Raw genomic sequence first — 57,671 nt, 5'->3', positions numbered from 1 at the left:
TTGGTTGATATCGCTACCGGTGCTGTTAACATACGTGCAACCTTCCCCAACACAAATGCCATCTTAAGAAACGGAAGTAGCGGAACGGTACGTATTCATCAGCATCTTAATTCGGCTTTACTGATTCCTCAAAAAGCCACATTTGAATTACAAGGAAGACATTTTGTATACACTGTTAGCAATGACAATCAGGCAAAAACAACGCCCATAGAAGTTATCGTCGGAAACCTGAAAGATAATTACATTGTAACCTCTGGCCTGGCAAAAGGAGATAAGGTAGTCGTTGAAGGAATTGCGGGACTAAGAGACAATACCCCAATTAAACCGAAACTGGTAAAACTTGATCTTCAAGCTGAAGCGAATAACTCTTCCAACTAGTTAAACCAGAAAATTAGCGACAAATCATGTTTAGAAAATTTATAGAAAGACCGATTCTTTCATCGGTCATATCCATTATTATCGTTATTCTGGGAGTTCTGGGAATTATTAGTCTTCCCATCGAGCAATACCCGGATATTGCCCCTCCAACCATCCGTGTTTCGGCCAACTATACCGGAGCCAATGCCGAAACCGTATTGAAAAGTGTGGTCACCCCGCTGGAAGAGCAGATTAACGGTGTTGAAGACATGACCTACATGACATCAACGGCCAGTAACGACGGTTCGGCAACCATTCAGGTTTACTTTAAACAAGGAACCGATGCGGATATGGCTGCTGTAAACGTTCAAAACCGGGTAGCTCGAGCCACTGCCCTACTTCCTTCGGAGGTAACAAGGGCCGGAGTTATCACGGCAAAGCGGCAAAACAGTATGTTGATGGTTTTCTCATTATACAACGAAGATGGCCAGTACGATGAGACCTTCCTGCAAAACTATAGCCGGATCAATGTTATCCCGCAAATCCAGCGGATCAACGGGGTAGGTGAAGCGATGGTTTTTGGTGCCAAAGATTATTCCATGCGAATTTGGTTAAAGCCAGACGTTATGGCCGCCTACAACTTGGTTCCAACCGATGTTATTGCTGCACTGAATGAGCAAAACCTCGAAGCAGCTCCCGGCCGTCTGGGAGAACAAAATAACCAGTCGTTTGAGTATGTCTTGAAGTACAAAGGAAAGCTGACTCAACCCGAAGAATTTGAAGACATCATTATTAAAGCAGACCAAGACGGTAATATTTTACGGTTAACTGATATTGCCCGAATCGAATTGGGAGCACTTAATTATTCCATTTCAACTTCAACACAAGGGAGCCCGGGAATTGCCATGGCAGTCTTCCAATCAGCAGGGTCCAATGCCCGCGAAGTAATTATTGAAGCCAAAGAGGTCTTGGAAGAAGCATCAAAATCGTTCCCTCCCGGAATTACCTATGAAATCCTGATGGATGCCAACCAGTTTTTGGACAGCTCCATTGAAAAAGTAATTCACACGCTGATTGAAGCCTTCATTCTGGTATTCATCGTTGTGTTTGTCTTCCTACAGAATTTTAGAGCGACGCTGATCCCTGCAATATCGGTTCCAGTAGCGATTGTTGGTACCTTCTTTTTCCTAAATATTTTTGGATTTACCATCAACTTGCTTACCCTTTTTGCACTCATCCTGGCCATTGGAATTGTGGTAGATGATGCCATTGTTGTTGTTGAAGCCGTCCATGCCAAGCTGGACAAAGGAGCCAAAAATGCCAAAGAAGCTGCTGTTTCAGCGATGAATGAAATCTCTACAGCAATTGTTTCAATTACCTTGGTGATGTCAGCAGTGTTTGTTCCTGTAGCATTTATTACCGGAACAACCGGTGTTTTCTATAAGCAGTTTGGGATTACCCTGGCCATATCCATTATCCTTTCGGCCATCAACGCCCTAACGCTTAGCCCGGCACTTTGTGCTATCTTCCTGAAACCACATCAACACGATCCAGAGAAAAAGCAAAGCTATCTGCAACGTTTTTATACGTCATTCAACGTGGCTTTTGATGCGATGACCAATAAATACAAGCACACGACAAGCTTCCTGATGAAAAAAAGGTGGATCTCGCCTGTGCTAATCATTGCATTTTCCGGAGCACTCTACTTCTTGATGAAAACAACCCCAACAGGATTTGTTCCTGCAGAAGACACCGGACGTATGTTTGTTGACATCAGTCTGCCTCCTGCAACATCCATGGAGGAAACTCGGAGGATTGCCAACCAAGTTGATGCAATCTTGGCCAACACTCCCGAAGTTGAAAGCCGATCAACCGTTGTTGGAATGTCCCTGATTAGTGGACGTGGTAGTTCCTACGGAATGGTAATCTGTAACCTGAAACCTTTTGAAGAGCGAGAAGATGAAGGAGAAGACCTCAACAGTGTAATTGGGAAACTCTATGGTGCAACCTCACAAATCAAAGATGCCCGAATCATCATTTTTACACCTCCAATGGTTCCTGGATTTAGTATCTCTGGTGGAATTGAGCTCAAGCTTGAAGATAAAACCGGAGGTGATATCAAGAAGTTTGAGGAGATTTCCAAAAACTTTTTGGGAAAACTTAATCAGCGTCCAGAAGTTCAGTATGCCACCACTTCATTCAACACCAACTTTCCACAATACCAGGTTGATGTGAATGTGGCTCGTTGCAAGCAGTCTGGCATTCCAGTCAACTCGGTCTTAACAACACTGCAAGGTTATATTGGAGGCTACTATGCATCCGACTTCAACCGCTTTGGTAAACAATACCGGATTATGGTTCAGTCAGAGGCTAACTACCGGGGAAATCCGGAAGACCTCAACAACATCTATATCCGGACACCCTCTGGAGAGATGGCACCAATTACGGAGTTCATCAACCTAAAACGGGTTTATGGTCCAGAAAACATTACGCGCTTTAACATGTATACCTCGATCGATGTTAATGGAGCTCCAAACCCCGGCTACAGTACCGGTGATGCAATTTTAGCGGTACAGGAAGTAGCAGCAGAAACCCTTCCAACCGGCTATGGTTATGAGTTTTCCGGACTTACCAGAGAAGAATTAAAGTCTGGGAACCAATCCATCATCATCTTTATTTTGAGTTTGATTTTCGTGTACTTCTTGCTGGCAGCTCAGTACGAAAGTTTCCTATTGCCGTTATCAATCATCTTTTCATTACCGATTGGTATTGCCGGATCGTTCATCTTTGCCCGTATTATGGGTGTTGAGAACAACATCTACCTGCAAATCTCTTTAATCATGTTGATTGGTTTGCTGGCAAAAAATGCCATTCTGATAGTTGAGTTTGCATTGCAACGACGCCAGGCAGGCATGAGCATTGTTCAATCGGCCATTGAAGGGGCGACCGCACGTTTACGTCCGATCCTGATGACCTCATTTGCATTCATCTTTGGACTAATTCCATTGGTGTTGGCAACAGGTGTTGGAGCCAACGGAAACCGCTCCATTGGTGTGGGTGCTGTAGGTGGAATGTTAATTGGAACCATGATCGGAATCCTGGTTATTCCATCCATGTACGTGCTGTTCCAAACGCTACAGGAAAAGGTTAAGAAACCTGAAATCAAGGAAATTTCAGAATTAAACAGTTTTGAATAAGCCGGCAAAAAAGAAAATGATTATGAAGATACATTCATTCAAACAAATACTACTGCTGATTGGAACTTCGGCTCTGTTGTTCTCTTGTGGAACATCACGCCAATTTCAACGATCAACAGTCGAAACAGAAGGGTTGTACGGAGCCGTAGAAAATACGGACTCAACCACCATCGCAACACAGCCATGGGAGGAACTTTTTACAGACCCTTTTCTGAAAAATTCAATTACTGAAGGACTTGCCAATAATCCGGACATGCAGATTGCTGTGCAACGAGTACTCGAAGCAGAAGCTTATTTAACACAAGGGAAAGCCGCTTTACTTCCGGGAGTTTCAGCCAGAGCATCGCAGAATTACACACGCAATCCTGAGTCAGTTTACCCTAACGGACCTCGCGATGTTACCTCATACCAGCTGGGACTTGAAGCCAGTTGGGAAATTGATATCTGGGGAAAACTGCGAAGCTCAAAGCGTGCTGCCTACGCCAACCTGTTGGCAACTGATGCCGGGCAAAAAGCAGTTCAAACGCGCTTGATTTCAACAATAGCCATGTATTATTACCAGCTTGCAGCACTCGATGCAAAACTGGAAATAACCAAGCAAACGGTTGCCAATAACATTGACTTAGTTGAAACAATGAAAGTTCTGAAAGAAAGCGGACTCGTAACAGGAGCTGCCATTGTGCAAAGTGAAGCAGCCCGTTATGCCGCTGAAGTAACTTTACCCGACTTGGATCAACAAATCAGGGAAACAGAGAATGCACTGTCCTCACTACTGGGAAGAGTGCCTGGCCCCGTTGAACGCGGTTCGTTAAGTGAGCAAGAAATCAATAGCACATTGGCTGCCGGTATTCCTGCTCAACTGTTGGATAATCGTCCAGATGTTATGCAAGCTGAATTCCAGGTTATGCAGGCTTACGAATTAACAAACAATGCCCGGGCTTATTTCTATCCTTCGTTAACCCTTACGGCTTCATCGGGATTTGGGGCTACCGAGTTAGATGAACTATTGGATCCTTCATCTTTTGCAGCCAACGTTATTGGCGGTTTGGCGGCTCCCATCTTTCAAAAAAAAGCCAATGTGACTCGCTTGAAGGTAGCGGAAACCAAACAGGAAGCTGCTCTCCAAAATTTGAAGAGCACGTTGCTACAGGCCGGGCAAGAAGTTAACAACGCACTTAGCCTGTACGACAACTCGGAAAAGAAAATGGTTTTGCGGGACTCACAACTCGAGGCGCTCAAAAAATCGGTTGAATACACCCAGGAATTGCTCAGCTTTGGCTCGGCAACCTATACGGAGGTGTTGAATGCACAACAAAGTTTACTTGGTGCACAACTTAGCCAAGTAAACGACCAGATACAGCAACTCACTGCAGTTGTTTCACTATACCGGGCACTGGGAGGTGGCTGGAGATAGTTTCAAGTATTGCAAAAAAACGGAAGCAGTTACGCTTCCGTTTTTTTTATTTTTTCCACACGGCAATAAAGAGTAATACCCAGCCGGCGATAAAGCTTAAACCTCCCAAAGGGGTAATTGCTCCAAGCCAACGAACTCCGGTTATGGCCAACGTGTATAAGCTTCCTGAGAAAATGACGATCCCCACAGTTAAACAAATGGCCGACCAATTCATCAAAGAAGACGGCATTTGGGCTGACAAAACGCCAACCAGCAACAGCCCCAGCGCATGATAAAAGTGGTACTCCACGCCCGTTTTGTAAATCTGCATCATTTCATTCCCCAGCTTTTCTTTCAGGCCATGCGCTCCAAAAGCACCTAAAATTACAGCCAAGGCCAATAAAAATGCGGCTGTCAGTAGAATTGTCTTATTCATTTCTTTATTATTTTTTACTCCATACTTGTTCTGTCTTCATTTAACAAGAACCAGCCTGATTTGTTAAACTCCTCAAAAGGGTTTCATAGCAAATTCTTCCGTGCCAACGACTTTCGAACTTGTTCATGATTTTTCCAGAATCCATTAAAACAACAAAAGAAATAACAAGAAACTCCGTGATCTCTATGTTTGAAAACTAAATAAACAAAGCTATTCAGCTATGAAAGAAATCTATCGCACACCACCTTGCACCTTGACTATGGTCAAATCAAAGCTTCACGCCCTAAAATTCTTAGTCTTCTCGAAGAACAAGAAAACAGTTCCAACCAAGTAGCTGAAGAATAACTAAAGCTAAAGGCCTCGAGTTAAAATACCATCAACTTCCGGCCTTTTGTCTTTTCCTCCTAAAAACTTTCAATATCTTCACCTTGTTGTTTTTTAGAATAATTGTTAATAAAGATGAATTGGATTTTATTGGTCGTTGCCGGATTGTTTGAAGTTGGTTTTGCTTTTTGTCTGGGCAAAGCTAAAGATGCCGCAGGGTTGGTTGCTACCTACTGGTACCTGGGATTTTTGCTATGCCTAGCCATCAGCATGTTTTTACTAGTCAAAGCGACTCAGGAATTACCCATTGGAACAGCCTATGCCGTATGGACCGGAATTGGAGCTGTCGGAACAGTATTGGTTGGCATTTTCTTTTTTAAAGAACCAGCCGATTTCTGGAGACTTTTTTTCCTGGCAATCCTCATTGCGTCCATTATTGGGCTAAAAGCAGTCACTCCATAAAGAGGCTACTGCTTTCATTTAAACGATCATTCTTCAACGGCCTCTTGAGCATCAACCACTGCAATTGCCACCAAGTTGACAATCTCGCGGACTGAACTTTCCATTTGGAGGACATGAATCGGTTTTTTCATTCCCAACAAAATAGGGCCAATGGCTTTTGCGGTGCCCAATTCCTGCAGAACTTTGTACAAAATGTTCCCGGAACTTAGGTTCGGGCAAATCAAGACATTGGCATCCTGATCACCAAGCCTACAGAATGGGAATTTTCGATTTCGTAGAGCTCCATTCAATGCATAATTGGCTTGCATTTCACCATCAACCACTAAGTCCGGGTAGTTTTCGTGCAAAATGCGAACAGCCTCTTTCGCTCTCACTGGACTTCCTTTTCCTTTAAATGCTCCAAAATTGGAGTAGCTCAATACGGCAATGCGTGGTTCAATTTTAAAACGTTTCACTTCATTGGCCACCAACACCGTCGTATCGGCAATCACCTGCGGATCGGGATCGGAGTTAACCGTAGTATCAGCCAGGAACAATGGCCCTTTCTGCGTCAGCAAAATATACATCCCAGCAATGTGATGAAAATCCTCCTTGGTTCCAATCACATGCAACGCGGGACGAATGGTGTCGGCATATTTCCGAGAAAAACCAGAAATAAACGCATCAGCTTCTCCGGTTTCAACCATCACACAACCGAAATAATCATAGTTGTACATCTTCTCAACAGCTTCCTCCTGCGTCATTCCCTTACGCTTTCGTTTTTCATAAAGTACTTCAGCCAATCTCATACGACGCCTTTCGGATATATCGTGGAAAATATCAATTATCGGAATATCCGATAGCTCCAGCCTGTTCTCTTTCTGAATAGATTCAATCAATTTCCGATTACCCAACAAAATGGGCTTGGCAATTCCCTGGTCAACGACAAAGCGGGCTGCTTTCAACATTTTCAGGTTATTGGCATCCGCAAAAACAACTCGTTTAGGTGCCTTTTTAGCTTTGTTGCAAATGGTCATGACCAACTTATTCTCCAGGCCTAAGCGAGCTCCCAACTCTCGTTCATAGGCTTCCCAATCCGTAATTGGGCGAGCAGCCACGCCACTCTCCATGGCAGCCCGGGCAACAGCTGGAGCCACCGTTGTTATCAAGCGTGGATCCAAGGGTTTAGGAATAATGTATTCTTTACCAAAAACAATGTTCTCCATATTATAGGCCTTGGTGACCAACTCGGGAACATATTTTTTGGTTAAATCGGCCAACGCTTTTACTGCAGCAATCTTCATCTCTTCATTGATCATTCGGGCACGAACATCCAAAGCTCCTCGAAAAATAAATGGAAAGCCCAGCACATTATTAATTTGATTGGGATAATCGCTTCGCCCAGTCGCCATAATTAAGTCCGGTCGGGCTGCCGTAGCTTCTTCGTAGCTAATCTCCGGAGTTGGGTTAGCCATGGCAAACACAATGGGATCTTTCGCCATGGATTTCACCATATCGCCTGATACCACATTCCCAACCGATAGCCCAAGAAAAACATCGGCTCCAACCATCGCTTCTTTTAAGGTGGAGTAAGCTTCATTGGTCACAAATTCTTGTTTTGCTGAATTTAGATCAGTTCGTTTCTCATTGAGTACCCCTTTGCTATCGAGCATCACCAGATTCTCTTTTTTCACTCCTAAACCAAGATATAGCTTCGCACACGAAATGGCTGCAGCTCCAGCTCCATTGATCACCACCCGGATCGAGTCAATTGCCTTCCCATTCAACTCCAAGGCGTTTAATAATCCAGCCCCTGAGATAATAGCCGTTCCATGCTGATCATCGTGAAAAACCGGAATATCTAACTCTTCCTTCAGTCGGGTTTCAATCTCAAAACATTCGGGAGCTTTAATATCTTCCAGGTTGATCCCTCCAAAAGTTGGAGCAATTGCCTTGATCACTTCAATCAAACGATCCGGATCTTTTTCATTCACCTCGATATCGAAAACATCCACATCCGCAAAAATTTTGAACAGCATCCCCTTGCCTTCCATCACCGGCTTTCCGGCAAGTGGCCCAATATCCCCCAAACCAAGAACAGCCGTTCCATTTGAAATAACAGCCACCAGGTTTCCCTTCGAAGTGTAATCATAAGCAAGTTCTTCGTTTTGCTGAATTTCGCGACAGGGTTGAGCAACTCCTGGCGTGTAGGCAAGTGACAAATCGTACTGTGTGTCGTGCGGTTTGGTAGGAACAACTTCAATTTTTCCGGGGCGGCCTTTCTTATGATACCACAGGGCATCCTGGTAAACTGACTTTTCCATGGCTGTTGATTTTGATTTTCCCAAACAAGTTACGACAATTTCACATTGAAATCCAGCCCATTACTAACACAACAACAAGCTGAAAAAGCAAAAATCCCGCGTCTACACTTATGAGACGCAGGATTTTAATGAGAAAAATTATTCCGATAGAATAACTACCAGAGAAAAGAAACTATGCTGTTAATTAGTATCCTTCATTTTGTGTTAATTCAGCACCAGAGTTGGCATCAATTGCCGTTTGGGGAATTGGCCATTTCACATGGTATTCCTGAATGGTTTCTTTCGATACCGGGTTTAACGAACGAACCCGCTCCAACAATTTGCCTGTACGAACCAAGGTGAAACGACGAGGGTATTCACCAAACAGTTCGCGAGCGCGTTCATCCAAAATGTAGTCCATATCTACATCGCCGGCAGCTACAGGCGTTGCATTTGCACGTGCCCGAACCACGTTGATACTTGCTGCTGCTTCTCCCGGCTTATTTTGTTTCAACTGAGCTTCGGCCAAAATCAGGTAAGTTTCAGCCAAACGAATTTTCACCCGGTCTTTCAGGTTATTCAAGAAAGATGGATTATCCTCTGTCTTTCCATAGTAAAACTTCGTAGTCGATGGATAAAGCTCACCACTAACTTGACGTTCTTCAGTCATTTCTACTGGCTGTCCGTAATTCTCATGACTTGGGTCGTTGTACCAATAAGCCCGGCGGATATTGTATTTTGAGGCTCGGATATCTTGTGCTTCGTAGGAATCAATCCACCATTTTAGCGGACGCAAACGCCCTAAACTACGACCTCCCAGGGAGTCACAAAGCTGCATTCCCGGAATCCGTGAATAGTAAGGCCCCCAAGTCCGGCGTGACCAATCGGTATAACGTTCTGCACCGCCACCATTTACATTATATTCTTGTTGGATAGCCCAGATCGTTTCCAAGTTGCCTGATTCACGATTCTGATTATGCTCCAGGAACAAATCGGCAAATACATCACCCGGATCTCCAGCCTGAGTTCCAAAACGCTCAGTCATTAGTTGATAGTCGCCTGAATTAATGACTGCTTTGGCTTTTTGTTCTGCTAATTCCGGTTGGTTGTTATACAGATAAGCTTCGGCCAGCATATGTTGTGCTGCCGCTTTAACCACCTTTCCTTCCTGGGTAGTTTCTGTTGGCAAATTCTCTTCAGCAAATTTCAAATCCTGGATCATAAAATCTAACACTTCACTAACTGGTTGGCGTGTATAATCCAAGCGAAATGGTTTCTCCACTTTATCAACAATAGGTACATCGCCATAAAGTGTCACCAAGGTGCGATAGGCATAAGCTCTGATAAAACGGGCCTCGGCCTGCACGCGGGCTTTATCACCTGCATTATCCCAGCTTACACTCTCCTTTTCGGCCGCTTCAATAATTAAGTTAGCATTCCCGATGGTTTTGTAGCCCCAATTCCAATAAGCTTTTACAATCGTGGTTGTACTGTAAATTTTATCGGCATAACCTTCGAAAGGAGAGATATGAGCATGAGCATTAGCCACAAGACTCAAATCGGTTCCGGCAAACATGGGCGCATAAGTCAAACCTCCGGCATACCAGCCCCATTCATCCCGCACCTGGACATACAAGCCTGTCAATGCCGTTTCAAACCCTTTGGTATTTACAAAGGTGTTTTCGGGTGCTAAAAAGCTTTTGGGGCTCTCGCTCAAATAGTCATCGTTACAAGATGGAAATACCATGATTGCCCCCAACAACAACAATAAAATTTTATATCTCGTTTTCATTTTTTTCGTTTTTATTGATTTAGAATCCTAGGTTCACTCCCAAAATAATTGTTCTTGAATTTGGATAAGGTCCAAATGATTTTTCAGACTCCGGATCATAACCATCCCACTTGGTGAAAGTGTAAAGGTTCTTTCCACTCACGTAAAGTTTCAGGTTCGAAATGCCAAGGGTTTTCAACATGTGCTGAGGGAAATTGTAAGCTAAAGAGGCATCTTTAATCCGTACATAACTTGCATCTTGGTAGAATTTATGATCCAAAGCATTCTCATCGTAACCTGGTGCTACATACTCATTGCTTGGACGTTCTTCTGTCCAGTAAGGAATATTCAGGTAGTTAGTGTTTTTTTCAGGCAACCACTCACCCGGATCCAACAAGGTATTTTCTTTTGTTACGCCCTGTACCGTGTTCACATAAACTGAGAATGTCCAGTTTTTATAAGTTAGGGTGTTGGTCATTCCTCCAATCCAGTCGGGAAGTCTTGAGCCAATAATCTCACGGTCATCACCAGTAATCTTACCATCTTCTGTTACATCTTTGATAATTGGAGTTCCTGGCTGAGCACTTGGCATATGCGAGTTCGCAATATCATCATCTTTTTGCCAAATACCAGTCATCTTGTAATCGTAGTACACACGCAAAGGCTTTCCAATAAACCACTTGTTAGCCAAGTCATCTTTGCCATCTCCACGAAGCTCAACAATTTTGTCCCGGTTCATGGAGAAATTCAGATTGGTTGTCCAGCTAAAATCAGACTGCTTAATGTTTGTCGTATTCAGGTTAAATTCCAAACCTCTATTTTCGGTTTTACCAACATTATACAGAATGCTGGTATAACCATTCATTACAGGTAACTGACGGGACATCAATAGATTATCCGACTGACTCTTATACACATCGATATTACCCGACACGCGGTTTGCAAACAGGTTGAAATCCAATCCGATGTTTAAGGTAATTGTACTTTCCCACTTCAAGTCAGGGTTTCCAACTTTAGAGATAACCAAACCATTAACCGTTGTCTCGTTATCGCCATACACATAGTATCTGTTAGCAAACGAATCAAGTGTTTGGTAAGGAGAAATTCCCATGTTTCCGTTTTCACCCAACGAAGCCCGCAATTTCATGTAGTCGATAAAACCAAAGGTTTCGGAATCCTGCATAAAACCTTCCTGAGTTGGAATCCAGCCTAAGGCAAGTGATGGGAAAACCCCGTATTTGTTGTTCTCGCCAAAACCAGAATAGCCATCAATACGACCAGTAGCCGTAAAGAAATATTTATTGGCAAAATTGTAATTGATACGCCCCATGTAGGAAACCAATTCTGAGTCGGTCAGCTTCGATTCAATGTCTTTTTGTTCGGCCGACTGAATGTAGTGATACAGGTTATCATCATTCACAAATCCCTTACCTTCCAATTTCGATTCTTTGTAAGTTTCTGATTCACGACTGTAAAGTCCAGTAAAATCAAAATGATGTTCATTCAAATCAGCTTTGTATTTGATGATATTTTCCCAAGTCAAACGCTCCTGGCTGTAGTTCTCGATTTTAGCCAAGCCATTCGGTTGACGACCAGAAAGCGTATACGATGGATAGTAACTTCCAAATTCGCGGTTGTAGTAATCAAAACCTAAGTTTAAGCGGTAAGACAAGCCTTTAATAAATGGCAAAGTCAGCTCTCCAAACACATTGGCAAAAGCCCGTTTGGTTTCGTTATCCACCGTTGCTCCATCATTAGCATAAGGATTAGAATAGTAAGTCTGAGGTTCTTGTGGATAGTGTGTGTAACGCCCGTTTTCATCTTTTAGCTGTCCATAAGGACTAATTTTAATGGCGTTGGTTATTCCCGGTGAGTTTCCTCCCAAATCTTTATTCGTTAACTGAATGTTTACCCCGGTTTTCAACCACCCATTAATCTGGTGATCAACATTTGAACGCAAGGTGTACCGTTTCATGCCTGAATTTTCGACAATACCACGTTGATTCAAAAACCCAAGCGAAGTGTAGTAACTGGTTTTGTCGCTACCTCCAGACAAGCTCAACTGATGATCTTGCTGAGGGGCCGCCCTGAAAACCAAGTCTTGCCAATCCGTTTCAATACCTGCTTTATATTGAGGAAGCTCATCAGTCATCAATAAGTTTTCAGGAGACAAATCTTCTTTCCCTGAAAAGCCATTATAATCCTGCAAAAACTTTACGTAAGCAGGTCCATCCAGCAAGTCCAACTTATTTTCCACAGTCTGAACACCATAATAACCGCGGTAGTTAACCTGAACTTTTCCGGTTTTACCTCTTTTAGTTGTGATCAGAATAACTCCGTTGGCTGCACGTGCTCCATAGATCGCTGCCGACGATGCATCTTTCAAAACACTTGCAGACTCAATATCGCCGGGGTTAATATCATTCAAATTTCCCTCGAACGGAATTCCGTCCAAAATAATCAAGGGATTATTCGATGCAGAAAGTGAATTCTCTCCCCGAATACGCAGACGTGGCGCTTCGCCTGGAGAAGATTTGATATTGGTAATGTTCAATCCCGGAACTTTTCCCTGAAGTCCTTGCATGATGTTGGTATTCGGCAGTGTTTCCAGCTCTTCAGCTTTCACAGAATACACCGCACCGGTCAGGTCGCTTTTCTTTTGTTTTCCATACCCAATGGCCACAATTTCCTCAACACCAATAGCATCCACAACCATAGTAATATCCAGGCTTGTTTGGTTATTAATCAGAATCTCCTGAGTGCGCATTCCCACAAAGGAGAACACCAAGATTGATCCGGACTTGACCTCAGCTAACTGATAGACACCATCCAAGTCAGTAACCGTTCCCGTTGTTGTCGATTTCACAAAAACGGTAACACCCGGCAACGGGGCACCTGCTTCATCAACCACGGTTCCCTGAATTGTTAGGCTCTGTTGAACACCACTATTTTCAGCCGTGTATAGAATGATATGACGTTCATCAATTTCGTATTTTACATTGGTATCTTTAAATACCTGACCAAGCACACTTTCAATATCCTGATCAACCATCCGAATATTGATTTGTCGATTGAGATCAACAATTTCAGAACTGTAGGCAAACCTGAATTTGCTTTGTTCTTCAATTGCTTCCAGTACATCTTTAACCTTTGTTTGGCTAAAGTCAAGCTTCAACTTCGCAGTCTGGCTGTACGAGCTGGCAGTAACCTGCATCAGCCCGATGAAAAGAAAGAGAAATGTAAGTCGCATAATCCTTCCAGTTTGAGCATCGAAAAAAGGGCACAAAACGTCCCAAATTCCTGATTTTTTTTTCATAATTTTGTTCTGATTTTAAAAGGTTTATAAAATACACAGTCATTTACCGATGACTTGTTAACCTCAGGAAAGTGTTACCGCACTTTCCTGTTTCTTTTTAGTTCATAGTTTATTTTTTAGGTTGATATTGAATTTGAATGATTTCATTTTTTTGAACTGCTTTTACCGAAGCAATTTTTTCAATCAGCGATAGTACCTCCGCTAAAGACTCATTCTCAATACTAAATGTCAGATGAATGTTGCCTGCCTCAGGATCGATCTCAAACCGCTGATTATACCGTTTCTCCAGCTTTAAGACCAATTCACTCAACGGCTGATTGTAGATATGAATAATGCCTTCTTTCCAGGATGTGTATAAATCCGGATTCACCTTGGTTTTTCCAAGTTGCATCGACCTCCGATCAAACAAGGCCAACTCTTCCGGGTTAAGCTGAAGCAATAATTGATTGGTTTGGGACTGCACATTGACTGATCCCTCCTCCAAAACCACATGCATGCTATTCGAGTCGTCGTAGTTGGAAACCCCAAATCGGGTTCCGGTAACTTCAACACGCAATTCGCCCAAATCAACTTTAAAAGGAAGCCCTCTGTTCCTTTCAACAGCAAAAAAGGCTTCTCCTTTCACTTCAACATCCCGGTTATCAATCCCGTAATGATTATTATAAACCAAACTCGTTCCTGAGTTGATCCAGACCTTCGAACTATCAGGTAGCAGAATACTGGAAACCTGTCCGTACTCTGTGTTCACCTCGGTAAACTGCAAAGGGATTTCCGGCGAGCGGTTTACCAGCAGTAAAACGGAACTTCCGATGGCGAGCAACAACAAGAAAACCGCAGCATACTTATAGAGCGAAGCCAACTTCCGACTACGGGCAAGCTGCTGTTTTTCATACAATCGATTGCTCAGTCGCGACAAACTCAAATCCGAAGAAATATTTTTTGCGCTTTTCCGCTTCGCCTGCCACCATGCTTCCTTGACTTGGTTAAACTGAGCGAGGCCTTGTTCCTCTCGTAACCAATTCAGTAACTCTTGCTGGTCTTCAGCACCGAGCTTTCCATCCAAATAATCAATGATTTTCTTCTCCATTACTGATTGCTTTTCACTATTACATACACCAAAAACAAAAAAACCCTACCACCTTTTTTAAAAAAATCTCATTTTTTGTGATGCAACTAGAAAAGAATCGGAAGAATCAGCCTAAAGCTATTCCAGGAGAAGTGCAATAAGAATGGCCAGTTCAGCAAACTCAGCCATCAATTTTGTTTGAAGTTGTTTTTTAGAAAGGGATAAACTTTTTTCAACTGCTTTAATTGTGATTCCCAACTCCTGAGCAACTTCCTTTTGCTTTTTCCCCTCAATTTTGCACTTGACCAAAATTTCATGCTGCCTCTCGGGTAATTCATCAATTGCTTCTTTCAAAGCTTTCAGCAGTTGTTCCTCCAATTTCTGCCCTTCATGTCCCTCAAAATCGAGTTGATACAAATGTTGCAAATCGCTCCAGGGCTTCTCATCTATACTTAGCGACTCACCATTCAATTTTTGATCGCGCAGGTAATTCAGGCATTGGTTACGGGTGATTGTAAAAAGCAAGCTCTCCACCGATTTTGCAGGGTCAATTGTTTCCCGCTTTTCCCACAATTTCACAAACGCATTTTGCACCAAATCTTCAATCAGCACAAGATCTTTGAAAAAAAGTTTGCAGTAGTTTTTCAAACGGGGATTCATTAAAGCATACAATTCTTCGTAAGCTTTTGGCTCTCCACTGTTAAGTCTCGTATTTAAATCAATATCAATCATTAGCAGTTCCCCGATCTGACTAAGTCAATCGTCTTTTTAAAAATTACAAAATTTTCTCCCACAAATACATACGTGGTTCACAATCGTTGTAACCCGCTTTTTGATACAGCTTCCGGGCGCCAACGTTATCATGTCGAACTTCCAGGTTGATGCGGCAATAACCATGCTCCCGAGCAAATGCTGCAATTCCTTCCAGCAAAAATAAACCTGCTCCTTTTCCTCTAAAATCAGGATGAACTACAAAATCGTGAATATTAATCAGTGGTTTGGCCTGAAAAGTTGAAAAGTCATGATTGCAATTGGCCAATGCGGCATATTCTCCGTCGGCAACTGCAAAAAAGCCCAAATAGCCAGAATAAGTACGAAGCCCTTTCATAATTTTTGGAGCCATATTCTGGTTCATCGGAGCTCCCTTGCCCATCTCATCCTGCATGTAAATATCCAGCAATCTCAGTAACTGTTTTTCATGAGTTTCATTCGTCAGATCAATTGGCACAAATGTGTAATTCATTCTTTTTTGCCGCTAAAAGTAATGAAATCATGAAAGATTAACGAATACACCTGTCAATCCATTACCAATGCCTTCAATTACGTTTTACATTCATTTTAAACATTCTTGTTTATGATGTAAAAAAGAAGGTGGAATTCTTCTTCTGCTGAAAAAAAGAGTCAATCTTTGTTAAATGTGCCCGATACTGCACTAAATTTCTGTATTTTCGCATCTAGAACTAATCATTTTTAAATTGAAATGAAGAACCTGGTAATCATTCCAACTTACAACGAGAAAGAAAATGTTGAAAAGATGGTCCGGAAGGTGTTTTCGCTTCCATCCGCTTTCCACATTTTAATTATTGAGGATGGATCGCCTGACGGAACTGCAGCCATCGTAAAAAAACTTCAATCCGAATTCTCCGGTCAACTGCATATGATCGAACGAAAAGGGAAGCTTGGCCTTGGGACTGCTTACCTTACAGGTTTTAACTGGGCTCTGGAAAATGGCTACGACTTCATTTTCGAAATGGACTGCGATTTCTCCCATCCCCCTGAAGATCTGGAGAACCTTTATAAAGCCTGCAATAAAGAAGGTGCTGATGTTGCTATTGGCTCCAGATACATTAAAGGAATCAACGTGATTAACTGGCCACTTGGGCGAGTACTCATGTCTTACTTTGCGTCCGTTTATGTGCGGATGGTAACTGGCATGAAAATCATGGACACAACGGCTGGATTCAAGTGTTACACACGCCGTGTGCTTGAAACCATCGATCTGGATGACATTCGACTGAAAGGTTATGGGTTTCAGATTGAGATGAAGTTCACAGCCTGGAAACACGGCTTTAAACTGGTTGAAGTTCCAATTATTTTCACAGAACGCCAGGAAGGAACGTCTAAAATGAGCGGAGGCATTTTTAACGAAGCACTTTGGGGTATCTTAAAAATGAAAATCCGAAGTTGGGTTAAAAAATATCCACCTTATCAAGCTCAATAAAAAACCAGTCAACACTCGTTCTTTGTGGACAATTACACAAGCAAACGAATTGTAATATCAAAATATAAGGCTGCAGAAATGTAGCCTTTTCAATTATGGTTTCGTAATTTAAATAAGAAAATAAAACCCGATCACTATGAAAACACTCATCCACAACACCACGATTATCAATGAAGGAAGACGTTTCAACGGTAGTGTTTTGATTGAAGATGAACTGATCAAACAGATCTTCAATGAAGAGGAAGTCCCTCAAGAGATACTCGATCAGGCAACCGTTATTGACGGAAGTGGGAAATTGTTGATTCCGGGTGTGATCGACGATCAGGTTCATTTTCGCGAACCAGGGCTAACCCATAAGGGAGAAATTGCCACTGAGTCGCAGGCAGCTTTGGCTGGAGGTGTTACCTCCTACATGGAAATGCCCAACACGAAACCACAGGCTACAACTCAGGCTGAGTTAGCCAAAAAATATGCTCGAGCAGCAGAAGTTTCAGCTGTCAACTATTCCTTTTTCATGGGGGCAACCAACAACAACCTGGATGAAGTGCTGAAAACAGATCCGACCAAAGTTTGCGGAATTAAAGTTTTCATGGGCTCATCAACAGGAAATATGCTTGTTGACGATGAAAAAACTCTGTCTGAAATTTTCAGGAATGCTCCAACACTCGTGGCAACCCATTGTGAGGACGAAGAAATTATTCGACGCAATACCGAAATCTACCGTCAAAAATATGGCGAAATTGTGCCAATCTCAAGACATCCAAAAATTCGAAGTGCCGAGGCCTGTTTCAAGTCATCATCCAAGGCCGTAGAATTAGCTCGAAAGTACGACACGCGCTTGCACGTGCTTCACCTTTCTTCAGCCGAAGAGATGCAGCTTTTTGATGCAGGCCCGGTGAAAGACAAAAAAGTTACCGCCGAGGTTTGTGTTCATCACTTATGGTTTGAAGAGAAAGATTACATCGCCTACGGAACCCGGATCAAATGGAACCCAGCCGTGAAATCGGCAACTGACAGACAAGCTCTTTGGGAGGCCTTACTGGCAGATAAAATCGATGTGATTGCCACCGACCATGCCCCGCACACCCTCGATGAAAAATCACATGCCTATTTTCAAGCTCCTTCAGGAGGGCCATTGGTTCAACATTCATTAACTGCCATGCTTGAGTTTGTCAAACAAGGAAAGCTTTCTGCAGAAAAAGTTGTTGAGAAAATGTGTCATGCACCTGCTGATTTGTTCCGCATCGACCGCCGTGGGTATATTCGCGAAGGTTATTATGCTGACTTGGTTTTGGTTAATCCAGATAAAGCGTGGACGGTTTGTCCTGAAAATATTTTCTACAAATGTGGCTGGTCTCCTTTTGAAGGAACCACATTCAGCCACCAGGTTTCCAAGGTTTTTGTCAATGGTGAATTAGCCTATGATCGCGGAGAGGTTAAAAAACATGTTCGTGGCAAGCAACTAAACTTCGTGGTTTAACATCTTTTTCTAAAAAAAGATGTACTCGAAACTCACCATTCTATTCCTGTTCCTTACGCTTGGTGCTTTGGGACAGGAACATTCCAAGCCAAAGTTTTATGCCAGCCTTGGAGCCGGAGTCGGCAACTACTGGGGATTTACCCCGGCTGTCAATTACGGAATCAAAGATCGCTTTGCCGTTGGAATTCAATACTTGGGCTTATACCAAAAGGCAGACAAGCCAACAGATTACTCTACCGGCTTAGTCGATCTTTTTGAGCTAAGATTCAATCAATCCAACAAAAAATTGCATGCCGTTGCTTTTACCGGAGGACAATACCTTACGCCTTCGTTGCGCAACTGCCGATGGCTAATTCAAGGTGGAGTTGCATTTTTATCCCATTCGATTCCAACCAACTGGGAGCAAACATCAACGACCTATTTCCCGTGGGTAGAGAACTATTCTTACAGCAGACATACCGACTATCAAATTGGCTTGCTGCTCTCCCCTCAGTTTGAGTTTGCTTCAGTTGATAATATGGGAATTTCGTTTGGACCATATGCGTTAGTCAGCAAAAGTACGAGTGCCTATGGTTTTAGCCTAAGCTTTTTAGTTGGCCGGATTCGCTAAAAAGCTACGCTACTGATGATACAATATGGAGCGCATGGAAACAGAGCCCAAATCAATTGTCTCATTAAAAAAGACAGGCGCCTCATCTTTCCTTTTCAGACCCAGCACATAAAACAGCGGCAACAGATGATCGTAAGTTGGATGTGCCAACTTGCTTAGTTCGCCCCATTGCTGAAAGTCCATGGCTTGCTGGTCATCTCCCTTTTCAATAATCTCAGCCAGTTTCTGATCAAACTCCAAGGCCCAATCAAATGACTTCCCAGACAAATTCATTCGCCTCAGGTTATGAACCAAATTACCACTTCCTACCACCAAAACTCCCTTATCCCGCAGCTTTTGCAAACTTTGGGCTAACTCGTAATGGTAGCTCATCGGCTGATGGTAATCAATGCTCAGTTGAAGGACAGGAATATCGGCCAACGGAAACATAGGCTTTAAAACGGCCCAGCTCCCGTGGTCCAATCCCCAGTTGTAATCTGGCCTGATCTCATGGCTCTTGCTCATGACAATCAACTCGTCGGCCAACTCAGGCTCGCCCGGAGCAGGATATTGTTGCTGAAAAAGCTCATCAGGAAAACCGCCAAAGTCATGGATGGTTCTCGGGTTAGGCATGGCTGTAACAGCCGTTCCGCGCGTTAGCCAATGCGCCGACACACTTAATATTGCCTGCGGTTTTGGAAGCTTCTGTCCCAGCAACTCCCAACTTTTCCGATACGCATTGTCCAAAATCGTATTCATCGGATTGCCATGCCCAATAAAAAGCAAAGGCATCCGCTCTGAAGGCTTCAGACCATCCATCCAGTCTTTGAAGTTCTTATCCATAGCTTTTTGAATCAGTTGTTTCTTTAAGCTCTAACAAACAACTCCTCTTTTTGTCGGCGAACTTTTTGAGCGGCAGCTAAACCATCCTTCTCCGCATCGCGATAACCCAAAGTAATCATCACGACTGAGCTGAGTCCCTTCTCCTTCAATCCTAATATTTTGTCCATCTCATTTTTGTCAAATCCTTCCATGGGGGTCGCATCTACTTTTTCGGCAGCAGCAGCTACCAAGCCAACACCAAAGGCAATATACGCCTGACGAGCGGTCCAGTTTTTTACAGTTTCGACATCTTCTTGTCCAATAAACTGCTTAATCATGGTTTTAAATCCATCCAGGCTTTCTTCATCAACACCTCTTGTTGTTGCAATATCCCGCATGTAACGATCAATACTCTCATCCTGCACCTCGTTCCACGAAGCAAACACCAACAAATGGGAACCTTCCATGACTTGAGGCTGCTGATTTGATTTCTCGCTAATTTCTTTTTTCAACTGCTCATCTTCAACCACAATGACTGAAAAAGGCTGTAATCCCAAAGATGTTGGCGCCAGTTGAATGGCATCCAGAATACGATTCACCTTCTCTTCAGGAACTTTTTCACCATTCATTCGTTTAGCAGCATAACGCCAGTTTAAAGCTTCAATTAATTCCATAACTCTCTAATTTTCCTTTTTAATATTTGTTTTCTGAACTACAATAGTTACTTTTAGTGCCTCAATATTACTTAGTAACTAATAATAAAACAAGAGGGCATTCTATAATCACTTAGTCACATGGAAGTAACTATTAATGAAACTCAAGCAAATACGATTCAGGAAAAAGTCAAAACTTTTTTTGATCCGAACAATCATCCGGCAGGTTTTTGCCCGGTGAAAGACGTGGTTGACCGAATTGGAGATAAATGGTCTTTGTTAGCGATCTTGAATTTGGGTTACGGAGAGCGCCTTCGATTTAATCAACTGAAGACGCAAATTGAAGGTATTTCGCAACGTATGCTGACAGTTACCCTGCGTTCGCTCGAACGAGACGGACTGGTGAATCGCTATGTTTATGCCGAAGTTCCTCCGCGGGTAGAATATGAATTGACTCCAATGGGAGAAAAGCTTTTGGTGAAGGTGTGGGAATTGGCAGACTGGGCCATCGAGTACAAGGCTCAAATTTTGGAATCGCGCGCTGCCTATGATAAGAAAGCTGCTAAAAAAACGAGGAGCTAAATAAGCTCCCCGCTGTTTTTATTAGTTGACGACCAGAACCAGGTACCTGTTGGTTTCCCAAAACCGTTCCGGATCGTTGATGACCAGTTTTTCAATCTTCTCATCACCAATCAAATCAAAGCTGGCTGCCGGGTGAGTTGTGATTACTTTTGCCTTTTTTGCATTCAAGCTAATTTCGTGTACCTCCCGAATATCAATTTCTGTAAAAAGATCGGGGTTGAAGTCCTTACGGAATTTAAGACTGCGTCCCAGTCCCAGGAAACCACCTTCCCGTTCAACAATTCCATTTTCGATGAGCTCTTTGGCTGTTCCAAATACATAATAAGCGGTATTCATCTGCTTTACTTGCTCATCAATGGTCGTTGTTTTTTCCTCAATTACCCGAGCCTGCTCCTCTGCCTGCTCTTCAGCAGCCAACAAACTCTGGTTTAAGGTTGAAATATTCAGATGAAGTTGCTCCATCTCTGTCCGCAAGGTAGCAATCTCCACATCTTTTTCTTCCAACTGCCGGTTCATCCGATCCAACATTTTCTGCATTTCACTGACTTTATAAGTCGAATTATTGAGTTTCTTCGTTTGATTGGCTACCAGCTCCCTGTTTTGTTCCAGCAAACTGCTGATTACAGAAAGATCCTGAAGTATCTTCTGCCGGTCGCTTGCTTTGGGTTCAGCATTTTTGCTCGAAGAAATATTGACAATGTCCTCCAATCGTTTTATTGAATCAAGATTGGTCTGAATGGCGTTCATGGTTCCAATAAAATCGTTAATTGCCACATCCTTGACCTCGGCAAGTTGTGATAAACTGTCTTGAACAGCTTGCATCCGATCAATCTTTTTCTGTTGACAACCAACCAAAGCAACGAAAGCAAACAAAAGCAAAGTAATTCTCATGATTTTTCTTTTTTAGCGTTTAGCAACTCAAGCATCTTTCGATTGGATTTACTTTCCAAAAGAGTCCTTAAGCCTTTCAAAGTTAAGTTCTTTTAACGAACAAAACCATCCTTTATTTATACGAAACCTGATGCTGTTTTATTTTGGTAATTGTCGTCTTTTCTTTTCAGCCATCACTTCCTCCAAATCCAACTGGTCGAAAAACTCCAGAATCCTGTTTTCGGTTTCATCAAAACCAATTTGGTAAATCTCATCAGCCCGGGCAAAATCGAATGTGTTAAACTGACGTACCTTGGGAGGATCAATCACAAAGTCGCATAAGTCAAATTTATCCACCACATTTCGACCAATAGCCAGTCGAAAGCAGCGTTCAGCAATGGTTTTCATCCCTGCAACTTCCTTCATCGCTTCGTTGTGATTCACATGCACGCCAATGATCAAGTCGGTTTCGTCCACCAAAGGTTCTACCGGAAGATTGTTTAAAAGCCCGCCATCAACATAGGTTTGTCCATCAATTATCCTCGGTTCAAATACAATTGGAATGGAAGCCGAAGCCAGCACAAAGTCAATTAGCTTCCCACACGAGACCAGCTCAATTTGTCCGCTGTTCAGGTTGGTTACTGCGCAGTGAAATGTTCTCTTCAGCGAGGAGAAATCATCCACCGGAATGTGTTCGCGCAAAAGCTCTTCCACCTTATCCAGATCAAGCAGTCCACTGGATGGCAAACCCCAGCTAATAATTTTATGCACTTTGCGCTCTTTCACAATGTTTAAAATCTCGGTTGGCTGATAGCCCGCAGCATACAAAACACCAACAATTGCCCCCATGCTTGTCCCTGAAACAACCTCAGGATGAATACCGTATTTCCCTAAGGCTGCCAAAACGCCGATATGGGCAATTCCTCGAGCTCCCCCGCCACTTAAGGCTATTCCTACTTTTAATTTCATTCGTTTAGATTTTTTTTGCCAGATAAAGATACTGGAAAACAAAAAATCCACCGGTATTTCCCGATGGATTTTAAAATTGCATAAACCTAAAAATTAAGGATATCAAACAGTTTTCACTGTTGACAATTCGGAGAATCCCCTCTTTCTCCTAAAGCAAGTGCAATCTCTTACACGAGCTTTTCTTCAATGATCGACTTAATTTGATCTTTATTTTGAATGCTACTGGTTGCATGAACCAGCTCTCCGTTTTTGTAATACACCGTAAAAGGCAATCCCATGAAGCTGCTACATTCCGGAGCATCCCGGATTACTGCTGCATCAGGAATATCAAATTCCATATCCGCAAAGACCACTTGGTCAACTTCATTCTCCAGCTCACTCATCGCTGCATATACCGGAATGCACATTGGCCCCATTCGTCCGCAGCATATCATGACATTCTCATTTTCTTCAATCAGCTTTTTATGATCGTCAGCTGACAACACGTGTTTCAAATTTGTATGAAGCATAGCTCTATTGTATTAATTTATTTACATACTTCGATATATCAATTCGTGTGCCAATAATTTTCAAGCTGACAGCCTGACAGCTACCAACTTAAAATCATTACAAAAAATTAATCGATTTAAAAATGAACATAAAACCGAAAACAGCGTTTTGGAGGTCGTTTAACAAAGGTGTAAAACGAGCTATCTCATTTTTAAAAAATTCATTTTTATTGATTCAAATTATTAAACTATGATTAATTGGTATTTAACTGTACTTAAGCGGTACGCAGAATTCTCAGGACGGTCCAGAAGAAGTGAATACTGGTACTTTGCTTTAGGAAGCTTTATTGCAGCAATTGTTCTAAACCTTTTAGACCTGATGCTTGGAAGCTTTGGAATTTTAACCCTTCTGTACTCGCTTCTGGTACTTGTTCCGGGGCTTGCGGTAAGCATTCGTCGACTTCATGATACCAGCCGGAGTGGTTGGTGGTTGTTAATTTCATTAATCCCGCTTATTGGAGCCATTGTCCTAATTATTTTCATGGTTCAGGAAGGCGATCCCAACGAAAACCAATACGGTCCCAACCCAAAATTGGAAGCTTAAACACTCCCTGATTCATTAATCGCAGAAAGAGACTATTCCAACCAACGGTCTGACGTTTCACCATTCAGCTAAACCTTCATATACAAAAGGATAATAGCTGTAAAAAAGCAATGAAGCAACGTATTTGCCTGGGGTTGTGGAATCGTCTCTTTTTCGTTTATTTTTCTTCTGGAGAAAACTAATGGTTATCTTTGTCCGAAATTTTTGTGTCTTTTGAAATTGAAGAAATTCAAATCGGTATTTGAACAGCAAACGTTTACTCAATCGTTGCTGGAGAAAATGAATACCCCGGGTGAAAAAATTCACCTGTCGGGGCTTGTTGGTTCGTCGCAAACAGTACTTGCTGCTTTATTAGCTGAAAAACGACCAGAACCACTGGTTTTTATTTTGAGTGACAAAGAGGAAGCAGCTTATTTTTACGATGATTTGGTTAACCTCCAACCAACATCGCCGATCTTCTTTTTCCCAAGTTCATACAAAAAATCGATTCAGTACGATGCCATCGAGCAGGAACACATTATTCTTCGCACCGAGGTCCTCAATCAATTGCATTCTGAAAATCAGATTGGGATTGTAACTTACCCCGAAGCCTTGGCTGAAAAGGTAATTTCAGGAGAGGGGCTGGATTCCAACAGCTTCCCGGTTCGGAAGAATGACAAACTGTCCATTTCATTTCTGAATGATGTTCTTTATGAATATGGTTTTGAGCGGGTTGATTTTGTTGTTGAGCCCGGACAATATTCCATCCGGGGAAGCTTGGTGGATATTTATTCGTTTTCGCACGAAGATCCTTACCGGCTCGATTTTTTTGGAGATGACGTTGACAGCATTCGAAGCTTCGACATTGAGAACCAAATTTCGAAAACGCAGCTTGACAAAATCGTCATCATCCCCAATATTCAACAAGGCTTAGAAGACGAGACCCGCGATAACTTCCTGAACTTTTTGCCTAGCAAAAGCAGCATTTTTATTCAAAATGTAGCTCTAGTAAGCGATTTGATTGGTTCTATTTATCAGCAAACCCTGGAGCAGGATAACCTGCCCGCCAATATTGCCGACCGGATTGTTTCTGCGGATGAGTTCTCAAAAGCCCTGGAGCGATTCACCTGTCTCGAAACAGGTACTGCAAACTACTTTCAGACATCACTTCAATTCAATTTTGACACCACGGCCCAACCCATATTCAACAAGAACTTTGAGCTACTGGCCCAAAACCTGCAAGACAATGTTGCCAATGGCTACACCAACTTCATCTTGTCTTCAAACGAAAAGCAAATTGAACGCTTGCATGCCATTTTTAACGATCAGCAGTTGAATGTCGAGTTTACCGACCTCAACTTCACCTTGCACGAAGGTTTCGTGAGTCATGACCTAAAAGTTTGCTGTTATACCGACCACCAGATTTTTGAACGCTACCATCGTTTTAAACTCAAAACACGGAAGCCTCAAAAGGAAAGCATCTCCATCAAAGAGTTAAACAAGCTGCACCAAGGAGATTACGTCGTACACATTGATCATGGAATCGGGAAATTTGCCGGCTTGGTGAAAACCGAAGTCAATGGCAAAATGCAGGAAGCTATTCGTCTTGTTTACCGCGATAATGATGTCTTGTTTGTCAGTATTCATTCCTTGCACCGTATTTCGAAATACAAAGGGAAAGATGGCCTGGAGCCCAAGATAAACAAGCTGGGAACCGGTGCTTGGCAGAAAATGAAGGATCGCACCAAGAAAAAGGTTAAAGACATTGCCAAAGATCTGATTGCCCTTTATGCCGAACGCAAGAAAGAACGCGGATTTGCATTTACACCCGACTCCTACCTGCAAAATGAGTTGGAAGCTTCGTTTATTTACGAAGATACGCCCGACCAGATGAAAGCAACACAAGCGCTCAAAGAGGACATGGAAAAAGAAATGCCCATGGACCGCTTGGTTTGTGGTGATGTTGGCTTCGGGAAAACAGAAATTGCCATTCGTGGTGCTTTTAAAGCCGTGGCCGACAGCAAGCAAGTGGCTGTTTTGGTTCCTACAACAATTCTGGCTTTACAACATTATAAAACCTTTTCGGATCGGTTGAAAGATTTCCCGGCACGCATTGAGTACATCAGCCGACTAAGACCTGCGGGCGAAGTACGGAAAATTCTGCGAGCCGTTGAAGCTGGAGAAGTGGACATTCTGATTGGTACCCACCGCCTGGTAGGCAAAGATGTGAAGTTTAAAGACCTGGGACTGTTGGTAGTTGACGAAGAGCAGAAGTTTGGGGTTTCGGTTAAGGAAAAACTAAAACAGCTCAAAGTAAATGTTGACACCTTAACACTAACGGCAACGCCTATTCCGAGAACCCTCCAGTTCTCTTTAATGGGTGCCCGCGACTTATCCATTATTCAAACGCCGCCGCCTAACCGTTACCCAATCATTACCGAGTTGCACGGATTCAACGAAGACACCATTCGTGAGGCCATCAACTACGAAGTATCGCGGAATGGACAAGTGTTTTTTATTCACAACCGGGTTCAAAATATTTTTGAGGTTGAAGCAGCCATTAAACGCATTGTGCCTGGAGTTAAAACCGTGGTTGGGCATGGACAGATGGAAGGCCCCAAGCTGGAAAAGATCATGCTTGACTTCATCAATGGAGAGTACGATGTATTAATCGCCACCACCATTATTGAATCGGGTCTGGATATCCCCAACGCCAACACCATCATTATTAACCATGCGCAAAACTTTGGGCTGAGCGATCTGCATCAGCTGCGCGGACGCGTTGGCCGTTCCAACAAAAAAGCTTTTTGCTACCTGCTGACTCCTCCGCTATCGACCTTAACGACAGAAGCACGCAGGCGACTTCAAGCAATCGAAGAATTCTCGGAGCTGGGAAGCGGATTCAACATTGCCATGCGCGACTTGGATATTCGAGGCGCCGGAAACCTGCTGGGAGCTGAGCAAAGTGGATTCATTGCAGATATTGGATACGAAACCTATCATCGTATTTTGAACGAGGCCATGCAGGAGCTTAAACAAGGTGAATACCAAGAGCTGTTTAAAGAAGAGCAGGAAGATGCCGGAAAAGCTTTTCTGCAAACCCAGTTTGTTAGCGATTGTCAAATTGATACAGACATGGAGCTGTTATTTCCTGACAGCTACATTCAAAGCATCTCAGAACGCATGCTGCTTTATCGCGAGTTGGACAACATGGAAACAGAAGACAACTTGCAACAATTTGAGCTTGGGCTGATTGACCGATTCGGAAAGCTTCCACAAGCCAGCAAAGAATTACTTGAAGTGGTTCGCTTGCGTTGGGTGGCAATTGCCATAGGTATTGAGCGCATTGTTTTGAAAAACAAAAAGATGATCTGCTACTTCATTGCCGATCAACAATCTCCTTATTACCAATCACCAGCCTTCACCAAGGTGCTGCAATACATTCAGCAAAACCCAACAAAGGCTCGTATGAAAGAAAAGAAAGATAAGCTCAGCCTGAGTTTTGACGACATTAAGACCATTGTTTCAGCCCGAACCATTTTAAATGAAATCGATACCATTTCTTAATTAATCCGCCAATTCCTTCCATTAGCCGATTTATACAAGGCAGGTGAAAGTTGCTTTGCTAGTTTTGACCTTTGAAAACAAAAAAACAGAACAAGCACAGCGCGAGGGAAATCCCTCAGCACAACACAACAAAACACCAAGGCCATGAAACAAGTACTAATTATAAACGGCCATCCTGATCCGAAAAGCTTCGGACAGGCCTTGGCCGAAAAGTATCAACACGGAGCGATACAGTCGGGAACTTCGGTTGATGTAATTCACTTACATCAGCTAACTTTTAATCCCAATTTACAATACGGTTACCGCAAGCGAACCGAACTGGAACCAGACCTGATCGAAGCGCAGCAAAAAATTAAAGCAGCCAGTCACCTGGTTTTCATTTATCCCACCTGGTGGGGCACACTCCCAGCCCTTCTCAAAGGTTTTATCGATCGGGTCTTTCTCCCCGGATTTGCTTTCGAGAACAAGCCCAACAGCATCTTCTGGGATAAAAAGCTGAAAGGAAAATCGGCTCGGATCATCACCACCATGGACACCCCCAAATGGTATTACCGCTTATTTTATCGCAACACCGGTCATCATGCGATGAAAAATGCCTTCCTGAATTTCTGCGGCGTTAAGCCTGTTCATATTACCAGCTTCCAAATTGTTAAAGCATCCAATGAGAAGCAACGGCAAAAATGGCTGCAAAAAACAGAACAACTAGGACAAAGAGACGGCGCTAAGTAACTAATAACAAAGCAATCTCATCTTTAAGAATCTGTATTTTACTATTTTTATAGTAAAAAATCTATAAAAATAGTTTTAGTTGTATTTTCTATTACTATATTTGTAGTAGATAAAAACAAATAAAAGATGGGAATGATTCAATTAACTAAAGCCGAAGAACAAGTCATGCAATATGTTTGGCAGTTGAAAGAAACTGTTATTAAAGATGTTGTTGACCAATTTGACGATCCAAAACCTGCTTACACCACTGTTGCTACCGTTTTATCTGTTCTCGAAAAAAAAGGCTTTGTTGCTCGCCGAAAAGTTGGAAATACAAACTTATTTACGCCAGCAATCAGTCGTAAAGATTACACGAAGTTTCAATTCTCTTCCCTTTTAAAGAATTATTTCAATGGTTCTTTTCCTAAAATGGCCACCTTCTTTGCTCGCGAAAATCAGTTGGATATTGAAGATCTGGAAATGATTTTAAAGCAAACCGAAGAAGAATTAAAAAACGATACTCCTAAAAATAAATGATCATGGAAAAGTTCGCTGAATTTTTAATTCAAGCCTCCATTGGAATTATTCTATTTTTCCTGGTTTATTGGCTTTTCCTCCGACAATCAACACACTTTCGGGTTAACCGCTTTTACTTGCTTTTTGCCTTGGGAATGGCTCTTGTTCTGGCTCTATTCCCAATTCACTATCAAACGACGATTCAAGCAGCTCAACCATTTCAGTTATCAGAATTCAACCAGCACTTTCAGGAAACGGTCGCAACCGAAAACCTCCATGAGATCGGAGCATCAACAAATAATTGGATCCAGTTAGGCTGGCTAGTCTACAGTCTAGGAGTTCTCATTTTTCTCCTGCGACTCATATTTCAACTATGGAAACCTATCAAAATCATCCGTAGTCAATCAGCTAAGCAAACAACCAACTTTCACCTGCATGAGAATGACTATTACGACCTACCATTCTCATTTTTCAACCATGTATTTATCAATCCGAAATACCACAAACAGGAAGAATTCAATGACATTTTAGCTCACGAACAAGTGCACATTCAAGAGCGTCATTGGATTGACCTGCTTTTTATTGAATTACTAACTGTGCTTTTATGGTTCAATCCATTCATTTGGCTATTTGAGCATGCCATAAAGCAAAATCATGAATACCTGGCTGACGAAGGTGTACTAACCCGGGGCCACTCACCTGTCAGGTATCAAGCATTATTAATTAACCAGCTAATGGGTACGCAAGTTATTCGATTAACCAATAACCTGACCTTTGCCCTTGGCCCAACTCGTTTAAAAATGATGAAAAAACAAAAAACATCCAAACGAAAACTATTTCGTTTAGCCTGGGCTCTGCCAGTAATCACCATCCTCTTGTTTTCCTTTGCAGAACCAGCATATCAATACCAGTCTCCAGTTTCACAAGACTTCATTACCTACACCAACGATCAAATAATCGCAAGCGATAAAGTAACAATTCAGGGTATTGTTGTCGACGAAAATGGAAACCCTCTTCCAGGCACAAGTATCGTTGTAAAAGGAACAAGCATAGGAACAGTTGCAGACCATGACGGAACCTTTACACTGAACCTGGAAAAAGCCAAAGAATTCACCTTGGTCGCCTCTTATGTTGGTTTTCAAACCAAAGTCAATGCGTTAACGATCTCAGAAAATGACAAACAGCTTAATTATCGATTTGTCATGGAAAAGGCTGTTATTGCAATCAGTAATGATTTTCCCAATGAAAAGCCAACTCCTGATCCTACATCAACAACAGAGGTAACGAATCATGGAAAAGAGGAGACTCCTAAATTCTTCATCGTTGAAGACCTGCCACACTATCCCAATGGTCATTACGGATTGGGACAATACGTTAAAGCCAAACAAAGAGAACTGAAAGAACAACTATTTTTCAAGGGAGAAAAGCTGAAAGGAAAAGCGACAATTGGCTTTACCGTTAATGACAAGGGAGAAGTAACCAATGTACAGGTCTTAGAAAAAACAACGGTCGTCGCCGCTAAAACAGGAATGACAATTGTTTCAGGCATGGAAAATTGGTCACCAGGATCACAGCGAGGAAAAGCTGTACCGGTGAACTTCGCTTTACCATTCGAATTTTAACAAAATAAAAAAGGATGCTTTTTAAGCATCCTTCTAGTATATTTCAAACTGTCGTGATTTACGACACAAATTCTTTTGTCAGTTGCTGCATTTCAGCATATTGTTCTTCCATGCTCTGCAGTAATTTATACTGGCTACGCGTACGAACCAAGTTATGATCTTCTGATTTGGTTTTATAATAACGGTCACCATCAATATAATCCATCAAGAAACGCAACACTTGTTCGTAAGTGATGTACTTTGCTGAAAATGGCAAGTATTCCAGCTCTTTTTCATTCAGGAAAGAACCGGCTTCTTCCAGATATCCACGAGTAAATTCACGATAACGCTCTAAATTCATCGATACTTTTGACAAGTCTGGCTCATCCTCAACAGCAGTATTGGAGTAGGAACGAATAGCATCGCCAAAGTCATTCGAAGCAGGACTCTGAGAAACAGTATCCAAGTCAATCATACACAACACGTCACCTTCCAAGTCAAACAGAATGTTGCTGATCTTGGTATCGTTGTGCGTAATACGACGTGGAATCTGGCCTTCTTCAACCAATTTCCAGTAGTCCAACATTTCTGCACGGCGGCTTTCAATCCACTCAATTTCTTCCAAAACTTCAGCTTTCCGGCCAACACGGTCTTCAGCCAATACTTTATCCCATTGATCAAAACGGAATTTAATATCATGGAATCCAGGGAGAATATCGGTCAACTCACCTTCAAAATCGGCCAACATCGCTTGAAAACGACCAACACCTTTTCCTCCGGAATAAGCAATTGATGAATTATCAACGGTCTCAATCACCTGGTGTGGCTCAATGAATAAACAAGCAGTCCAATAGTCATCTGCTTCATCCATATAATAAAACTTGCCATCTTTTGCAGTCACCAACGTCAGTACTTCCCGTTCCGGATCGCCACCCTGTGCCTTAATTTTGGTTTTCAGGTGTTTGGTTACCAAATTAATATTCTCCATCATGGCAGGAATATTAATGAAGATATTTTTATTCTTCCGCTGAAGGAGTAATTTACTTTGTCCCTCGGCTTTAGGATAAATTAAAAACGTGTCGTTGATAAAACCTTCCCCTAACGGAGATACCCGGTCCACTTGTTCGATATCAATAAACTGACCGGCTATTTGAGTAAGCTTGTCTTCTTTCATTATCAGTAGTTAGTTAATAATATTTTCGTAATGCATGCAAAATAACTAAATAAATTGCTCTTTTAAAAACCTGGAAATTCTTCCTCAAAATACCCTTTCCGGGAAGCATCTCTTCCCAAAGGAAGGAAAATAATCCGGATGAAACTAAAATATTTCTCAAGGCTTCAAAAGTTCCTTAACTTATTCCTAAAAAACAAAAAGGCAGTCCTCTGACTGCCTTTTCCGCCCCGATCTCTCGGGGAACTAACCTAAACCAACTAAACCTAATAAACCATGAGCCTACTGGAAATTGTGGTGTACTGTTTAAAACAGCTAACTCCCAGTTTGCTACTAATATACCTGCCATATGCAAAAGCAACAACAGGCACATTCGATTTCGCTTCAAAGATATCAAAAAAAACAAGAGAATTGCAAAGATATTTTCTAATTCTAAGACCTAGCTTTGCAGGACTTAGCCAACATTAAACCAAGGCTCCAAGCGATCTCCCCCAGAATACCCTTTGCATTTTTTCAATCGATTTCATATTTATAGCAAATCAGTCATTCTGTCCTCTTCAATATGGAACACCTCCACAATTGGTATTACAGATACAAAATATTTGATTTCAAAATTTTCTTCAAGAAAAATAAAACAAACACAATATTCTAATTAACAACACCTTAAAAACACACTCCGTAACACAAAAAATGTTGCCATACAAATTCATGATCGATTGATTATTTAATTTTAGAGAATAAGCCTATTTTTATACCTTCGACTAATGACATATAAAACCTATTTTCTATGCGTACCACAATTGGGCTAGTATTCTTATTGCTTTTTTTATCCTTTACTGGCTTTTCTCAAGTCAGTCCTAAAAGAGAATTCCGGGCAAGCTGGGTGGCCACGGTTGCCAATATCGATTGGCCTTCAAAACCCGGATTGAGTGCCGGAAGACAGCAGCAGGAGGCGATCATCTTACTGAATAAGTTGCAGCAGCTGGGAATGAATGCTGTCATTTTTCAGATGCGTCCGACTGCTGATGCATTCTATCCGTCCGAACTTGAACCTTGGTCTCGGTACCTCACTGGCACCCCTGGAGAAGATCCAGGCTACGATCCACTACAATTTTGGGTTCAGGAATGCCACAAACGAAATATGGAATTTCATGCGTGGTTTAATCCCTATCGCGTTGCGCTAAAATACGATGAACCCTTAGCCGCCAATCATATCGCCTTTAGGCATCCTGAGTGGGTACTCAAGTATGGCAACTCACTTTATTTTGATCCGGGACTACCCGAAGCCCGCCAGTTTATTACCGATGTGGTTGTCGACGTTGTCCGGCGCTACGATGTAGATGCTATTCACTTTGATGATTATTTTTATCCCTACCCAATTATTGGCGAGGCATTTCCGGATTCCACTTCTTTTGAAAAGTACCACGGTAACTTCTCGAAAGCCGAAATTACTGACTGGCGACGTGAGAATGTCAATAAAACGATCCAGCAATTGAGTCAATCCATCAAGTCAGTAAAGCCTTGGGTGAAGTTTGGCATTAGTCCTTTTGGCGTATGGCGCAATATTGCTGATGACCCACGTGGCTCAAAAACAACGGCCGGAAATACCAACTACGACCATTTGTATGCCGATGTTATTTTGTGGCTCGAAAAAGGCTGGATTGATTACATGCTTCCGCAATTATACTGGCAAATTGGACACCCGGCAGTGGATTTTTTGACTTTATCCAACTGGTGGAAAGATCACGCCTACGACAGAGCTATGTATATTGGCCATGGAGTTTATAAAAGCGATCCGACATCGAATATTGTTGAATGGCGACAAGCCAGTCAGTTACCTAACCAAATCCGCATAACCCGGAAAATCAAAGAAATTGGCGGTAGTGCATTCTACAGTGCCAAACATTTCTCACGCGATATCATCGGATTTCAAGACACACTTTCGAACCAATTGTATGCTTACCCGGCTTTGGTTCCACCAATGCCCTGGATAGACAACCAAGCTCCCGCCAACCTACGCAAAGTAAAAAAGGGCTGGGGAAAAGTTCTGAAATGGAAACCACAAAAGGCCGAGCAGGAGCTGGACAAAGCGGTTCGCTACATTGTCTACCGAAACAAAGTCGGAGAAACATTCGATGCGGATGATCCTCATTTTATTTATCGAATCACTGAGGACACACGTCTTGAACTCCGAAAAACACCGAATAAAATAGCCTACGAATTCAGGGTATCGGCACTTGACCGGCTTCAAAATGAAAGCCCCGTTTCCGATCCTGTCATCATAAAACTCTAATCACCTATGAATCAAAAAATCGATTGCTTTATCGCATACAGTGGTCAACAAGAGACCCAAAACACCATCAATCTGCTTCGAAAAAGCCAAGTGGTACAATCCATTTTTGTGCTCAGTGCCAGCCCTGTTCAACTGGAAGGTAGCCAAAACCTAACGATTAGTCAGCCACAAAGCACAGCAACCATTAATTTGATTGCGGCCAACCTGAATGCAGATTACGCTTTACTAGGATTGCAAGCTACCCAACTGGGACTCGGCCAATGGGCCTTGGAACGCATGATGCAATTAGCTGAAGGCAGCAAAGCAGCGATGTTCTACGCAGACTACTTTGAAATTAAAGCGGGTGAACGTTCCAACCATCCGGTCATTGATTACCAAGCTGGCAGTTTGCGCGATGATTTTAACTTCGGACCGGTACAACTGTTTTCTCAGCAGTCGGTAAAAAGCTTTGCCAGCGAAAACTACCCGGATTGGCAAGATGCCGGACTTTATGCCCTGCGCCTACATGCTTCACGTTTAGGAGAAATCCTTCGCGTTCCTGAGTTTCTATTCAGCATGACGGAAACTGACACGCGTTTGTCTGGCGAAAAACAATTTGACTACGTTAGTGGCAACGCACGGCAAAAGCAAATTGAAATGGAAGAAGCCTGCACCGATCACCTCAAAAAGATCAATGGATTTCTTCAACCCAATTTCAAGTCGGTTGAGTTTGACCAGGATTTTGAGCAAGAAGTTTCTGTCGTTATTCCTGTTCGCAACCGGATAAAAACCATAAAAGATGCCGTTGATTCGGTTCTTTCGCAGAAAACAAGCTTCCCGTTCAACCTTATTGTCGTTGACAACCATTCAACTGACGGAACCACCGAGCTATTGAAAAGCTATGATGATGAACGCTTGATTCATGTAATACCAGAGTCAACAGACCTCGGCATTGGTGGATGTTGGAATGAAGCGGTTTACCACGACTCATGCGGGCGCTTTGCTGTTCAGCTAGACAGTGACGACTTGTATTTTGATGAGCAAACCCTCCAGAAAGTAGTTGACAAATTTTATGAAGAAAAGTGTGCCATGGTCATTGGTTCATACCAGATGTGTAACTTCAAGCTTGAAGAGATTCCTCCAGGCCTGATTGATCACAAAGAATGGACTCCGGAGAACGGACCAAACAATGCCCTCCGCATCAATGGGCTGGGTGCTCCACGCGCCTTTTACACGCCTATTTTGCGAGAAATCCGGATACCAAACACCAGCTATGGTGAAGACTATGCCGTTGGACTAGCCATTTCGCGCACCTGGAAAATTGGCCGGATTTACGATGCCATCTATCGTTGTCGCCGTTGGGAAGACAACTCTGATGCTTCGCTGGATATTTCGCGTCATAATGCACACAACGCCTACAAAGACAGCTTACGCACCTACGAATTGAAAGCTCGCTTAAATCTCAACCGATAAATTAGGTCCGGGTTTCGGCCCGGACTTCAGCTCAAAACTCTTGTAGAAACATGCCCGAAAACTCACTCAGTCAAAAGGTTCATCAGCTAATCAACCAACAAATTGAATCCTGGCCATTGGCCACAAGCAACTATGCAGGCTTGGCTTCAGTCGCTTCAAGGACCATTGAATTTGATGGATTTAAAGTCAAAGTACAGTTCAATCCAGAGCGAATTCGTTCCTCCGCAGCAAAAACAGATGCCAAATCGATTCAACAAAGGGCTTGCTTTCTGTGTCAGAAAAATCAGCAGGATGTTCAAAAAGGAGTCGACTTCCAAGACGACTACACCTTGTTGATCAACCCGTTTCCCATTTTCAAGAAGCACCTGACCGTTCCATTAAACCGTCATTTGCCCCAAGAAATTGAACCTTATTTTAACGATTTGCTTCAACTAAGCCGAGAACTTCCTGAGTTTACCTTCTTTTACAACGGCCCCAAATGTGGCGCTTCGGCTCCGGATCATTTTCATTTTCAGGCAGGCAATGCGGATGAGATGCCAATAGACACAGAGCTTGATTCAATCGTCGCTCAATTGGGAGAACCCATTTTGAAAAATGAACATACCCGTTTGGTTGCAGTTGGGAAAGCTTACCTGCGTAAGCTATTGTATCTGGAATCAGACTCGTCCACTCAAATTGCCTATTATTTCCAGCAAATTCTGGAACGGCTCAAACAGCGAGGGCAGGAAGGAGAACCCATGCTCAATGTATTGGCTCGTTTTACTCAGCAGAAGTGGCGAATTGTAATTTTCCCACGGGACCGACAGCGCCCTTCGCAGTTTTTTGCCGAAGGGCAAGAGCAAATTCTAATGAGTCCGGCATCTGTTGAAATGGGAGGATTGGCCATTCTTCCCCGAAAAGAAGATTTTGAAAAACTAACAGCCAAGGACCTGATCTCAATCTACGAGCAAGTAACCATTAACGATACAGACTTTGAACGTTTAAAAGACCAACTCAAAGAGCTTGCTCCATACTCGCAATAGATTCTAAATTTTAGATATTTAGACAAAAAGACTCAATGTTTTACAGCAAATAACTAAACACTCAAAAATTTTAAAATACAGATACGAAAATGAATGAAAGGCACACAGAATAACAATTAAATTGGGAAACAGTGCCCCAAAATTCATAACACAATCCAGGTATCTAAAAATCTGTTGTCTCAGTTCTAATATCTTGTAAACAATAAACCCTAAAAGAAAAATCAAACCATGAAAGAACAACCAATAATACATGTCGGCATCATGGCCGAGTCAAACATCGACTTTGAGTTGAGTGGCAACTACTCACTGCCCGAACAACTTAGTGGAACACGTTTTCAAGCATCGCTCATTGACAACAGCATTCAAATAACATCAGAAGATGGCAAAACCATTGCTGCCGAAAGCGTTGTGTTCTCCACCAAGTCAGCAGAAGATTCCTTCCTGCTAAAAGCTGTGACCATTGGGATTGACTTTCACTGGGAACAAAAGGAAGATCAGCGTTTCAGAGGTGACCTAAAATTGGTGATTGAAAGCGGAAAATTGCGGGCCATCAACCTGGTTCCCCTTGAAGAATACCTGCGCTCTGTAATTTCTTCAGAAATGAGTGCCACCAGCTCACCCGAACTCTTGAAGGCGCATGCAGTCATTTCGCGCAGCTGGCTTTTGGCACAAATTGAAAAGAGCAAAGCCATCCAATCGGCCAATGAAAAATATCAATCAACCGAACAGCGCGAGGGCGAATTGATTCGCTGGTACGACCGGGAAGACCACACTTTATTTGATGTTTGTTCCGACGACCACTGCCAGCGCTACCAAGGAATCACCAAAATCATTAGCGACAAGGCAAGCCAGGCGATTGATGCCACCCAAGGAGAAGTACTAACTGCTCATGATAAAATTTGCGATGCCCGCTTTTCGAAATGCTGCGGAGGAGTGTCTGAAAACTTTGAAAATGTTTGGGAGCCCGTTTACCACAGCTACCTAACCAAAGTGGTGGATTCGGAAAAGGCTGCCACAACATGCGTTGATTTGCGCCAGGAAGATGAAGCAGACAGCTGGATAAGAACCAGCCCTGAAGCTTTTTGCAATACCACTGACAAGCAGATCCTATCGCAAGTCTTACCCGATTTTGATCAGGCAACCGCAGATTTTTACCGTTGGAAAGTGACTTATAGCCAAGAAGAGCTAACCTCACTTATCCGGGAAAAAACAGGAATTGACTTTGGCGAAATTATCGAGCTCAAGCCGATTGAGCGTGGACATTCTGCTCGCTTGATCAAGCTTCAAATTGTGGGAAGCAAAAAAACGCTGACCATCGGTAAAGAATTGGAGATTCGTCGTGCTCTGTCCAAATCGCATTTATACAGTTCGGCTTTCGTCATTGATCATCTGAACCTGCAAAACGGGATCCCTCAACAGTTTGTTCTTATCGGATCGGGCTGGGGACACGGTGTTGGACTTTGCCAAATTGGAGCAGCCGTGATGGGCGAAAAAGGCTACAACTACCAAGCCATCCTCAACCATTACTTCCGTGATGCGGACCTGAAAAAACTGTATTAGTGTTAACTCCTGGGAGAATGACTAAATTAGAAACCCGGATCGCTATTCGAGGATCTAAAAGTCAAACATCCTACGAAAAAATAATCGTATGAAAAAACCAACTACAAGAAACGCTTGGGCATGGATTCCATCGCTCTACTTTGCTGAAGGGCTTCCCTACGTCTTTGTGATGACGGTGTCAGTCATCATGTACAAGCGACTTGACATTTCCAATACCGATATTGCGCTCTATACCAGCTGGCTTTACCTGCCGTGGGTGATCAAGCCCATCTGGAGTCCGATTGTTGACAACCTTAAAACCAAACGTTTTTGGATCATCAGTATGCAGCTTCTGGTGGGAGGTGCCCTTGCCGGGGTGGCTTTTACCCTGCCCATGAGCAACTTCTTTCAATACAGTTTGGCATTTTTATGGCTCATGGCCTTTAGCTCAGCAACACACGACATTGCTGCCGATGGCTTTTATATGCTCGGCTTATCCAAACACGACCAAGCGTTTTTTGTGGGCATCCGCAACACCTTTTACCGCTTTGCCATGCTCGCTGGACAAGGCCCCTTAGTGATTCTTGCCGGACAGATGGAAAACATTGCAGAAAAAACTTCCTGGGCCTGGAGTATCACTTTCTTCATCTTTGCAGCCTTATTTGCGGCCTTCTTTCTGTGGCACCTGTTCATTCTACCCTACCCAACCAGTGATGAAAAGCGAGGCGGAAAAAACATAAAAGAAGTGATAGCCGACTTTGTTGACACCTTTGCCTCTTTTTTCAAAAAAGAAGGAATTGGCGTTGCCCTAATCTTTATTTTGGTATTTAGGCTTGGAGAAGCTCAGTTGGTCAAACTGGCATCCCCTTTCCTTTTGGATGATCCCACACAAGGAGGCTTAGGATTAACCACCAGCAACATCGGCTTCGTATATGGAACAGCTGGAATTATCGCATTAACACTAGGAGGTATTTTGGGAGGAGTTGCCGTTGCCCGCCATGGCATGAAGAAGTGGCTATGGCCAATGGTACTGGCCATGAACTTACCCAACTTGGTTTATGTTTTTCTGGCCTTCACTCAAACGCAAAGTCTTACAGTTATTACCGCTTCGGTTGTTGTTGAGCAATTTGGCTATGGTTTCGGATTTACGGCCTACATGCTTTATATGATCTACCTTTCGGAAGGCAAGCACAAAACGGCACACTATGCTCTTTGTACAGGTTTCATGGCCCTAGGAATGATGCTTCCTGGTATGGTGAGTGGATGGATTCAGGAATTGATCGGCTACAAATACTTCTTTGTTTGGGTGATGCTGTGTACCATTCCTGGTTTTATCATCATCAACTTTTTAAAGATTGACCCGAAGTTTGGAACCAAAGAGAATAAGTAAAAAAGGCAGAGGATAAAGGGAAATAACTCCTTTTATTCCTTTAAAACGCTATAAAAAACAAGAAAGCCTGACTTAAAAAAGTCAGGCTTTCTTGTTCAATATCTTTCCAACTTATTTAGTGAAAGAAGCGTTGTTCAAAAACTCAAAGCTCTTTTCAACACTTACAATTGGTGCATAGTTGTATCGCTCAACCTCAACAATGTAGTTTTTCATACCGGCTTTCTTCGCCATTTTAAATGCTGGCTCAAAATCAATTTTACCGCTAGCGCCTAACTCTTCCACATCTTTTACATGGTAAAGCTCAAAACGTCCAGGGTATTTTTTGAAATAATCAACAGCATCTTTGCCACCCTCTTGAATCCAATACAAGTCAAGCTCAAACATGACTTTCTTCGGATCGGTGTTTTCCAGCAAGTAATCGTAAAAGATTTTGCCTTCTAACTCGGTGTCAAACTCGCGAGCGTGGTTGTGGTAACCAAAACGAATCCCAGCTTTATTACACATTTCGCCAATTGTATTGTAATAGTCACAATACTCTTTCAAGATCGCCAAATCTTCATAAGACTCACGCCCCATCGATGGTTTTACGATCCACTCGGCACCAGCTGCTTTATGTGCTGCAATGCAGGTTTTCCACCATTCCATTGCCTGATCCCATTCTCCCTCTTTAGGTAAGTTAATACCCGTATGCGAACCACGCATTTCCATGCCATTCTTTTTCAGCAATGCTTTAAATGCTTCAGGCTCCATTCCGTAGAACTTGCCATCGTTGTAACCAGCCGCTTCAACATAAGCATAGCCAATTTCACCCAGCTTGGCAATTGTAGCAGCAGGATCCTTTTTCATATCCTCGCGAACCGACCACAGTTGAATCCCAATTTCTTTCTCTTTTTTCTTTGCCATCGAGTTTCCTCCGAACACTGAGGCAGAAAATGCCAGCAATGTAAAAGTCAATAACAGACTTTTTGTCCGTGTTTTAAAATCCTTCATTCTTAAATGGTTTTAATAGATTATCGTTGATAAAAATTAGTTGTTCCGACAAATATAACGAAAAGATTAGCCAGTCTGAAAGTAAAGTTTCGTTGAAAAAATGCTTCCAAAAGCATCACGTTCAAGCTATTTACAATTATTAACAGGGCATCTCCAAGCTTTGCTTAAACCAATGTGTTAAAAAGATGTCCTAGAACATGGAACCCTAAATGTAAAATCATGAATATTCACAAAACACTGATTATATTCTTCCTTTTTGCGCATTTGGCTGTAGTAGCTCAACCCCCTGAGGCAACGACCACCCAGCCTTCGAACAAGGCTACAATCAAAGGGCAAATTATTGATGCTGACACGAAACAGCATATGGAGTACGCCAACATTTCCTTATTTAATCCGCAGGATTCATCACTTGTTACAGGAAGCATTACCGACGTTCAAGGAGAGTTTGTCATTCGTAAGATCAATTTTGGAACCTATTATGCAGAAGCCAACTTCATCGGCTTTAACAAACTGCGTATCAACAACATTCGCATCAACTCGTCAAATCGTGAAATCGACTTGGGAGTTATTGAACTTCAACCATCAACCCAGGAAATTGGAACGGTAAGTGTTGTTGCTGACCGCTCACGAGTGCAATATAAAATTGACAAGAAGGTGGTTAATGTAAGCCAGGATATTAATGCTGCCGGCGGAACAGCTGTCGATGTGCTTGAAAATACCCCTTCGGTAGAAGTGGATATTGAAGGAAACGTCAGTTTGCGAGGTTCCTCAAGCTTTACCGTTCTTATTGATGGTAAACCAAGTGTGCTCGAAGGAAGCGATGCCCTTCGTCAGCTTCCGGCTTCAGTTATTGAAAACATTGAAATCATCACCAATCCATCAGCCAAGTACGATCCTGATGGGATGGCCGGAATCATCAATATTGTGATGAAGAAAAATGTGTTATCCGGCTTTAACGGGATTATCAATGCGATGGTCGGAACCCGGGATAAATATCGTACCGACCTCACGTTAAATTACAAAACGAAAAAAAGCAACCTGTTCTTTGGTGCGGACTTTAACGACGAAACATTTTATGGCTCTGGCAATTCCTACCGCGAAACCTATCTGACCGATACCACCCGCTACCTGATTTCGGATGGGAACCGGGACTTTGGACGCAGCGGGCACCGGTTTAAAGGAGGCGTTGACCTTTACCTGACCGATTTGTCCACCTTAACCTTGTCGGGAACTTATGGCGAGTACGGACGCAAACGAGGCGGGACCAGCAGGTTGCATGAGTACACGGCACCTGCCAATGAGGAGATTTTCTCCATCGAAGATGAAAACTCAAAACGCGAAGGAACCTACGTAAGTACCAACATCAACTTTCAGCAGAAATTTGACGAAAGCGGAAAACATAAACTCGACGCACTCTTCTATTACTCAAACAGTGTAGGCGATGACTACGAGTATGAAGATGAGTTTTATACCGATTCAAACTATCAGCGCACCGAAGGCTATTTAGCCCGAATCAAAACCTTGGAAGAAGAGGATGAAGATGAATACCGGATTGAACTGGACTATACCAGGCCTGTGGGCGATGATGGTCGTTTTGAAGCAGGTTTTCAAAGTCGGATTGACCGCGAGTATGAATCATACTCGTTTAATGATTGGGACAACGATTTAAATGACTATGTCGATAATCCGGAATTTTCAAGTTCCCAAAATTTTAAGCGCGACATTGTTGCCGGCTATTCCACCTTTGCCAACAAAGTAGGAAGCTTTAGTTATCAGCTTGGCCTACGGGGAGAATATACCAATCGGAGTATTGCTCACGAGAAAGCAGAACGTCCGGCAGAGATCAACAGGTTCGACCTCTTTCCAACCTTGCACTTCTCTTATGAGTTTTTAAACCGTCTGCAACTTATGACCAGCTATAGCCGCCGGATTGACCGTCCCAACGGACGTGATCTCGACCCATTTCCCAATTATTACAACCGGTACACCATTCGCTATGGAAATCCAGAATTGGAGCCAGAATACACCGATTCTTATGAATTGGGAATTATGAAGAACTATGGGAAATCATTCATCTCTCTTGAAGGTTTTTACCGGGTAACCAACAACTTAATCACGCAGGTAACTGAATTAGGTGATGATGGTATTTTTTACATCAATACTGAAAATCTGAACAACGACTATTCGTTAGGATCCGAAATTATGGGGAACCTAAATATCAAAGATTGGTTAATTTTCAATGGTAGTTTTTCGTTATATCGCTACCGCATTGAGGGAGAAGTGCTGGGAGAGTCCATTGATCGAAAAAGCACCAATTATACCGGGCGTTTAAATACAACGGTAAAACTCAACCCAAACTCACGCATTCAGATGACTGGCTATTATCGCGGACCATCCGTGTCAGCCCAAGGAGATCGCTCTGACTTCTTTTTCACCAATTTATCCTACCGCCAGGATCTGCTGAAAAAGAAGCTCACAGCAACACTTAGCTTACGCGATGTTTTTGGAACAATGAAATTTGAACGCACCTCATCAGGAGTTGACTTCTCGGATCGATTCAAACGGGAACGTGAGTCACAAGTGGTTACGCTTACACTTAGCTACAAACTCAACAATTTTAAGCTGGACCGCGGCAGCAATGGAAATGGAGTACGTGAAATGGACTTTGATGATGGTGGATTTTAGTTTTACATTTTTTAGTTAGAGGAGAAGAGGCTATTGGCCTCTTTTCTTTTTTACAGAAATGCGTGCTTCACCCCCCTTCTGTTTTACAAATCAAAGCCTAGTCTTCTATACAGATTGGACGATCAGAATATTGAAAAGAGATGAATAAGGAATAGCACATCATCTGAAATATTACGGATACTTTTACCTCCTATAATACAGCACTCCATCAAATAATAACTGATCACCAGCATCCTTCAAAATATGCAAACAAAAAAAAGGATGCTGAAAACAGCACCCTTTGATAATATCAGATTTACTAATCTAACTTAACTTGTTATGGCGTATTGTTAGAGTGTCGCTTGACCTGGTTCCCAGTCGCAAGGAGTAAGCTTTCCTGTTTTCAAAGCTTCCAACACACGCAACACTTCTGGTACATTTCTTCCAATGGCTAAATCGTTTACACTTACCCAACGAGTAACTCCTTCAGGATCGATGATGAAAGTTGCACGATAAGCGATTTTTTCTTCTGCTTCCAAAATTCCTAGCTCTTCTGCCAGTGATTTTGAAGTATCAGCCAACATTGGGAATTGAATTTTTTTCAAACCAACGTGATGAGTTCTCCAGGCCAGGTGAACAAATTCGGAGTCAGTAGAAGCACCAACCAAGTTGGCATCCAACTTTTGGAAATCTGCGTAATGATCATTGAAAGCAGTGATCTCAGTTGGGCAAACAAACGTAAAGTCTTTTGGCCACCAGAAAATAACGCTCCACTTTCCTTTTAAATCTTCATTACTTAGTGTTTCGAACTCTTTACCTACTTCTAGAGATACGACAGCTGTCTTTTTAAATTCGGGGAATTTTTGTCCTATTGTCAACATGATTCTTTGTTTTTAATTTAGATTTATTAAAAATAATGCTGCAAATATAACCGCCCACTCAACACCAATCAAATTGATTTTTTTTATTCGGAATAGACAAAAACTATTTCCAAGCGAGTCAAAACCCAATAGTTATCTTAAGCACAAATCGTAAGCCCAACTAACAAAAGATAAGCCTTGTAAGTTAGAGCAGGTATTCGCCGCCTAAAATGTTTGGGCAAAAGGATCAAGAATTATATCTTTAACTGGTTTTTCAAAGCTTTCTAAGCTTTAAAAATCTTTTTTTACCTGAATCAATTTCAAATAATAAACTATGAAAAAGCTTTCTAAAGAATCTAAGCAAGTTTCAAGAAGGGCCTTTTTGGGAACTGCAGCTACCGCAGCGGCAGGAATTACCATCCTTCCCAGCAATGTGATTGCCGGATTAGGACATAAGGCTCCAAGTGATAAACTAAACATCGTCGGCGTTGGTGTTGGCGGAATGGGTTTTGCTAACCTGAAAAATTTGGAATCAGAAAACATCATTGGTCTTTGCGATGTTGACTGGGCGTACACTGGTGGAAACGGCGTTTTCGACCGCTATCCAAAAGCTAAAAAATACAAAGACTGGCGTAGAATGTACGATGAAATGGGTAAGGACTTCGACGCTGTTGTTATTGCAACTGCCGACCATACGCACGCCATCACTGCAGCACATGCCATTACAATGGGCAAACACGTATACGTGCAAAAGCCATTGACACACACCGTTTATGAATCTCGTTTGTTAACCAAGCTAGCTGACAAATACAATGTCGCGACTTCAATGGGTAACCAAGGTTCATCAGGCGAAGGTGTAAACCTAACTACTGAATGGATTGCAAACGGCGAAATTGGTGAAATCACCAAAGTGGAAGCTTTCACCGACCGTCCAATCTGGCCACAAGGATTAAACACTCCTGAAAACGGACAATGGGTTCCTGAAACATTGGATTGGGACTTGTTCGTAGGACCAGCACAAATGCGTCCTTACAATGAAATTTATCACCCATGGAACTGGCGTGGTTGGTGGGACTACGGTACTGGTGCTCTTGGAGATATGGCTTGCCACATCCTTCACCCGGTATTTGTTGGTCTTGAATTAGGCTACCCAACCAAAGCTCAAGGAAACTCAACGCTATTGTTACAAGACTGTGCGCCTACTGCACAATCGGTAAAACTGACTTTCCCTAAGCGTAAAGCCAGCAAAAAAATGAAAATTAAACTTCCTGAAGTAGAAGTATATTGGTATGATGGTGGAATCAAGCCAATGCTTCCAGACGGATGGCCAGAAGGCAAAAATCCAAACAACGCAGGTGGTGGCGTCTTGTTCCACGGAACAAAAGACACCTTAGTTTGTGGTTGCTACGGAAAAGATCCTTGGTTATTGTCAGGTCGTACGCCGAATGCTCCTAAATTCCGTCGTCGGATTGAAACAAGCCACGAAATGGATTGGGTACGTGCATGTAAAGAAACTGCAGCCAACCGTATTCCAACTGCATCTGACTTCAGCGAAGCAGGCCCATTCAACGAAATGGTTGTCATGGGAGTATTAGCTGTTCGCTTGCAAGGTTTGAACAAAGAGCTTGAGTGGAATGGCGAAAGCATGGAATTCACCAACTTGAATGATAGCGAAGAAATCAGAACGGTTATCAAAGACGGTTTCGCTATTCACGATGGTCACCCAACATTCAAGAAAACATGGACTGATCCTGTTCCTGCTAAAGAATTTGCAGCAGAATTGATCAAGCACACTTACCGTGCACCATGGAGCTTGCCAGACATGCCAGCTTAGTTTTGAATACGGTAAAACAACATATCAACGGGATAAGATTTCTTTCTTATCCCGTTTTTTCTGCGACTTTAAGAGCCAGTGATCAAGCCCGCCAGTTCAATAAATCAACATTTCTTATTAAATTGCCCCGGGCATGTTCCCAACATTAAAACCGATGAATAGAATCGCAAACCAAACAGTTGCGTTCTTCATCTTTTTAATCAGAAATTTATACGGATTCCCCTAACCAACAAATAATTGTACAACGCATGAAACGAGAACACAAAGCCATCAACCGACGTCATTTTATCGGAACAGCTTCAGCAGCCTTTGCCGGATTAACCGTTCTTCCCAGTCAGGTTATTGGAGGCTTAGGACACCGGGCACCTAGTGACAAGCTCAATATTGCTGGTATTGGTGTTGGCGGAATGGGTTATCGCAACCTGAAAAATATGGAGAGCGAAAACATTGTGGCTTTGTGCGATGTCGATTGGAAATATGCCAACCGAAATTCATTTCGGGAATGGCCAACAGCCAACCGCTACAAGGATTTCCGGGTCATGTTTGATCAGCAAAAAGACATTGATGCCGTGATGATTGCAACCCCCGATCACACCCATGCTTTGCCTGCTTTGATGGCCATGCGACAAGGCCTTCATGTTTATGTGCAAAAGCCAATGACCCACTCGGTTTACGAAAGTCGAATATTGACGGAAACAGCACGGAAATACAATGTCGCCACCCAAATGGGGAACCAAGGAAATTCCAATGAAGGAATCCGACAAATCTGCGAATGGATTTGGGTTGGTAAAATTGGAGACATCACCAAAGTTGATGCCTGGACCAACCGCCCTATCTGGCCGCAAGGGCTGGAACGCCCCCAAAAGGAAATGCGCACTCCAAAAACATTGGACTGGGATCTGTTCTTAGGTCCTGCCGCTTACCGTCCTTACAACGAAATTTACACCCCTTGGAATTGGCGCGGCTGGTGGGATTTTGGAACCGGCGCTTTAGGCGATATGGCCTGCCATATTCTCGATCCTGTATTTAAAGCCTTGAAACTTCAATACCCAAGCTCCGTTCAGGGGAGCTCAACACCTGTCAATACCGAATCAGCGCCCAATGCTGAAATGGTTATTTATGAGTTTCCGGCACGCGATAACCTGCCGAAAGTTGCCATGCCACCAGTAAAAGTAACCTGGTATGATGGAGGTCTGATGCCTCCTCGCCCCGATGAGTTGCTTGAAGGACAAGCCATGGGAAATGAAAGTGGGGGTTGTATTTTCTACGGAACAAAAGGCAAAATCATGTGTGGAGCTTCTTCTGCCAATCCAACGCTTTTACCGACGAGTGATATGGCTCATTTTGAAGCGCCCGAAAAAATCATCCATCGAATTCCCAACGCAACAACCAACGGACATGAGCAAGATTGGATCAGAGCTTGTAAAGAAACTCCTCAAAACCGGGTGGAAGCATCTTCCTACTTTGAGTACAGTGGTCCGCTCAATGAAATGGTTGTCATGGGTGTGTTGGCTGTTCGTCTGCAAAGCCTGCAACGCAAGCTGCTTTGGGACGGAGCAAACATGCGTTTCACCAACATCAACAGTCAAGATCAATTACGCATCCTGGCTTCCGATGAGTTTGAAGTAGTCAATGGCGATCCGCGTTTCAACAAGAAATACGTCACTCTTTCAGCACAACAGGCTGCTCAAGAGTGGATTCGTCACAACTACAGACAAGGGTGGGAGCAAATTTAAGCGCACGAAATGCTCTGTTTTTCAGGAATCAGGAGGTGAGTAGCTTTATTAAAGAATCTTGTTTAGGCCTGATTTAGATGAGCTTTAATTTGATCCTCAATCTGCTGCGTGAGTTCTTTCAAGTCCTTTCCCGCAGGATCAATCGGAGGCAAAACCGTATAATTTAATCGACATCCAAAAGTTAATGGGAAATAGCCACGCTCCATCAAGCAACTGTTGCCTTCAATCACAAAGGGAACAATCATGGCTGAAGGTGCAGCCCGCAACAAAGAGGCAATCCCGGCATGTTGGAAACGTTTCACCTTCCCAGTCTTGCTGCGTGTTCCCTCCGGAAAAATGCTCGCACAGTACTGTTCTTTCTCAATGTGCTTGCCCAGCTTGGTGATTTCGATGATGGACTGCCTCCCATTTTTGCGATCAATTAAAGCGGAACCACCATGTCGCAGGTTGTATGAGATACTTGGAATCCCTTTCCCCAGCTCCTTCTTTGACACAAATTTGGGATGGTGTTTGCGAAATCCCCAAACAATTGGTGGAATATCGAACGTACTTTGGTGATTGGAAACAATAATGAATGGACGCCCTTCCGGTAGCAAGTCCAACCCTCTGAAACGAATACGCGCCCCCATAATAACAAGGCTGTACAAAAGAAAGAAGTTTAGCACATCAACCGATTTCTTCCGCAAAGGATAACCGCCTATCCAACGGCAAATTACTTGAACCGGGTGAAATACCAATAACAACAAGCCAAACACCGACAAATAAATAGGCGTTAACAAATAGCCCAGTAAACGTTTCATGATTCAGAATTAAGAATGATCTCACAAAAGAACAAAAAATTGGGGAAAACCTGTCAAAAATCAATCAATCGACGCGTTCTTTTCAGAACCATTCTAAATAGTAGGAACTCGTGTTAAGAATACATTATTTACATCTTTCCCAGACAAAACTCAGGCATTATCAATTTTAATATATAGACATTTGTATATCTATTTAGTTTGATGTTTTAAAAACCAATATCAACATGACAAAATATGTAATCATAGGTGGCGTTGCCGGAGGAGCAACAGCTGCTGCCCGACTACGACGACTGGACGAACATGCTGAAATCATCCTATTTGAACGGGGACAAAATATTTCCTATGCCAACTGCGGACTTCCTTACTACATTGGAGGAACGATCACCGAACGGGAAAAATTGCTGGTTCAAACACCAGAAAGCTTTCGCGCTCGACTGAATGTAGATGTGCGTGTGTTGCAGGAAGTCACCAAAATTGATCGTGATGCCAAGCAGGTGGAAATCCAAAACCACACAACCGGAGAAACCTACCTGGAAAGTTACGACAAGCTGGTGGTGTCGCCAGGAGCAGAACCGGTTAAACCACCCATTCCTGGAATCAATGATCATTCCATTTTCACCCTGCGAAATGTGAGTGATACCGATCGCATCAAGTCATTTTGCGACGATCATCAACCACGCCGCGCAGTTGTGGTTGGAGCCGGATTTATTGGCCTTGAAATGGCGGAGAACCTGCACCAGCTAGGCATGAATGTAACCATCGTAGAGATGGCCAGCCAGGTGATGGCACCTCTGGATTACGAAATGGCGGCCGAAGTGCACCAGCATCTAAAAACCAAGCAAGTTGAGTTTTACCTGAAAGATGGCGTGAATGCCTTTACCCGCAAGGGGAATTCACTGAGCGTTCAGCTACAATCAGGCCGGGAACTGGAAACTGATATGGTCATCTTGTCCATTGGCGTACGCCCCGAAACCAAACTGGTGCGTGAAGCCGGATTGGAATTGGCCGAGAATGGCGGCATAAAGGTCAATGAGTACCTGCAAACCAACGACCCAAACATTTATGCGTTGGGTGATGCCATCGCCTTCCCTCATCCGATTACCGGTAACTACGTAAACACTTACCTGGCAGGGCCAGCCAACAAGCAAGGCCGGATTGTTGCCGATAACCTGGTGATGAACAATACACGTAAGTACAAAGGAGCCATTGCCACTGCCATTGCCAAAGTCTTTGACCTCACCGTTGCTTCAACAGGCCTTTCTGCCAAAGCATTGAAACGCGAGGGTATTGACTACGTTTCCAACATCATCCACGGATCATCGCACGCCGGCTATTACCCTGGCGCCTTGCCCTACACCTTGAAAATTCTTTTTCATCCGGAAAACGGAAAACTGTATGGAGCGCAGATGATTGGCTACAAAGGAATTGACAAGCGCATTGATTTGATTGCCACCGTACTGATGAATAACGGCAGCATTTACGACCTACAGGAGATTGAGCATGCCTATGCCCCACCCTATTCTTCAGCAAAAGATCCGGTTAACCAAGCGGGTTATGTCGCTGAAAACATCCTTACCGGAAGATTAAAAAACATCAACTGGGTAGAAGTCAGCAAGCTCCACGCACCGCAAATTTGCCTGTTGGATGTGCGTACCCCTTCTGAACATCAATTGGGACACATTGAAGGTTCCATTAATGTTGAAGTTGATCAACTGCGTCAGCGCTTGAGTGAGATCCCTCGCGATAAAAAGATCATTGTGTACTGTGGTGTTGGAATCCGTGGCTATTTTGCCTGCCGTATCTTGATGCAAAACGGTTTTGAAGAAGTTTACAACCTGAGTGGTGGCTACAAAACTTATGAGCACACCATGTGCAAGCAAAGTAACGAGGATATTTTTGAGTCCAGCTACATTGCCAAAGATGACCACATTTACCGGGGAAAACCTGCCGAAGCAGCTCCATTTGCAGAACATATCAAAACCATTGAGGTGGATGCCTGTGGGTTACAATGTCCGGGCCCGGTTTTAAAACTGAAAACGGAGATTGAGAAATTGAAAGCCGGCGAGCGCTTGATTCAAAAAGCCAGCGACCCCGGTTTCATGAAAGACGTTCAATCGTGGTGTAACATGACCGGGAACAAGTTGATTTCCATCGATTCGAAAGAAGGAATTATTACCGCGGTGATTGAAAAAGGAGCCGAAGCGCCTGCAGCAACAAGCAACGAAAAAACATTGGCTGCCAACTTGCCCACAAACAAAACAATGGTCGTTTTCAGCGATGATATGGACCGCGCATTGGCTTCCTTTGTCATTGCTAACGGAGCTGCCTCAATGGGCAAACAAGTGACTTTATTCTTTACCTTCTGGGGACTCAACATCATCAAGAAAACCGATAAACCCAAAGTGGACAAAGACCTGATGGGCAAAATGTTTGGAAAGATGATGCCTGAAAATGCGGGTAAGCTGAAGCTATCGAAAATGAACATGTTCGGCATGGGATCGCTAATGATGAAAAAGCGCATGCTAGCCAAACGGGTGGATTCCATTGAAGATATGATTCAAACGGCTTTGGACAATGGCGTGAAGATGATTGCCTGCCAAATGTCGATGGATGTGATGGGCGTGAATGCCGACGAACTGATGGATGGTGTTGAAATTGGCGGGGTAGCCACCTACCTCGAAGAAGCAGAACAAGCCAACCTCAACCTGTTTATTTAAAACGAAATAATACCAGATTTTCTATAAGCCACCAAAGGATTAAAGCTTTGGTGGCTTTTTTTACGTTCAAACATCATGCCTAAGCAAATTAGGTATTAAAAAAATTGTAACTTTGGATTATGACTAAAAAATCACTTTACCAGGGACATTTAACAACCATTGTCCTAAAGCTTCTGGCTGACAATGATGAAATGTATGGCTATCAAATAACCCGAATGGTTAAGGAGCTTTCCTCTGGAGAAGTTCAGTTAACGGAGGGAGCGCTTTACCCAATTCTGCACAAGCTTGAAGCTAACGGTTTAGTTGAAGTCAGGCATGAAAAGACCAATAACCGAACAAGAAAATATTATAAACTAACTCAAAGCGGACACCATGAAACCACACATTTACTTAAAGAAATGCAGGATTTTTTGAAGCAAATGGAAGTTTTAATAAGCCCAATACCTAAACTAAAATGAATCATAAAACACTAAATTCACAACAAGTTGAATCACTTTTTACATTCTGTAGAAAGCATCATGTTTACCACTATGACCTACAGGTTGAACTTGTTGACCATATGGCATCTGCAATCGAAACAGCGTGGGAAACGAATCCCAATCTTCCTTTTGAAGAAGCACGTAACCAATGCTTTTCTCAATTTGGAAGCGATGGTTTTTTAAAAGTAGAACGGCAACATGAGAAAGCCTTATCGAAAAAATACAATCATTTATTAATCAGCCATTGGATCAGCTTCTTCCGATGGCCCAAACTCCTTTTTACAATTGCTTCTACTCTATGTCTCACATTCATTTTTCAACTTATCGACAAAGCATCTGAGGTATTAATAGTTTACTCACTTCTAATCTTTTTCTTCACCATCCTCTATATTTTCATCCTTTTCCCAAAGAAATACTCCATCAATCTTATTCCCGGAAAATCATTCTTATTAACCGAACGGTTAAAGTCAGTCAGACACTTTTCAGTCATCTTCCTTCAGTTACCTTTCATCGCTTCCAATTTTGCTCACTTTGCAGATCATAAATATTCAGAACTTTTGAGTGTTCAACTAAGCATGTCATTTACTTTAGTAGCATTCAGTATCCTTTTTTACAATAACCTAGTACATCTCCCTTCAAAAATAAAATCGCAATTTATCAGCCAATTCCCAGAGTTCGTGAAATAGATGAATCAAATGATTAACCAGACACTCGATGAGCTATGATTTTCATAAACAGTTTCGAGTACTTTCATAACTTCAGGTTTTACTTTTCTGAAAAATCAATAACTTTCGGCATTAACTAAAATTGCCTGCTCATGGATTACCGGGATGAAGTATTTCTTACCGTTGCCGAAAACCTCAGCTTTTCGAAAGCTGCAGAGGAATTGTACATCAGCCAGCCGGCTGTGACCAAACACATCAAGGAGTTGGAGAGTAAGCTCGAAGCAGCCCTTTTTGAGCGAAAGGGCAACAAGGTGTACCTGACTCAAGCTGGCAAGCTGGTTTACCGCCAGCTAAAACAAATCAGGCAGCAGTATCATGAAATGGCTTTTGAGTTGGGACGCTTGAACCAGGCTTACAAAGGAAATCTCCGAATTGGGGCCAGTTCAACCATTGCCCAGTACCTGATTCCCGAAGTTCTCGCTGCTTTTCATCGCCGCTTCCCCGACATCAAACTCGATCTGCTGAATGGCAACTCGCAGGAAATGGAACAAAAGCTGCTGAACCAGGAGATTGAGTTGGCCCTGGTGGAAAACGATTCGTCGCAAACCAATATCCGCTACCAAAGTTTTTTGGGTGATGAAATCGTAGTGGTTACCGGCAGCCAAAGTGTCTATGGCAAGCGAAAGACCTTGGCGGTGGCCGATCTTCAACAAATTCCACTGGTCTTGCGCGAACGAGGATCCGGAACGTTGGAGGTGATCCGACACGCTTTAATCCGGCATAACTTGACGCTTGATTCACTTAATATTCTGATTCACCTGGGCAGCACCGAAGCCATCAAGAACTTCCTGACCAATTTTGATGGAATCGCCTTTGTCTCCGAAAAGTCAATCGAAAAAGAATTGTTATTGAAAAGCATGGTCAAACTTCAGGTTAAAGGTCTGCATATTCCACGTCAATTCCGCATTGCCAGCCGCCTGGGACACGAGAATAACACCCAACAGTTGTTTCAAAACTTCTTACTTCAATATAACTTTTAGTTATCTGATATAAAAATTCACTATTTGACTTGATTATAATCTGAAGCTACTTTTGCGTCATTAATAAAAACGCAGAAGATGAAGCTTACAGATAAAACCAAACAACTGATTTACGGACTGGCGCTAGCTGCCTGTTTTCTCCCCATGATTTCTCCGGCCATGGCACTTTTAGCCGGAATTGGCTTATCACTCATAGGAATCCGCCTACCCAACAGCCAGCGTTATACGCCTTGGCTACTGCAGGCTTCCATCGTTTTGATGGGCTTTGGCATGAATTTAAGCCAAGCGATTCAGGCCAGCCAAACCGGATTTGTACTCACTGCCTGCTCGGTTATTGTTACCATTACGCTGGGGCTTTTACTCGGCAAACTGCTAAAAGTTGACACCAACACCAGCTGGTTGATTGCCTCAGGGACCGCCATCTGCGGAGGGAGCGCCATTGCAGCTGTTGCCCCGGTTATTGATGCCAAGAATCACCAAACGTCCTTCGCCTTATTGGTTGTTTTTGTGCTCAATGCGGTTGCCTTGATCCTGTTTCCAGTGCTCGGACATTATTTCAACCTCAGCCAGGAAACCTTTGGATTTTGGTCGGCCATTGCCATACACGACACCAGCTCGGTGGTTGGAGCAGGCGCCACCTACGGCCCCCAAGCTTTGGAAGTAGCCACAGCCGTCAAACTCACCCGTGCGTTATGGATCATTCCGCTGTCGGTTGCTATTGCCCTTTTCAAACCTGCCGAAAACCGCAAAAAAATTAAAGTCCCTTGGTTTATCGCCTTGTTTGTTGGAGCCATCGTTTTAGGACACTTCCTCCCTCAATGGGCAAACACTTACCAGCATTTCAGTTGGCTGGGACACCGTGGAATGGTGGTTGCCTTGCTACTCATTGGCTCAAACATTTCGCTTGCTGAAGCCAAACAAGCCGGGATACGAAGTTTTATGCTGGGCATTTTGCTTTGGTTTTTTATTGCTTCCCTGTCGCTTTGGGCGCTAAATATGGGAAGCTAACCTCCAAAATTTAGCCACTCCCGCCACCCCAAAAGCACCTGCGGGTTGGCATCAGGCTCACAGTCATCCTCTTGAAAAGTCCCTGCTTCACCGTAAACAGGGCTTGTTATCACCACAATAAAAGGCGACCTTTGTCTTTCTCTTCAAGGCTACGCTTGAATTTTAGCAAGCGTCGTTTTGAAAGAAGTTAACAAGCGGTCAATCCGATCGCATTTCACCCCTGAAATCAAAGCAAGTGAGCGATTTCAGTCAGGCCCGGCCAGTCCAGTAGTTCAGAAAAAGGCAAAGCAAACATCGCTTTACTTTTTACCGAAAAGCAGGGACTGCAAAAGGCTTGGGCTATATTGTGATGCATAAATTGACAGAACTATTGGTTGCCATGAAAAGACTACGAGTAAAAGATATTTCTGCCTCCTTGCTTGCTGAAGCCTGGAAGTTATATGAAAGCTCCTTTCCGACAGAAGAGAGACGGGACTGGAATCAGCAACAAGCAATCATGCAGCTTGAAGCGTATCATTTCGATCTTGTCATGTTCAACAATGAGTTTGTTGGCATCCTTTTGTGGTGGGAGTTTGCAACAATCCGTTACATCGAGCATTTTGCCATTCAAACATCCCAGCGAAATTCGGGTTTTGGAAAAACTTGTCTTGAAAACTTTATTGCCGAAAGTGACGTGCAAGTGCTGCTGGAAGTGGAAAAACCAGAGGATTCGCTCAAACAACGAAGGATTGGCTTTTACCAACGGCTGGGTTTTCACCTGAATGCCTACGATTATGCCCATCCACCCTACCTCGAAGGAGGTGATTTTGTTAAATTACTCCTGATGTCTTATCCTGACAAACTGCGAGAAGATGATTTACAGACCTTCCAGACGAAGGGGCATCCCATCATTCATCGCCCGTATTTTGAGAAGAACCCGGGATGAACAAGCAAGGAGCCGACTTATAAAACGGCTGTTCCTTTCAACAAAAACAACTCACAAAACCACTGATTAACGACGACTTAGACTCACAAAAACAAGTAAGCACAAGCGAACAAATTCCGTGTTGCTTATCGAAGAAAAATGTGGATATTTGCGGACTTTTTGCCCGCAAGCCAGTGGGCTTGAATAACTAGAAATTAAACAATTACAAGAATAACAGTGTGTTGCTATGATATCTTCTACCTCTAAAGGAACTGTAATGATTTTGCTATCGGCCATCTTTTTCGGGCTGATGCCATTTTTTGCATTGAAAACCTACGCCGAAGGACTTGATGTGAACAACCTTTTGCTGTATCGTTATACCTTTGCCTTTATCCTAATTGCCCTGTTTTGTTTGTACAAGCGAATCAGCATCCGCATTAGTCGGAAGCAATTTATGCACTTGCTAATGGCGGCCTTGGTAGGAACCATGATGACCACCTATACCCTTTTCAAATCGTACCAATACATTTCGTCCGGATTAGCCAGCACGCTGCACTTTGTGTACCCCATCATTACACTGGCGTTGGCTGCCATTCTGTTTAAAGAACGGTTTACAGCTCGTAAGTTTTTGGCCCTGCTCCTGTCGATTGCCGGCATTGGAATTTTAGCTATCGGTACGGGTGAAGAACTCAACCTGGTTGGCATCCTTTGGGCTTTGGTTTCCGGCGTGCTTTATGCCATTTACATCATCAGCATGTCGCATCCCGAGCTCAAAAAGCTAAACTCTTTTACGGCGACCTTCTGGATTTTTGGAATCACGGCCCTGCTGTTTCTCATGCAAGGGCTGGCAAGCAACAACATCATTGTGGAGTTTACGCCCAAAGCCCTGTTTTACACGCTTAACCTCAGCATATGGTCTAGCTTTGTGGCGGTGGTTCTTTTCTTTAACGGGCTCAAGCGAATCGGTCCTGGCAACGCCTCCTTGCTATCCACCTTGGAACCACTTACGGGTGTCGTGGTGGGCGTTCTTGTTTTTCACGAAACACTGGACCTGAAAAGCCTGCTGGCCATGTTGTTAATTCTGGGATCGGTATTCACTGTTGTTCAGCACAAAGCTGCTCCAAAAGGCGACTTGCCTGCAACAGAACCGGTCTGGAAAACCACCCTCAAACGCAATCAACGCCTGGTGGCTATCCTGCTGCTTTTGAAAGGCACCAAAAAACGGGGCTTATAAAACCAGCTTTGGATTATTGGGAGTTATTCTGTCGAGCTCTCTACAGAGCTTGATTAACTGCTAATTGAAACACGATTGGGAAATTTGGTCTGTATCATTCGTAGTTGGATTCATGACTTCGTATGCTCGAGTGTTCTTTTATCCTCCTTTGTTTTAAGGAGGAGTGGCACCGGGTTACCGGTGACGTGGTTCACTTTCCTGTCAAACGAATAGGAAAATCGCTTAATTCTTAACCCTTCCGGTTCCGAGCATCGGAACCACCTTCCCTTGAAAAAGGGAAGGAAATCCAACCACCGGCTTTATCGCAGATCAGCAAAATTATTTTTGCCAGCAAAAGGGCATCAGACCTTTCTTAAATCTCTGAAGTTCTTACCCCTTGGCTTCTCCTTTTCCAAAGTTTGAAACTTTGGAAAAGGTTTGATCACCGCGGAGCTGTTCAAGAACAGTACTCAAAACTTAAGTAAGCTGAGCTCTTGAATTAACATATTTTGTAAATTGATCCGCGAAAATTTAAAGCCCCAGTAACTTCGGTCTTATCAACAAGATGATCAAAACAATTAAATATCAATTCCTCCTCTTAATTCTTGCTCTATTGAATATCAATTCATTTGGACAGAAACTAGAAAACGATAAAAAAATAAATAAGATATTTACACAAGCTGAAATTGTAACATTAAACAAAATCTTGATTCATTTCGACAATTACCTAATTGATAAAACGAATATTCAGAAAGTTGATTCAGCTTATCATCAATTTAGCGAAGACCTAAAATACACTGAATCAATCGAAAAACTATGGAAGAAGATCTGTGAGGACGAAGAAACAAACGATAGATTCTTAAACTTAATTAAAGGTAATCAAAGCATCGATGAGCTATGGACAGTCCTATACATAACTGAAGATAATGGTACTCTTAATTATGCATTACAGCCGAATCGGGATGGGAAATATATGAAGTTGCTAAATTACTTAGCAAGAAAGAATAAATATCTTAAAGACTACAAGAATGGTATTCTAGTTATGGGTACTATTCCTCCATCTCTTGCGTTTGAGTTTCCAAGAATACATGACTTTTTAGACTTTAATGATGAAGCAGTCAGACTATTGGTAGCAATCCATTATATAACTCTAAAAACTTACATTGAGAAGTAAAACTATCACTTAAAACCTATAAGTAAATTCCTTCCCTTGTTTTCTGGTTCAAAACCCTCGTAGGCCAATCCTGTTACCGATAATTAGTAGTTGGATCCGTGTCTTCATTGAGTTTAGCGTCTTCCTGGAGTTGTTTCAAACTCTCCCCAAGCTGGAGTTGCTACATTTGATCGGACAATAAGTTAAGGTATGATTGGCCTTAAATTTTATCTTAGTATGATGAACAAGGCAAGAAGGACTTTTACAAGAGAATTTAAGCTTAACGCAGTTGAACTTAGTTACGAAAGAGGCAACATAGTAGAGCTAGCTAATGAGCTGAAGATCCGTCCAGAGTTAATTTATCGATGGCGTAGTGAGCTAGCCAGTTGTGAGGGAGCAAGTTTCCCGGGAAACGGTAATCCTAAATTAACAGAAGAACAAAGAGAGATTGCTCGTCTTCAAAAGGAATTGGCAGACATGAAAATGGA

The 57,671-nt window shown here is 42.8% G+C and carries 46 protein-coding genes (1 of these 46 running past the window's edge); 30 read left to right on the top strand and 16 right to left on the bottom strand.

From position 1 onward, the window contains the following. The 3 genes in view from BM156_RS19995 to BM156_RS19985 are tightly spaced (at most 26 nt apart) and all read left to right on the top strand, a layout consistent with a single transcriptional unit that may run on beyond the window. On the top strand, positions 1-378 hold the 3' end of the coding sequence (locus BM156_RS19995; protein ID WP_093921679.1) for an efflux RND transporter periplasmic adaptor subunit. It extends 786 nt beyond the left edge of the window; 378 of the gene's 1,164 nt are visible here — the last part of the coding sequence; its start codon lies off the left edge, out of view; its stop codon occupies positions 376-378. 26 nt (positions 379-404) lie between these two features. Then, the gene (locus BM156_RS19990) at positions 405-3,554 is read left to right on the top strand and encodes an efflux RND transporter permease subunit (RefSeq protein ID WP_093921678.1); all 3,150 of its coding nucleotides are present in this window, start codon (positions 405-407) and stop codon (positions 3,552-3,554) included. A 22-nt stretch (positions 3,555-3,576) separates the two neighbouring features. Continuing rightward, positions 3,577-4,968, top strand: a complete 1,392-nt coding sequence (locus BM156_RS19985) for an efflux transporter outer membrane subunit (protein ID WP_093921694.1) — start codon at positions 3,577-3,579, stop codon at positions 4,966-4,968. 46 nt (positions 4,969-5,014) lie between these two features. On the opposite strand, the gene BM156_RS19980 is transcribed toward BM156_RS19985, so the two are convergent. Continuing rightward, positions 5,015-5,383: a DUF423 domain-containing protein gene (locus BM156_RS19980; RefSeq protein WP_093921677.1), complete on the bottom strand. Its 369-nt coding sequence runs from the start codon at positions 5,381-5,383 to the stop codon at positions 5,015-5,017. 459 nt (positions 5,384-5,842) lie between these two features. Here BM156_RS19980 and BM156_RS19975 point away from each other — a divergent pair, with 459 nt between their 5' ends. After that, a complete protein-coding gene (locus tag BM156_RS19975; protein ID WP_093921676.1) occupies positions 5,843-6,169 on the top strand; it encodes a DMT family transporter in 327 nt (108 codons plus the stop codon). 26 nt (positions 6,170-6,195) lie between these two features. On the opposite strand, the gene BM156_RS20970 is transcribed toward BM156_RS19975, so the two are convergent. The 6 genes from BM156_RS20970 to BM156_RS19945 form a co-directional block, all read right to left on the bottom strand. Next, positions 6,196-8,472, bottom strand: a complete 2,277-nt coding sequence (locus tag BM156_RS20970; protein WP_093921675.1) for an NADP-dependent malic enzyme — start codon at positions 8,470-8,472, stop codon at positions 6,196-6,198. A gap of 184 nt (positions 8,473-8,656) precedes the next feature. Beyond that, the gene (locus BM156_RS19965) at positions 8,657-10,243 is read right to left on the bottom strand and encodes a RagB/SusD family nutrient uptake outer membrane protein (protein WP_170847029.1); all 1,587 of its coding nucleotides are present in this window, start codon (positions 10,241-10,243) and stop codon (positions 8,657-8,659) included. Between the two features lie 19 nt (positions 10,244-10,262). After that, positions 10,263-13,472, bottom strand: coding sequence for a TonB-dependent receptor (locus BM156_RS19960; protein ID WP_170847028.1), 3,210 nt, complete (start codon positions 13,470-13,472; stop codon positions 10,263-10,265). A gap of 175 nt (positions 13,473-13,647) precedes the next feature. Next, positions 13,648-14,625 carry a FecR family protein gene (locus BM156_RS19955; RefSeq protein WP_093921673.1) on the bottom strand — a complete coding sequence of 326 codons (978 nt, stop codon included), beginning with the start codon at positions 14,623-14,625 and terminating at the stop codon, positions 13,648-13,650. Positions 14,626-14,742: 117 nt separating this feature from the next. Further along, positions 14,743-15,336: an RNA polymerase sigma factor gene (locus BM156_RS19950; RefSeq protein ID WP_093921672.1), complete on the bottom strand. Its 594-nt coding sequence runs from the start codon at positions 15,334-15,336 to the stop codon at positions 14,743-14,745. A gap of 43 nt (positions 15,337-15,379) precedes the next feature. Further along, the gene (locus BM156_RS19945; RefSeq protein ID WP_093921671.1) at positions 15,380-15,847 is read right to left on the bottom strand and encodes a GNAT family N-acetyltransferase; all 468 of its coding nucleotides are present in this window, start codon (positions 15,845-15,847) and stop codon (positions 15,380-15,382) included. A gap of 237 nt (positions 15,848-16,084) precedes the next feature. On the opposite strand from BM156_RS19945, the gene BM156_RS19940 reads away from it, so the two are divergent. The 3 genes from BM156_RS19940 (at position 16,085) to BM156_RS19930 (ending at position 18,915) form a co-directional block, all read left to right on the top strand. After that, a complete protein-coding gene (locus tag BM156_RS19940; RefSeq protein WP_093921670.1) occupies positions 16,085-16,825 on the top strand; it encodes a polyprenol monophosphomannose synthase in 741 nt (246 codons plus the stop codon). 136 nt (positions 16,826-16,961) lie between these two features. Further along, on the top strand, positions 16,962-18,305 hold the full coding sequence (locus BM156_RS19935) for a dihydroorotase (RefSeq protein WP_093921669.1): 1,344 nt from the start codon (positions 16,962-16,964) through the stop codon (positions 18,303-18,305). A 19-nt stretch (positions 18,306-18,324) separates the two neighbouring features. Further along, the gene (locus tag BM156_RS19930) at positions 18,325-18,915 is read left to right on the top strand and encodes a hypothetical protein (RefSeq protein ID WP_093921668.1); all 591 of its coding nucleotides are present in this window, start codon (positions 18,325-18,327) and stop codon (positions 18,913-18,915) included. A 9-nt stretch (positions 18,916-18,924) separates the two neighbouring features. Here BM156_RS19930 and ygiD read toward each other — a convergent pair whose 3' ends face one another. Together ygiD and BM156_RS19920 are read right to left on the bottom strand one after the other, a co-directional pair. After that, positions 18,925-19,737 carry a 4,5-DOPA-extradiol-dioxygenase gene (gene ygiD, locus BM156_RS19925; protein WP_093921667.1) on the bottom strand — a complete coding sequence of 271 codons (813 nt, stop codon included), beginning with the start codon at positions 19,735-19,737 and terminating at the stop codon, positions 18,925-18,927. Positions 19,738-19,760: 23 nt separating this feature from the next. Beyond that, positions 19,761-20,390, bottom strand: a complete 630-nt coding sequence (locus BM156_RS19920; RefSeq protein ID WP_093921666.1) for an NAD(P)H-dependent oxidoreductase — start codon at positions 20,388-20,390, stop codon at positions 19,761-19,763. A gap of 120 nt (positions 20,391-20,510) precedes the next feature. Between BM156_RS19920 and BM156_RS19915 the strand changes: the two genes are divergently transcribed. Next, positions 20,511-20,951 carry a winged helix-turn-helix transcriptional regulator gene (locus BM156_RS19915; RefSeq protein ID WP_093921665.1) on the top strand — a complete coding sequence of 147 codons (441 nt, stop codon included), beginning with the start codon at positions 20,511-20,513 and terminating at the stop codon, positions 20,949-20,951. Between the two features lie 21 nt (positions 20,952-20,972). On the opposite strand, the gene BM156_RS19910 is transcribed toward BM156_RS19915, so the two are convergent. From BM156_RS19910 to BM156_RS19900, 3 genes are all read right to left on the bottom strand, one after another. Further along, positions 20,973-21,842, bottom strand: coding sequence for a Cbp1 family collagen-binding glycoprotein adhesin (locus BM156_RS19910; RefSeq protein ID WP_093921664.1), 870 nt, complete (start codon positions 21,840-21,842; stop codon positions 20,973-20,975). Positions 21,843-21,980: 138 nt separating this feature from the next. Beyond that, positions 21,981-22,790 carry a patatin-like phospholipase family protein gene (locus BM156_RS20905; RefSeq protein WP_139218347.1) on the bottom strand — a complete coding sequence of 270 codons (810 nt, stop codon included), beginning with the start codon at positions 22,788-22,790 and terminating at the stop codon, positions 21,981-21,983. Positions 22,791-22,957: 167 nt separating this feature from the next. Beyond that, entirely contained in the window at positions 22,958-23,299 is a 342-nt protein-coding gene (locus BM156_RS19900) for a thioredoxin family protein (protein ID WP_093921662.1), read from the bottom strand. A 229-nt stretch (positions 23,300-23,528) separates the two neighbouring features. Between BM156_RS19900 and BM156_RS19895 the strand changes: the two genes are divergently transcribed. From BM156_RS19895 to BM156_RS19875, 5 genes are all read left to right on the top strand, one after another. Then, a complete protein-coding gene (locus BM156_RS19895; protein WP_244525770.1) occupies positions 23,529-23,882 on the top strand; it encodes a DUF805 domain-containing protein in 354 nt (117 codons plus the stop codon). Between the two features lie 213 nt (positions 23,883-24,095). Next, positions 24,096-27,428 carry a transcription-repair coupling factor gene (gene mfd, locus BM156_RS19890; RefSeq protein WP_244525769.1) on the top strand — a complete coding sequence of 1,111 codons (3,333 nt, stop codon included), beginning with the start codon at positions 24,096-24,098 and terminating at the stop codon, positions 27,426-27,428. A gap of 144 nt (positions 27,429-27,572) precedes the next feature. Further along, positions 27,573-28,157: an NAD(P)H-dependent oxidoreductase gene (locus tag BM156_RS19885; protein WP_093921661.1), complete on the top strand. Its 585-nt coding sequence runs from the start codon at positions 27,573-27,575 to the stop codon at positions 28,155-28,157. Positions 28,158-28,283: 126 nt separating this feature from the next. After that, positions 28,284-28,673 carry a BlaI/MecI/CopY family transcriptional regulator gene (locus tag BM156_RS19880; RefSeq protein ID WP_244525768.1) on the top strand — a complete coding sequence of 130 codons (390 nt, stop codon included), beginning with the start codon at positions 28,284-28,286 and terminating at the stop codon, positions 28,671-28,673. 2 nt (positions 28,674-28,675) lie between these two features. Beyond that, positions 28,676-30,274 carry a carboxypeptidase-like regulatory domain-containing protein gene (locus BM156_RS19875; protein WP_170847027.1) on the top strand — a complete coding sequence of 533 codons (1,599 nt, stop codon included), beginning with the start codon at positions 28,676-28,678 and terminating at the stop codon, positions 30,272-30,274. A gap of 58 nt (positions 30,275-30,332) precedes the next feature. On the opposite strand, the gene BM156_RS19870 is transcribed toward BM156_RS19875, so the two are convergent. After that, complete coding sequence (locus BM156_RS19870; RefSeq protein WP_093921659.1) at positions 30,333-31,427, bottom strand: phosphotransferase enzyme family protein; 1,095 nt, start codon at positions 31,425-31,427, stop codon at positions 30,333-30,335. A gap of 784 nt (positions 31,428-32,211) precedes the next feature. Between BM156_RS19870 and BM156_RS19865 the strand changes: the two genes are divergently transcribed. From BM156_RS19865 to BM156_RS19845, 5 genes are all read left to right on the top strand, one after another. After that, entirely contained in the window at positions 32,212-33,717 is a 1,506-nt protein-coding gene (locus tag BM156_RS19865; RefSeq protein ID WP_093921658.1) for a glycoside hydrolase family 10-like protein, read from the top strand. A 6-nt stretch (positions 33,718-33,723) separates the two neighbouring features. After that, the gene (locus BM156_RS19860) at positions 33,724-35,169 is read left to right on the top strand and encodes a glycosyltransferase family 2 protein (protein ID WP_093921657.1); all 1,446 of its coding nucleotides are present in this window, start codon (positions 33,724-33,726) and stop codon (positions 35,167-35,169) included. Positions 35,170-35,219: 50 nt separating this feature from the next. Further along, the gene (locus BM156_RS19855; protein WP_093921656.1) at positions 35,220-36,191 is read left to right on the top strand and encodes a DUF4922 domain-containing protein; all 972 of its coding nucleotides are present in this window, start codon (positions 35,220-35,222) and stop codon (positions 36,189-36,191) included. A gap of 228 nt (positions 36,192-36,419) precedes the next feature. Then, positions 36,420-37,751: a SpoIID/LytB domain-containing protein gene (locus BM156_RS19850; RefSeq protein ID WP_093921655.1), complete on the top strand. Its 1,332-nt coding sequence runs from the start codon at positions 36,420-36,422 to the stop codon at positions 37,749-37,751. Between the two features lie 88 nt (positions 37,752-37,839). After that, on the top strand, positions 37,840-39,120 hold the full coding sequence (locus BM156_RS19845; RefSeq protein WP_093921654.1) for an AmpG family muropeptide MFS transporter: 1,281 nt from the start codon (positions 37,840-37,842) through the stop codon (positions 39,118-39,120). Positions 39,121-39,231: 111 nt separating this feature from the next. Here BM156_RS19845 and BM156_RS19840 read toward each other — a convergent pair whose 3' ends face one another. Next, positions 39,232-40,110 (bottom strand): sugar phosphate isomerase/epimerase family protein, encoded by an 879-nt coding sequence (locus tag BM156_RS19840; protein ID WP_093921653.1) that lies wholly within the window; start codon positions 40,108-40,110, stop codon positions 39,232-39,234. A 219-nt stretch (positions 40,111-40,329) separates the two neighbouring features. Between BM156_RS19840 and BM156_RS19835 the strand changes: the two genes are divergently transcribed. Beyond that, positions 40,330-42,795, top strand: coding sequence for a TonB-dependent receptor (locus BM156_RS19835; protein WP_093921652.1), 2,466 nt, complete (start codon positions 40,330-40,332; stop codon positions 42,793-42,795). Between the two features lie 329 nt (positions 42,796-43,124). On the opposite strand, the gene BM156_RS19830 is transcribed toward BM156_RS19835, so the two are convergent. After that, positions 43,125-43,655: a peroxiredoxin gene (locus BM156_RS19830; protein ID WP_093921651.1), complete on the bottom strand. Its 531-nt coding sequence runs from the start codon at positions 43,653-43,655 to the stop codon at positions 43,125-43,127. A 313-nt stretch (positions 43,656-43,968) separates the two neighbouring features. Here BM156_RS19830 and BM156_RS19825 point away from each other — a divergent pair, with 313 nt between their 5' ends. Together BM156_RS19825 and BM156_RS19820 are read left to right on the top strand one after the other, a co-directional pair. Beyond that, positions 43,969-45,468, top strand: a complete 1,500-nt coding sequence (locus BM156_RS19825; protein WP_093921650.1) for a Gfo/Idh/MocA family oxidoreductase — start codon at positions 43,969-43,971, stop codon at positions 45,466-45,468. A 248-nt stretch (positions 45,469-45,716) separates the two neighbouring features. Further along, on the top strand, positions 45,717-47,204 hold the full coding sequence (locus BM156_RS19820) for a Gfo/Idh/MocA family protein (RefSeq protein WP_093921649.1): 1,488 nt from the start codon (positions 45,717-45,719) through the stop codon (positions 47,202-47,204). A 62-nt stretch (positions 47,205-47,266) separates the two neighbouring features. Here BM156_RS19820 and BM156_RS19815 read toward each other — a convergent pair whose 3' ends face one another. Next, positions 47,267-48,004: a lysophospholipid acyltransferase family protein gene (locus BM156_RS19815; protein WP_093921648.1), complete on the bottom strand. Its 738-nt coding sequence runs from the start codon at positions 48,002-48,004 to the stop codon at positions 47,267-47,269. Positions 48,005-48,228: 224 nt separating this feature from the next. On the opposite strand from BM156_RS19815, the gene BM156_RS19810 reads away from it, so the two are divergent. From BM156_RS19810 to BM156_RS19770, 9 genes are all read left to right on the top strand, one after another. Further along, positions 48,229-50,721, top strand: a complete 2,493-nt coding sequence (locus BM156_RS19810) for a CoA-disulfide reductase (protein ID WP_093921647.1) — start codon at positions 48,229-48,231, stop codon at positions 50,719-50,721. A 119-nt stretch (positions 50,722-50,840) separates the two neighbouring features. Next, on the top strand, positions 50,841-51,179 hold the full coding sequence (locus tag BM156_RS19805) for a PadR family transcriptional regulator (protein ID WP_093921646.1): 339 nt from the start codon (positions 50,841-50,843) through the stop codon (positions 51,177-51,179). Further along, a complete protein-coding gene (locus tag BM156_RS19800) occupies positions 51,176-51,886 on the top strand; it encodes a hypothetical protein (RefSeq protein ID WP_093921645.1) in 711 nt (236 codons plus the stop codon). Before BM156_RS19805 ends, BM156_RS19800 begins: the two co-directional genes overlap by 4 nt. A gap of 131 nt (positions 51,887-52,017) precedes the next feature. Continuing rightward, complete coding sequence (locus tag BM156_RS19795) at positions 52,018-52,905, top strand: LysR substrate-binding domain-containing protein (protein WP_093921644.1); 888 nt, start codon at positions 52,018-52,020, stop codon at positions 52,903-52,905. A 78-nt stretch (positions 52,906-52,983) separates the two neighbouring features. Then, positions 52,984-53,913, top strand: coding sequence for a YeiH family protein (locus BM156_RS19790; protein ID WP_133464848.1), 930 nt, complete (start codon positions 52,984-52,986; stop codon positions 53,911-53,913). A 379-nt stretch (positions 53,914-54,292) separates the two neighbouring features. Beyond that, positions 54,293-54,838, top strand: coding sequence for a GNAT family N-acetyltransferase (locus tag BM156_RS19785; protein ID WP_170847026.1), 546 nt, complete (start codon positions 54,293-54,295; stop codon positions 54,836-54,838). Between the two features lie 256 nt (positions 54,839-55,094). After that, positions 55,095-56,051 (top strand): DMT family transporter, encoded by a 957-nt coding sequence (locus BM156_RS19780; RefSeq protein WP_170847025.1) that lies wholly within the window; start codon positions 55,095-55,097, stop codon positions 56,049-56,051. 544 nt (positions 56,052-56,595) lie between these two features. Further along, positions 56,596-57,204, top strand: a complete 609-nt coding sequence (locus tag BM156_RS19775; protein ID WP_093921641.1) for a hypothetical protein — start codon at positions 56,596-56,598, stop codon at positions 57,202-57,204. Between the two features lie 216 nt (positions 57,205-57,420). Next, on the top strand, positions 57,421-57,671 hold a 251-nt coding region (locus BM156_RS19770), incomplete at its 3' end, for a transposase (protein WP_170847024.1).

It is taken from the genome of Sunxiuqinia elliptica (assembly GCF_900113005.1).
In the GTDB taxonomy this organism is placed as follows: domain Bacteria; phylum Bacteroidota; class Bacteroidia; order Bacteroidales; family Prolixibacteraceae; genus Sunxiuqinia; species Sunxiuqinia elliptica.
The sequence above is the reverse complement of the archived record's forward strand: the minus strand, read 5'-3'. Positions and strand labels throughout refer to the sequence as shown.

What these genes read in the sequence shown, in the direction of transcription:
- BM156_RS19990 (WP_093921678.1), top strand. Translation starts at nt 405, where the DNA reads ATGTTTAGAAAATTTATAGAAAGACCGATTCTTTCATCGGTCATATCC.
- BM156_RS19985 (WP_093921694.1), top strand. Translation starts at nt 3,577, where the DNA reads ATGAAGATACATTCATTCAAACAAATACTACTGCTGATTGGAACTTCG.
- BM156_RS19980 (WP_093921677.1), bottom strand. Translation starts at nt 5,383, where the DNA reads ATGAATAAGACAATTCTACTGACAGCCGCATTTTTATTGGCCTTGGCT.
- BM156_RS19975 (WP_093921676.1), top strand. Translation starts at nt 5,843, where the DNA reads ATGAATTGGATTTTATTGGTCGTTGCCGGATTGTTTGAAGTTGGTTTT.
- BM156_RS20970 (WP_093921675.1), bottom strand. Translation starts at nt 8,472, where the DNA reads ATGGAAAAGTCAGTTTACCAGGATGCCCTGTGGTATCATAAGAAAGGC.
- BM156_RS19965 (WP_170847029.1), bottom strand. Translation starts at nt 10,243, where the DNA reads ATGAAAACGAGATATAAAATTTTATTGTTGTTGTTGGGGGCAATCATG.
- BM156_RS19960 (WP_170847028.1), bottom strand. Translation starts at nt 13,472, where the DNA reads ATGCGACTTACATTTCTCTTTCTTTTCATCGGGCTGATGCAGGTTACT.
- BM156_RS19955 (WP_093921673.1), bottom strand. Translation starts at nt 14,625, where the DNA reads ATGGAGAAGAAAATCATTGATTATTTGGATGGAAAGCTCGGTGCTGAA.
- BM156_RS19950 (WP_093921672.1), bottom strand. Translation starts at nt 15,336, where the DNA reads ATGATTGATATTGATTTAAATACGAGACTTAACAGTGGAGAGCCAAAA.
- BM156_RS19945 (WP_093921671.1), bottom strand. Translation starts at nt 15,847, where the DNA reads ATGAATTACACATTTGTGCCAATTGATCTGACGAATGAAACTCATGAA.
- BM156_RS19940 (WP_093921670.1), top strand. Translation starts at nt 16,085, where the DNA reads ATGAAGAACCTGGTAATCATTCCAACTTACAACGAGAAAGAAAATGTT.
- BM156_RS19935 (WP_093921669.1), top strand. Translation starts at nt 16,962, where the DNA reads ATGAAAACACTCATCCACAACACCACGATTATCAATGAAGGAAGACGT.
- BM156_RS19930 (WP_093921668.1), top strand. Translation starts at nt 18,325, where the DNA reads ATGTACTCGAAACTCACCATTCTATTCCTGTTCCTTACGCTTGGTGCT.
- ygiD (WP_093921667.1), bottom strand. Translation starts at nt 19,737, where the DNA reads ATGGATAAGAACTTCAAAGACTGGATGGATGGTCTGAAGCCTTCAGAG.
- BM156_RS19920 (WP_093921666.1), bottom strand. Translation starts at nt 20,390, where the DNA reads ATGGAATTAATTGAAGCTTTAAACTGGCGTTATGCTGCTAAACGAATG.
- BM156_RS19915 (WP_093921665.1), top strand. Translation starts at nt 20,511, where the DNA reads ATGGAAGTAACTATTAATGAAACTCAAGCAAATACGATTCAGGAAAAA.
- BM156_RS19910 (WP_093921664.1), bottom strand. Translation starts at nt 21,842, where the DNA reads ATGAGAATTACTTTGCTTTTGTTTGCTTTCGTTGCTTTGGTTGGTTGT.
- BM156_RS20905 (WP_139218347.1), bottom strand. Translation starts at nt 22,790, where the DNA reads ATGAAATTAAAAGTAGGAATAGCCTTAAGTGGCGGGGGAGCTCGAGGA.
- BM156_RS19900 (WP_093921662.1), bottom strand. Translation starts at nt 23,299, where the DNA reads ATGCTTCATACAAATTTGAAACACGTGTTGTCAGCTGACGATCATAAA.
- BM156_RS19895 (WP_244525770.1), top strand. Translation starts at nt 23,529, where the DNA reads ATGATTAATTGGTATTTAACTGTACTTAAGCGGTACGCAGAATTCTCA.
- BM156_RS19885 (WP_093921661.1), top strand. Translation starts at nt 27,573, where the DNA reads ATGAAACAAGTACTAATTATAAACGGCCATCCTGATCCGAAAAGCTTC.
- BM156_RS19880 (WP_244525768.1), top strand. Translation starts at nt 28,284, where the DNA reads ATGGGAATGATTCAATTAACTAAAGCCGAAGAACAAGTCATGCAATAT.
- BM156_RS19875 (WP_170847027.1), top strand. Translation starts at nt 28,676, where the DNA reads ATGGAAAAGTTCGCTGAATTTTTAATTCAAGCCTCCATTGGAATTATT.
- BM156_RS19870 (WP_093921659.1), bottom strand. Translation starts at nt 31,427, where the DNA reads ATGAAAGAAGACAAGCTTACTCAAATAGCCGGTCAGTTTATTGATATC.
- BM156_RS19865 (WP_093921658.1), top strand. Translation starts at nt 32,212, where the DNA reads ATGCGTACCACAATTGGGCTAGTATTCTTATTGCTTTTTTTATCCTTT.
- BM156_RS19860 (WP_093921657.1), top strand. Translation starts at nt 33,724, where the DNA reads ATGAATCAAAAAATCGATTGCTTTATCGCATACAGTGGTCAACAAGAG.
- BM156_RS19855 (WP_093921656.1), top strand. Translation starts at nt 35,220, where the DNA reads ATGCCCGAAAACTCACTCAGTCAAAAGGTTCATCAGCTAATCAACCAA.
- BM156_RS19850 (WP_093921655.1), top strand. Translation starts at nt 36,420, where the DNA reads ATGAAAGAACAACCAATAATACATGTCGGCATCATGGCCGAGTCAAAC.
- BM156_RS19845 (WP_093921654.1), top strand. Translation starts at nt 37,840, where the DNA reads ATGAAAAAACCAACTACAAGAAACGCTTGGGCATGGATTCCATCGCTC.
- BM156_RS19840 (WP_093921653.1), bottom strand. Translation starts at nt 40,110, where the DNA reads ATGAAGGATTTTAAAACACGGACAAAAAGTCTGTTATTGACTTTTACA.
- BM156_RS19835 (WP_093921652.1), top strand. Translation starts at nt 40,330, where the DNA reads ATGAATATTCACAAAACACTGATTATATTCTTCCTTTTTGCGCATTTG.
- BM156_RS19830 (WP_093921651.1), bottom strand. Translation starts at nt 43,655, where the DNA reads ATGTTGACAATAGGACAAAAATTCCCCGAATTTAAAAAGACAGCTGTC.
- BM156_RS19825 (WP_093921650.1), top strand. Translation starts at nt 43,969, where the DNA reads ATGAAAAAGCTTTCTAAAGAATCTAAGCAAGTTTCAAGAAGGGCCTTT.
- BM156_RS19820 (WP_093921649.1), top strand. Translation starts at nt 45,717, where the DNA reads ATGAAACGAGAACACAAAGCCATCAACCGACGTCATTTTATCGGAACA.
- BM156_RS19815 (WP_093921648.1), bottom strand. Translation starts at nt 48,004, where the DNA reads ATGAAACGTTTACTGGGCTATTTGTTAACGCCTATTTATTTGTCGGTG.
- BM156_RS19810 (WP_093921647.1), top strand. Translation starts at nt 48,229, where the DNA reads ATGACAAAATATGTAATCATAGGTGGCGTTGCCGGAGGAGCAACAGCT.
- BM156_RS19805 (WP_093921646.1), top strand. Translation starts at nt 50,841, where the DNA reads ATGACTAAAAAATCACTTTACCAGGGACATTTAACAACCATTGTCCTA.
- BM156_RS19800 (WP_093921645.1), top strand. Translation starts at nt 51,176, where the DNA reads ATGAATCATAAAACACTAAATTCACAACAAGTTGAATCACTTTTTACA.
- BM156_RS19795 (WP_093921644.1), top strand. Translation starts at nt 52,018, where the DNA reads ATGGATTACCGGGATGAAGTATTTCTTACCGTTGCCGAAAACCTCAGC.
- BM156_RS19790 (WP_133464848.1), top strand. Translation starts at nt 52,984, where the DNA reads ATGAAGCTTACAGATAAAACCAAACAACTGATTTACGGACTGGCGCTA.
- BM156_RS19785 (WP_170847026.1), top strand. Translation starts at nt 54,293, where the DNA reads ATGAAAAGACTACGAGTAAAAGATATTTCTGCCTCCTTGCTTGCTGAA.
- BM156_RS19780 (WP_170847025.1), top strand. Translation starts at nt 55,095, where the DNA reads ATGATTTTGCTATCGGCCATCTTTTTCGGGCTGATGCCATTTTTTGCA.
- BM156_RS19775 (WP_093921641.1), top strand. Translation starts at nt 56,596, where the DNA reads ATGATCAAAACAATTAAATATCAATTCCTCCTCTTAATTCTTGCTCTA.